The sequence below is a fragment of the Pseudoalteromonas ulvae UL12 genome, assembly GCF_014925405.1.
GTDB classification, from domain to species: Bacteria; Pseudomonadota; Gammaproteobacteria; order Enterobacterales; family Alteromonadaceae; genus Pseudoalteromonas; species Pseudoalteromonas ulvae.
The window spans coordinates 57,672-115,342 of sequence record NZ_AQHJ01000028.1; the positions used below are offsets into that span (position 1 = coordinate 57,672).

General features: G+C 40.4%; 48 protein-coding genes (2 of these 48 cut by a window edge). 36 read left to right on the forward strand and 12 right to left on the reverse strand.

The genetic code is table 11. The annotated features are described in order from the left end of the window. From PULV_RS10590 to PULV_RS10645, 12 genes are all read left to right on the forward strand, one after another. Positions 1 to 52, forward strand: partial view of a DUF2835 domain-containing protein gene (locus PULV_RS10590; protein WP_086744941.1) — the final stretch only. 170 nt of this gene lie to the left of the window's left edge; 52 of the gene's 222 nt are visible here — the last part of the coding sequence; its start codon lies beyond the left edge, outside the window; it ends in the stop codon at positions 50 to 52. Positions 53 to 301: 249 nt separating this feature from the next. Continuing rightward, entirely contained in the window at positions 302 to 2,380 is a 2,079-nt protein-coding gene (locus PULV_RS10595) for a DUF1302 domain-containing protein (RefSeq protein WP_193331677.1), read from the forward strand. Between the two features lie 10 nt (positions 2,381 to 2,390). Continuing rightward, the gene (locus PULV_RS10600) at positions 2,391 to 3,758 is read left to right on the forward strand and encodes a DUF1329 domain-containing protein (protein ID WP_193331678.1); all 1,368 of its coding nucleotides are present in this window, start codon (positions 2,391 to 2,393) and stop codon (positions 3,756 to 3,758) included. A gap of 45 nt (positions 3,759 to 3,803) precedes the next feature. Next, positions 3,804 to 4,799, forward strand: coding sequence for a WD40/YVTN/BNR-like repeat-containing protein (locus PULV_RS10605; RefSeq protein ID WP_193331679.1), 996 nt, complete (start codon positions 3,804 to 3,806; stop codon positions 4,797 to 4,799). Continuing rightward, complete coding sequence (locus PULV_RS10610) at positions 4,800 to 7,109, forward strand: efflux RND transporter permease subunit (RefSeq protein ID WP_086744945.1); 2,310 nt, start codon at positions 4,800 to 4,802, stop codon at positions 7,107 to 7,109. A 212-nt stretch (positions 7,110 to 7,321) separates the two neighbouring features. Beyond that, positions 7,322 to 12,157, forward strand: a complete 4,836-nt coding sequence (locus PULV_RS10615; protein ID WP_193331680.1) for an NAD-glutamate dehydrogenase — start codon at positions 7,322 to 7,324, stop codon at positions 12,155 to 12,157. A gap of 65 nt (positions 12,158 to 12,222) precedes the next feature. Next, positions 12,223 to 13,233 carry a quinone-dependent dihydroorotate dehydrogenase gene (gene pyrD, locus PULV_RS10620; protein ID WP_193331681.1) on the forward strand — a complete coding sequence of 337 codons (1,011 nt, stop codon included), beginning with the start codon at positions 12,223 to 12,225 and terminating at the stop codon, positions 13,231 to 13,233. A gap of 111 nt (positions 13,234 to 13,344) precedes the next feature. Continuing rightward, complete coding sequence (locus PULV_RS10625; protein WP_086744948.1) at positions 13,345 to 13,875, forward strand: cell division protein ZapC domain-containing protein; 531 nt, start codon at positions 13,345 to 13,347, stop codon at positions 13,873 to 13,875. 66 nt (positions 13,876 to 13,941) lie between these two features. Next, positions 13,942 to 16,053, forward strand: a complete 2,112-nt coding sequence (rlmKL, locus tag PULV_RS10630; protein WP_193331682.1) for a bifunctional 23S rRNA (guanine(2069)-N(7))-methyltransferase RlmK/23S rRNA (guanine(2445)-N(2))-methyltransferase RlmL — start codon at positions 13,942 to 13,944, stop codon at positions 16,051 to 16,053. Beyond that, positions 16,046 to 16,276 carry a glutaredoxin family protein gene (locus PULV_RS10635; protein ID WP_193331683.1) on the forward strand — a complete coding sequence of 77 codons (231 nt, stop codon included), beginning with the start codon at positions 16,046 to 16,048 and terminating at the stop codon, positions 16,274 to 16,276. Before rlmKL ends, PULV_RS10635 begins: the two co-directional genes overlap by 8 nt. A 1-nt stretch (position 16,277) precedes the next feature. After that, positions 16,278 to 18,179, forward strand: a complete 1,902-nt coding sequence (gene uup, locus PULV_RS10640; protein ID WP_193331684.1) for an ATP-binding cassette ATPase Uup — start codon at positions 16,278 to 16,280, stop codon at positions 18,177 to 18,179. A 12-nt stretch (positions 18,180 to 18,191) separates the two neighbouring features. After that, positions 18,192 to 19,904: a DUF3466 family protein gene (locus tag PULV_RS10645; protein ID WP_193331685.1), complete on the forward strand. Its 1,713-nt coding sequence runs from the start codon at positions 18,192 to 18,194 to the stop codon at positions 19,902 to 19,904. A 76-nt stretch (positions 19,905 to 19,980) separates the two neighbouring features. On the opposite strand, the gene PULV_RS10650 is transcribed toward PULV_RS10645, so the two are convergent. Next, positions 19,981 to 20,490, reverse strand: coding sequence for a DUF2062 domain-containing protein (locus PULV_RS10650; RefSeq protein WP_086744953.1), 510 nt, complete (start codon positions 20,488 to 20,490; stop codon positions 19,981 to 19,983). On the opposite strand from PULV_RS10650, the gene PULV_RS10655 reads away from it, so the two are divergent. From PULV_RS10655 to tcdA, 7 genes are read left to right on the forward strand one after another with little or no spacing between them, the layout of a single operon-like run. Further along, positions 20,470 to 22,731 carry a DNA internalization-related competence protein ComEC/Rec2 gene (locus PULV_RS10655; protein WP_193331686.1) on the forward strand — a complete coding sequence of 754 codons (2,262 nt, stop codon included), beginning with the start codon at positions 20,470 to 20,472 and terminating at the stop codon, positions 22,729 to 22,731. The two genes, PULV_RS10650 and PULV_RS10655, sit on opposite strands and share 21 nt — an antisense overlap. A gap of 59 nt (positions 22,732 to 22,790) precedes the next feature. Next, positions 22,791 to 24,536: a lipid A export permease/ATP-binding protein MsbA gene (gene msbA / locus PULV_RS10660; protein WP_193331687.1), complete on the forward strand. Its 1,746-nt coding sequence runs from the start codon at positions 22,791 to 22,793 to the stop codon at positions 24,534 to 24,536. Further along, positions 24,533 to 25,510, forward strand: coding sequence for a tetraacyldisaccharide 4'-kinase (gene lpxK / locus PULV_RS10665; protein WP_193331688.1), 978 nt, complete (start codon positions 24,533 to 24,535; stop codon positions 25,508 to 25,510). The genes msbA and lpxK overlap by 4 nt, the downstream gene beginning before the upstream one ends. Continuing rightward, positions 25,500 to 25,697, forward strand: coding sequence for a Trm112 family protein (locus PULV_RS10670; RefSeq protein ID WP_086744957.1), 198 nt, complete (start codon positions 25,500 to 25,502; stop codon positions 25,695 to 25,697). The genes lpxK and PULV_RS10670 overlap by 11 nt, the downstream gene beginning before the upstream one ends. Then, positions 25,685 to 26,446 carry a 3-deoxy-manno-octulosonate cytidylyltransferase gene (kdsB, locus tag PULV_RS10675; protein ID WP_193331689.1) on the forward strand — a complete coding sequence of 254 codons (762 nt, stop codon included), beginning with the start codon at positions 25,685 to 25,687 and terminating at the stop codon, positions 26,444 to 26,446. The genes PULV_RS10670 and kdsB overlap by 13 nt, the downstream gene beginning before the upstream one ends. After that, positions 26,439 to 27,098 carry a TIGR01621 family pseudouridine synthase gene (locus PULV_RS10680; RefSeq protein ID WP_086744959.1) on the forward strand — a complete coding sequence of 220 codons (660 nt, stop codon included), beginning with the start codon at positions 26,439 to 26,441 and terminating at the stop codon, positions 27,096 to 27,098. The genes kdsB and PULV_RS10680 overlap by 8 nt, the downstream gene beginning before the upstream one ends. Before the next feature lie 18 nt (positions 27,099 to 27,116). Next, on the forward strand, positions 27,117 to 27,923 hold the full coding sequence (tcdA, locus tag PULV_RS10685) for a tRNA cyclic N6-threonylcarbamoyladenosine(37) synthase TcdA (RefSeq protein WP_193331690.1): 807 nt from the start codon (positions 27,117 to 27,119) through the stop codon (positions 27,921 to 27,923). Between the two features lie 65 nt (positions 27,924 to 27,988). Here tcdA and PULV_RS10690 read toward each other — a convergent pair whose 3' ends face one another. The 3 genes from PULV_RS10690 to PULV_RS10700 all read right to left on the reverse strand — a co-directional run bounded on the left by PULV_RS10690 (position 27,989) and on the right by PULV_RS10700 (position 31,019). Next, on the reverse strand, positions 27,989 to 28,402 hold the full coding sequence (locus tag PULV_RS10690; protein ID WP_193331691.1) for a SufE family protein: 414 nt from the start codon (positions 28,400 to 28,402) through the stop codon (positions 27,989 to 27,991). 4 nt (positions 28,403 to 28,406) lie between these two features. Further along, the gene (locus PULV_RS10695) at positions 28,407 to 29,621 is read right to left on the reverse strand and encodes a SufS family cysteine desulfurase (RefSeq protein WP_193331692.1); all 1,215 of its coding nucleotides are present in this window, start codon (positions 29,619 to 29,621) and stop codon (positions 28,407 to 28,409) included. Positions 29,622 to 29,732: 111 nt separating this feature from the next. Then, positions 29,733 to 31,019, reverse strand: coding sequence for a citrate synthase (locus tag PULV_RS10700; protein ID WP_086744963.1), 1,287 nt, complete (start codon positions 31,017 to 31,019; stop codon positions 29,733 to 29,735). Between the two features lie 374 nt (positions 31,020 to 31,393). Here PULV_RS10700 and sdhC point away from each other — a divergent pair, with 374 nt between their 5' ends. The 9 genes from sdhC to glnS all read left to right on the forward strand — a co-directional run bounded on the left by sdhC (position 31,394) and on the right by glnS (position 43,046). After that, positions 31,394 to 31,771 carry a succinate dehydrogenase, cytochrome b556 subunit gene (sdhC, locus tag PULV_RS10705; RefSeq protein WP_140372862.1) on the forward strand — a complete coding sequence of 126 codons (378 nt, stop codon included), beginning with the start codon at positions 31,394 to 31,396 and terminating at the stop codon, positions 31,769 to 31,771. Then, complete coding sequence (gene sdhD / locus PULV_RS10710) at positions 31,762 to 32,109, forward strand: succinate dehydrogenase, hydrophobic membrane anchor protein (RefSeq protein WP_086745273.1); 348 nt, start codon at positions 31,762 to 31,764, stop codon at positions 32,107 to 32,109. The genes sdhC and sdhD overlap by 10 nt, the downstream gene beginning before the upstream one ends. Then, the gene (sdhA, locus tag PULV_RS10715; protein ID WP_086744965.1) at positions 32,110 to 33,882 is read left to right on the forward strand and encodes a succinate dehydrogenase flavoprotein subunit; all 1,773 of its coding nucleotides are present in this window, start codon (positions 32,110 to 32,112) and stop codon (positions 33,880 to 33,882) included. It abuts the gene before it with no gap. A gap of 11 nt (positions 33,883 to 33,893) precedes the next feature. Beyond that, positions 33,894 to 34,610 carry a succinate dehydrogenase iron-sulfur subunit gene (locus PULV_RS10720; protein WP_086744966.1) on the forward strand — a complete coding sequence of 239 codons (717 nt, stop codon included), beginning with the start codon at positions 33,894 to 33,896 and terminating at the stop codon, positions 34,608 to 34,610. 98 nt (positions 34,611 to 34,708) lie between these two features. Further along, positions 34,709 to 37,519, forward strand: a complete 2,811-nt coding sequence (sucA, locus tag PULV_RS10725; protein ID WP_193331693.1) for a 2-oxoglutarate dehydrogenase E1 component — start codon at positions 34,709 to 34,711, stop codon at positions 37,517 to 37,519. Positions 37,520 to 37,528: 9 nt separating this feature from the next. Beyond that, positions 37,529 to 39,010, forward strand: coding sequence for a 2-oxoglutarate dehydrogenase complex dihydrolipoyllysine-residue succinyltransferase (odhB, locus tag PULV_RS10730; RefSeq protein WP_193331694.1), 1,482 nt, complete (start codon positions 37,529 to 37,531; stop codon positions 39,008 to 39,010). 177 nt (positions 39,011 to 39,187) lie between these two features. Further along, on the forward strand, positions 39,188 to 40,354 hold the full coding sequence (gene sucC, locus PULV_RS10735) for an ADP-forming succinate--CoA ligase subunit beta (RefSeq protein WP_086744969.1): 1,167 nt from the start codon (positions 39,188 to 39,190) through the stop codon (positions 40,352 to 40,354). Then, a complete protein-coding gene (gene sucD, locus PULV_RS10740) occupies positions 40,354 to 41,226 on the forward strand; it encodes a succinate--CoA ligase subunit alpha (protein WP_086744970.1) in 873 nt (290 codons plus the stop codon). The genes sucC and sucD overlap by 1 nt, the downstream gene beginning before the upstream one ends. A gap of 164 nt (positions 41,227 to 41,390) precedes the next feature. Continuing rightward, positions 41,391 to 43,046 (forward strand): glutamine--tRNA ligase, encoded by a 1,656-nt coding sequence (gene glnS, locus PULV_RS10745; RefSeq protein WP_086744971.1) that lies wholly within the window; start codon positions 41,391 to 41,393, stop codon positions 43,044 to 43,046. Positions 43,047 to 43,080: 34 nt separating this feature from the next. Here the strand turns inward: glnS and fur are convergent, their stop codons facing one another. From fur to PULV_RS10770, 5 genes are all read right to left on the reverse strand, one after another. Next, positions 43,081 to 43,524, reverse strand: coding sequence for a ferric iron uptake transcriptional regulator (gene fur / locus PULV_RS10750; protein WP_086744972.1), 444 nt, complete (start codon positions 43,522 to 43,524; stop codon positions 43,081 to 43,083). A gap of 134 nt (positions 43,525 to 43,658) precedes the next feature. Continuing rightward, a complete protein-coding gene (fldA, locus tag PULV_RS10755) occupies positions 43,659 to 44,186 on the reverse strand; it encodes a flavodoxin FldA (RefSeq protein WP_086744973.1) in 528 nt (175 codons plus the stop codon). A 13-nt stretch (positions 44,187 to 44,199) separates the two neighbouring features. After that, entirely contained in the window at positions 44,200 to 44,478 is a 279-nt protein-coding gene (gene ybfE / locus PULV_RS10760; RefSeq protein WP_086744974.1) for a LexA regulated protein, read from the reverse strand. 2 nt (positions 44,479 to 44,480) lie between these two features. Continuing rightward, positions 44,481 to 44,702, reverse strand: a complete 222-nt coding sequence (locus PULV_RS10765; protein ID WP_086744975.1) for a DUF2788 domain-containing protein — start codon at positions 44,700 to 44,702, stop codon at positions 44,481 to 44,483. 64 nt (positions 44,703 to 44,766) lie between these two features. Then, a complete protein-coding gene (locus PULV_RS10770) occupies positions 44,767 to 45,528 on the reverse strand; it encodes an alpha/beta fold hydrolase (RefSeq protein WP_193331695.1) in 762 nt (253 codons plus the stop codon). A gap of 140 nt (positions 45,529 to 45,668) precedes the next feature. Here PULV_RS10770 and seqA point away from each other — a divergent pair, with 140 nt between their 5' ends. The 6 genes from seqA to PULV_RS10800 all read left to right on the forward strand — a co-directional run bounded on the left by seqA (position 45,669) and on the right by PULV_RS10800 (position 52,990). Next, positions 45,669 to 46,238 (forward strand): replication initiation negative regulator SeqA, encoded by a 570-nt coding sequence (gene seqA, locus PULV_RS10775; RefSeq protein WP_086744977.1) that lies wholly within the window; start codon positions 45,669 to 45,671, stop codon positions 46,236 to 46,238. Positions 46,239 to 46,247: 9 nt separating this feature from the next. Next, positions 46,248 to 47,888 (forward strand): phosphoglucomutase (alpha-D-glucose-1,6-bisphosphate-dependent), encoded by a 1,641-nt coding sequence (gene pgm, locus PULV_RS10780; protein WP_193331696.1) that lies wholly within the window; start codon positions 46,248 to 46,250, stop codon positions 47,886 to 47,888. A 71-nt stretch (positions 47,889 to 47,959) separates the two neighbouring features. Next, on the forward strand, positions 47,960 to 48,991 hold the full coding sequence (astE, locus tag PULV_RS10785) for a succinylglutamate desuccinylase (RefSeq protein ID WP_193331697.1): 1,032 nt from the start codon (positions 47,960 to 47,962) through the stop codon (positions 48,989 to 48,991). A gap of 244 nt (positions 48,992 to 49,235) precedes the next feature. Then, positions 49,236 to 50,453 carry a thiamine pyrophosphate-dependent dehydrogenase E1 component subunit alpha gene (locus tag PULV_RS10790; protein ID WP_086744980.1) on the forward strand — a complete coding sequence of 406 codons (1,218 nt, stop codon included), beginning with the start codon at positions 49,236 to 49,238 and terminating at the stop codon, positions 50,451 to 50,453. Beyond that, the gene (locus PULV_RS10795) at positions 50,453 to 51,430 is read left to right on the forward strand and encodes an alpha-ketoacid dehydrogenase subunit beta (RefSeq protein ID WP_193331698.1); all 978 of its coding nucleotides are present in this window, start codon (positions 50,453 to 50,455) and stop codon (positions 51,428 to 51,430) included. Before PULV_RS10790 ends, PULV_RS10795 begins: the two co-directional genes overlap by 1 nt. 9 nt (positions 51,431 to 51,439) lie before the next feature. Then, positions 51,440 to 52,990, forward strand: a complete 1,551-nt coding sequence (locus PULV_RS10800; RefSeq protein ID WP_193331699.1) for a dihydrolipoyllysine-residue acetyltransferase — start codon at positions 51,440 to 51,442, stop codon at positions 52,988 to 52,990. Between the two features lie 72 nt (positions 52,991 to 53,062). On the opposite strand, the gene PULV_RS10805 is transcribed toward PULV_RS10800, so the two are convergent. From PULV_RS10805 to PULV_RS10815, 3 genes are all read right to left on the reverse strand, one after another. Further along, positions 53,063 to 53,263 (reverse strand): hypothetical protein, encoded by a 201-nt coding sequence (locus PULV_RS10805; RefSeq protein ID WP_086744983.1) that lies wholly within the window; start codon positions 53,261 to 53,263, stop codon positions 53,063 to 53,065. Between the two features lie 247 nt (positions 53,264 to 53,510). After that, a complete protein-coding gene (locus tag PULV_RS10810) occupies positions 53,511 to 54,677 on the reverse strand; it encodes a putative manganese transporter (protein ID WP_086744984.1) in 1,167 nt (388 codons plus the stop codon). A gap of 69 nt (positions 54,678 to 54,746) precedes the next feature. Further along, positions 54,747 to 56,372 (reverse strand): M28 family metallopeptidase, encoded by a 1,626-nt coding sequence (locus tag PULV_RS10815; RefSeq protein ID WP_193331700.1) that lies wholly within the window; start codon positions 56,370 to 56,372, stop codon positions 54,747 to 54,749. A gap of 124 nt (positions 56,373 to 56,496) precedes the next feature. On the opposite strand from PULV_RS10815, the gene PULV_RS10820 reads away from it, so the two are divergent. Both PULV_RS10820 and PULV_RS10825 read left to right on the forward strand, forming a co-directional pair. Further along, positions 56,497 to 57,357 carry a DUF3025 domain-containing protein gene (locus PULV_RS10820; RefSeq protein ID WP_193331701.1) on the forward strand — a complete coding sequence of 287 codons (861 nt, stop codon included), beginning with the start codon at positions 56,497 to 56,499 and terminating at the stop codon, positions 57,355 to 57,357. After that, positions 57,354 to 57,671, forward strand: the beginning of a protein-coding gene (locus PULV_RS10825; protein WP_086744987.1) for an ABC transporter ATP-binding protein. The gene runs 471 nt beyond the window's last position; 318 of the gene's 789 nt are visible here — the first part of the coding sequence; it begins with the start codon at positions 57,354 to 57,356; its stop codon lies off the right edge, out of view. Before PULV_RS10820 ends, PULV_RS10825 begins: the two co-directional genes overlap by 4 nt.

A 57,671-nucleotide genomic window follows, 5' to 3' on the forward strand; every position in this document is an offset into this window, starting at 1 on the left:
ACTACGTTTAACATCTGAAAATCAGTTTGTCAGTCTAGAAAAAATGAGTTAGAACGCAGGAAATTAACAAAAAAGACTGAATTAGTTACGTATTTGTTAAAGAAGTTTTGTGTTCTGGGCTTTTCAAGTGTATATATTAGCTGGTACGATGTCAGACCAATGTGAAGTGTACATCTTGAGAATTATAAAAATAATTTGTACCTTGCAACCTTGGAAATTACCTGTAATGATTTCTATTGTTACAAGCACACTAAAAACAATAACTTGATCACTCTGTGACCCGTTACAAGGGGGAGATAAAATGATAAAAAGACCTCTTTTTGTCAAGAATAAGCTAGCGCTAGGAATTACAGCTGCGTGTTTGGCATTTTCTAGCCATAATGTATTAGCAGCGAGTTTTCAGCTAGGTGAATTTGATGTGACTTTCGATTCAACATTCTCATACGGTACAAGTATGCGTGTTGAAGATCGTGATTTTGACCAAATTGGTAAAAGTAACCACCCACGTTTTGACTGGACAGGTTACAACGCCGCCTTAAATCCAATTTACTCATCAAGCGATGTGTGGGCTCAGCAAGGTAGCTATTCAAATAATGGTGACTCTGGGAACTTAAATTTTGATAAAGGTGATACTTTTTCACAATTATTAAAAGGCACGCATGAGCTAAACATACGCAAAGACAATTATGGTTTCTTTACTCGTTTCATGTATTTTTATGATATGGAATTGATGGATGGTGATCGCGCTTACATAAACCCTACTTCGGGAACGCAAGTTGACCCATGTTCTGACAAGAAAGCCAAAGAGCAAGTGTGTGCGGACTTACGTTTACTCGATGCATTTGTTTATGCTGATTTTGATTTAAATGATGGAGAAAATCCACTTTCTATCAGACTCGGTCAACAAGTTGTAAACTGGGGTGAAAGCTCACTCATAACACACGGTATCAGTGTTAACCCAGTCGATATCGATCGTTTGAAAGCTCCAGGTGCTGAAGTAAAAGAAGCTTATATTCCAGTTGGAATGCTTTGGGCTTCATTGGGCATCACAGAAAATTTAACGCTAGAAGCGTATTATCAATACGAATGGCACGAAACCAGATTGCCTGTTGCTGGCACCTATTTTTCGACTAATGATTTCGGAGCTGTGAATGGGTATCAGAACAATGTTCAACTAGGTTTTACCTCTAACCCAGATATTGATCTTGCTCACCTGACAACAAACCTCAATTCTCTTTATGGGCAATGGGGTTCTGTGTTACAAGCGCAGGGTCTTGATCCTCAAAGTGTAGAAGCGCAAGCGATGCTTGCGAATATGTACCTAGCTTACCCAACAAAAGTCGCGCTTAGAGGTAAAGGTGATGCAGGGATTAAAGAACCAAAAGATTCGGGTCAATTTGGTATTAAATTAGGCTGGTTTGCACCAGAGCTTAATGACACTGAATTTGCACTGTATTACATCAATTATCACAGTAATCGTCCGCTAATATCTGGACAAGCTTCAGATTTTACCCAAGCATCTATTGCTAAAGATTTAGCAATGATTGCATCGACAGCTATCACTGAAGATAATATCACTCAGCTTGGAGCGTTTACTAAAGGCGTTTTAGAATACCCTGAAGATATTAAACTTTATGGTTTGAGCTTTAATACTGCAATTGGTGAAACAGCATTTTCTGGTGAATTTTCTTACAGAGAAGATGAGCCTCTTCAAATCGATGATGTTGAATTACTGTATGCGGGTATGGCTGAGCAGTTAGCTGTTGCAGGTATTCGCCCTGATTTTGCACAAATATCTCAGATTGATACCGTTGCACCAGGCTCAATTGCCCAAGGTTATGTTACATCAGATACGATGCAGCTTCAGTTTACGGCCGCACATTTATTTGGGCCATCTTTGGGAGCTGACAGCTGGGCTGTATTGGGTGAAGTAGGCGGTGTCACAATTAGTGATATGCCAAGTTATGATGAAATGCGCTTAAATGTTGCAGGTACAGGGCGCAGTGGCACTATGGTTGGTGTTGAAGGCCAAGACTATACGCTTTTACATCAAGCACTTTCAAATGGTCCAGAAACCAATCCTTTCCCTTCAGCATCTGCTTGGGGTTATCGCTTAATTGCTAAAGGTGAATATAACAATTTATTTTCAGGTGTAAATTTTGTACCTAAAGTTGTTTTCTCTCACGACGTAAATGGTATTACGCCAGATCCAATGTATCTATTTATTGAAGACCGCAAATCACTTGGTCTTAATATGAATTTCAACTACCAAAACGCATGGTCAGTTGATTTTAGTTACAACACGTTCTGGGGCGGCGGTCAAACTAACAATTTCTCTGATCGCGATTACGTTTCTTTCAACATTAAATATTCTATCTAAGGGTATAAATATGATTAAAAAACCTACCCTAATTGCGGTGGCATTATGTGGGTTATTTGCCACAAGTTCTGCATTAGCAAAGCTTACACCTGAAGAAGCGGCAAGATTAGGCGCTGATTTGACTCCTTTAGGAGCTGAAAAAGCGGGTAATGCGGATGGGTCAATACCTGTATGGGATGGTGGTTTAGTTAAATCGCCAGATAACTATCAAGTTGGTATGCATCACCCAGACCCTTTTGCTGATGATAAAGTCGAATTTACGATAACTAAAACGAATTTAGAACAGTTCAAGTCATTACTTTCTCCTGGTCAGATTGCGATGTTCGATACGTACCCTGATACATTCAAAATGAATGTGTATCAAACTCGTCGAAGCGCTTCTTATCCGCAGTTTATTTATGACGCCACTAAAAAGTATTCTATTAACGCTGAATTAGTAGAAGAAGGGAATGGAATTAAAAATACTGCAATCGGTATTCCATTTCCAATTCCAAAAACAGGCTTAGAAGTTATTTGGAATCATATTCTTCGTTATCGCGGGCTATCAATTCAACGTTATGGTGGCCAAGCAGCTCCAACTGCTTCAGGTTCATATAATATGGTTGGATTTGATGAGAAGTTATTAGTTAAATACTCTGAACAAGATGCGACTCCTGAGTCATTACAGGCGTCGAATATTTTATTCAAATTCAAGCAATCAGTCACAGAGCCTGCTCGTTTAGCAGGAACAGCGCTGTTAGTGCATGAAACAATGGATCAAATACTCACACCACGTCAGGCTTGGACATACAATACTGGTCAACGCCGTGTTCGTCGTGCACCAAACGTAGCGTATGATGCACCAGGCACTGCGTCAGATAGTTTACGTACAACCGATGACTTCGATATGTTTAATGGTTCGCCAAACCGTTACACGTGGGAGCTAAAAGGTAAGCAAGAGCTTTATATTCCTTATAACAGCTACAAACTGCATAGCGATGCGCTGAAATATGATGACATTTTAATGGCCGGTCATATTAATCCAGAGCACGTACGTTATGAAAAACATCGTGTATGGGTTGTTGAAGCGAATCTTAAAGACAGCACACGTCATATCTATAAAAAGCGTGTATTTTATATAGATGAAGACAGCTGGCAGATCCATATTGCCGATTTGTACGACAATCGTGATCAGCTCTATCGTGTCGCAATGGCACATGGTGTGAATTATTATGAAGTGCCAACTCATTGGAGTACTTTAGATGTCTACCATGACTTAAATTCACGACGTTATCTTGCTATCGGTTTAGATAATGAAGAGCGTATGTATGACTTTTCACAGTCATTCAACGATAATGAATTTACGTCAAACGCCCTTCGTAGAGAAGGTCTTAGATAAACTCTACGGCCCTTACGGGCCGTTTTTTTTGGTAAGTATTAAATTATGAAGTTACTGTTGTGTACTCTCTTTTTATTGGGGTCCTTCTCTTCGTTAGCTGAGCCTATGCAGCCTCAAGCTGCAATCATGGCGAAAAAAGCCAGTCAGACTTTATTAACCGATATCGTCAATCATGGTCAGGGGCTTGTTGCTGTAGGGAAGTACGGCAATATATTAACGAGTAAAGATGCCATTAATTGGCAGCAGGCTCAGGTGCCTGTCAATGTATTATTAACATCGGTTTTTTTTATTGACGATCAATTAGGCTGGGCAACAGGCCATGATGCAACAATTTTACACTCGCAAGATGGTGGCTTAACTTGGCAGCTTCAAAATTATCAACCAGAAGTAGATAAACCATTGTTAGATATTTTGTTTTTTGATAACAAAAATGGCATAGCAATTGGTGCGTATGGGCTTTTTTATCGAACAACTGATGCAGGTCAAACCTGGCAATCCGAATTTCAGTCAACGTTACTTTATGATGAAGACGTCGAGTTCTTAGAAGAATTAAAGCAAAGTGATAACGATGCTTATTTAAATGAAATCAATGCCATCTTGCCACATCTTAACCAAGTCACTTTTTATCAAGGAAAGCTGCTGATGGTCGGTGAGTTAGGCTTGATTGCCACAAGCGAAGATTTAGGTAAAACGTGGCAACGTTTAGAAGAAATTTATCCGGGTTCATTTTTTGATATTAAAGTATTGAACAATGGCCAATGGCTAGTCGCTGGATTACGCGGGAATGTATTTTTTAGTGAAGATGAAGGTGTGAATTGGTTGACAATTGATACCCAAAGCCAATCGACGGTTAATCAAATTTTAGTCACCGAAACAGGTGCTTTATTAAGTGCGAACAATGGGGTTTACCTTCATTTTGAAAATAAAGAAATAGTTAAAAAGCAGCATGCAGATGGTAAAGCACTCCTTTCTGCGGTTAAACATAATAAAACCATTGTTTTTGCAAGTGAAGTGGGTATTCAAGTCCAGGAGTCGAAGTAAATGGAAACGTTTTTAACCCGAATTGAAGCACTGGTATTTCGCCATCGTTTATCTGTGTTATTACTTTTTATCATCACCACTTGTTATTTAGTATTTCAAGCAAGCCAAATCAAGCTTGATGCCTCTTTTAATAAAAATATACCTTTAAATCATGAGTATATGAAAGTCTACACTAAACATGAAAAGCAGTTTGGTGGGGCCAATAGTATCTTAATCTCAGTGTGTGATGCGCGTGGCGATATTTTTAACCCTGAGTTTTTTACGCAATTAAAATCAGTTCATGATCAATTATATTTTATTCCGGGTGTAAATCGTCCTTTAGTGCAATCAATCTTTGCGCCAAGTGCTCGTTTTGTTGAGGTCGTTGAAGATGGTTTTGCTGGCGGGCCGATCATTCCAGCTAATTTTCAGCCTGATCAACAAGGTTTAGCGAAAGTTAAACAAAACATTGAAAAGGCAAACATTGTCGGACGTATGGTCGCCAGTGACTATTCATGTGCTATGGTTTCAACACAATTAATGGAAGTTGACCCCACAACGCAAGAAAAGCTCGATACATTGGCACTGGCTGCGAAACTCGAATCAGAAATTCGTGAACAATTTTCGACTGATAATGTGTCTATCCACATTATTGGTTTTGCAAAAATGGCTGGTGACATTGCTGATGGCGCCAAAGGCGTTGTGTTATTTTTCTTGATTGCAATTGCCTTTACCTTTGTTATGGTCTGGATTTTTTGCAAGAGCCTGACTTTAACTATTTTACCTGTAGCATGTTCATTAATCGCGGTTGTTTGGCAACTTGGTTTATTATCACAATTGGGTTTTGGTCTTGATCCCATGTCGATTTTAGTGCCATTTTTAGTCTTTGCCATTGGCGTAAGTCATGGTGTGCAAATGATCAATGCGATCAGTAAAAAAGTGCATGAAGGTTTTTCTAGCAAAATTGCTGCTGAGTCGAGTTTTAGAAGTTTGTTGATCCCAGGGGGTATCGCATTACTATCTGATACTGTGGGCTTTTTAACCCTTTTATCAATCGATATAGGCATCATCCGCGAACTTGCTATCACAGCGAGTTTAGGGGTTGCGGTAATTATTTTTACAAACTTATTGCTTCTTCCTGTTTTAGCTTCTTTTTTAAGTGATCGTAAAATTGCATCAGGGCAGCCACAAAAAGATTCTTTTGCTGGCTTAAGAGAGATACTGGTCAAAGCAACGGATAAAAATGTTGCGAAAGTGATCATTTTGATTAGCGCCGTTTTATTTGGGCTCGGTTTTTGGCAAGCGCAAAACATGCGAATTGGTGACTTACATGCCGGTGCGCCTTCTTTACATCAAGATGCACGGTACAACCAAGATACCTTCTTAATTACCGATAGATACAGTATTTCAGTGGATATTTTGAAAGTCATCGTAGAAGCGCCGCCAGAAGCATGTACTTTCCACGATATGATGAGCCGTATTGATCGTTTTCAATGGAAAATGGAAAACATAGACGGGGTTCAGTCGATTATCTCCCTCAATTCTGTTTCTCAGGCCGTCAATGCAGGTTATAACGAAGGAAACTTAAAATGGCAGTCTTTGCCTCGAAATACTGCGTCTTTAGTGCAAGCAACGTCTCGTGTTGAAACAAGCACAGGTCTTTTAGATGGTAACTGCAGTGTTATGCCGTTAATTATTTTTATGGAAGATCATAAAGCAGAAACAATTGAGCGAGTGATCACAGCGGTTAAGCAGTTTGCAAAAGAAGAAGAAACGGATGAGTTAAAATTCCGTTTAGCTTCAGGGCCAGTGGGTGTCATGGCTGCGACGAATGAATCTGTATCGCAAGCACAATTACCTATGATGATTTATGTGTATGGTGCAGTGATTATTTTATGTTTATTAAGCTTTCGTTCATTGCGAGCGACCATTGCTGTTGTATTACCACTTTACATAGTATCAACCTTAGCTCAGGCGTTAATGGTTTATTTAGAAATTGGTTTAACAGTCTCTACCTTGCCAGTTATTGCCCTAGGAGTCGGTATTGGTGTTGATTATGGCATTTATATTTTATCTTCGATGAGTCAACAATTACGTGATGGCATGCCATTAAGTCAGGCTTACCGTAATGCATTGATTGAACGCGGAAGTGCTGTGCTTTTCACTGGGATAACATTAGCTGTAGGTGTGAGTACTTGGGCATTCTCTGCCTTGAAGTTCCAAGTAGACATGGGGATTTTACTTACCTTCATGTTTTTGGTGAATATGTTAGGTGCAATCCTACTATTACCGGCACTTGGCACCTTGTTATGGCGTGATGAAAAAAAATAATTGTGAATAATTGTGTTTAGAAATGGCCAAAAAGGGCCATTTCTATCTATATTTTGTGAATAGTTGGCCAACTGTTTGAAATTTTAAGTCATTGGCCGAAAAAAACTATTTATATCAGTCTCAAAAGAGTTAGAATTCGTGGTGACTCCACGCTAATTAAATGGCTGTACAGATAGCTACCGTTCACAGGTGGTATAGATAAGGAACACATAATGACACGAAACGAAGGTCACACCTCAGTACTGTTGGATAATGTATGTAAGTTAATCCAAAAGAAAGTGCATGCTCCAAATGTGTCACTCGTTGAAATTTTTGCCAAAACCTTGTACAGCAACATGTCGAAAGAGGATTTGGCAAGCCGCAACGATAGTGATTTATATGGTGCAGCACTGAGTTTATGGAATTCCCTAGAAGGGCATACATCAGATGACGTACTGATCCGCGTTTTCAACCCAGAACTTGCAAAAAACGGTTGGCAATCTTCTCACACAATTGTCGAAATAATCGCTAAAGATATGCCTTTCTTGGTTGACTCAGTGCGCATGGCCCTGATTAGAGAAAACATCGCATCTCATTTACTGCTTCATTGTCCGTTGAAAATTCAGCGCGATAGTGAACATAAGATTTCAGGTTTATCTTCTTTAAAAGATGAATCGAACTCGACTTCTACCCAAACCGTTTTCTTTATTGAAATAGATCGTCAAACAGATAAAAAAGCTATTGAGTCAATCACTCAAGAGTTGCAGTCAGTACTTTTGGATGTTTCAGTAGCCGTTGAAGATTGGCTGGCAATTAAAGATAAATTAGTTGAAGTCACTGGCGATATTCCAAATCGTAAAGGAAAAGCTAACGCTGCTGAAATTGAAGAAACAGTTGAATTTTTGGACTGGTTGGCACGTGATAACTTTACTTTGATGGGTTACCGTCAATATGATTTATCTCCGATCCAAGGTGATTACCAGCTAAAAGGTGTGGCAGGCTCAAGCTTAGGTCTGATGAAAAATTCGATGGAAGATAAAATCCGTCTAATGTCAGATATGCCTGAAATAGCACGTAAAGAAGCCCACAGCGATAACTTATTAATTTTAACTAAAACGAATTCTATTTCTCGTGTCCATAGGCCGGCTTATATCGATTACATTGGTATTAAACGCTTTGACAAACAAGGCAATGTAATCGGTGAAGATCGTTTTATCGGCTTATTTTCGTCTAATTTCTATAATAACAGCGCTGCGGATGTGCCAGTATTGAAAAGTAAAATCAATCGCATCATGGAGATGTCTGATTTTGCAAAAGGCACACATGCTTACAAAGCCGTGCTTAATATTTTAGAAACGTATCCGCGTGATGAGTTATTACAAGCAAAAGAAGCCGAATTACTTGATGTTGCTATGGGCGTGCTGCAAGTCCAAGAACGAGACATGTGCCGTATCTTTGTACGTAAAGATATGTATGGCCGTTTCTTATCTTGTATGGTGTATGTACCAAGAGAGCGATATAACACTGCGCTAAGACGTGAAACCCAGCAAATATTAGCGTCTGCATTTAGCACTTCGCAAAAAGTCGAGTTTACGACTTTCTTTTCAGAATCTATTTTAGCCCGGACTCATTACACAGTGAGACTGGACGACAACAATATTGAATATAACGTGAAAGATATCGAACGCAATTTAATTGAAGCGGCCCGTACATGGGAAGACAAACTACAATCAGCCTTACTTGAACTCGCCGGTGAATCACGCGGCAAAGAGTTGAACAGAAAATACGCTAATGCTTTTTCTAGTTCTTATAAAGAACAGGTTTTACCAAGTGCAGCAGTTGTTGACATTGAAAAGTTAGAATCATTATCTGATGATAATAAATTAGAGATGTTATTTTACCGCCCGCAAGAAGAATCTGATAAAAATATGGTGCGTTTGAGTCTTTTCCACAAAGATGTGCCAATTCACTTATCTGATGTGATGCCAATGCTTGAAAACTTTGGTTTGCGTGTCATTGGTGAAACACCTTATGCGGTTAAAACAACTGATGGCCAAGTCAATTGGGTAATGGACTTCAGCATGCTGTTGACCAAAGATGTCACTGACTTTGATAAGAGTTCAGTTCGTTTTCAAAAAGCATTGACTAATGTTTGGCATAACCGTTTAGAAAATGATGGCTTTAATCGTCTTGTTTTAGCATCCGGTTTAACGGGTCGTGAAGCGTCTATCTTACGTGCTTACGCTAAATATATGCGCCAAATCGGTGTGACTTTTTCTCAATCATATATTGAAAGTACATTTGAACATTATCCAAATATCGCTATTCAATTAGTGAAATTGTTCAATAAGAAATTCTCACCAAAAGCAAAATTTTCTGAAAAAGCTGTTGAAAAACTGACGAATGAAATTTATGCCGCACTCGATACTGTTAGCAATCTAGATGATGACCGTATTATTCGTAGTTATGTTGATTTAATTACTGCCACGATTCGTACTAACTATTATCAGCTTGATGCATTAGGTAACAATAAGTCGTATATCTCGTTTAAGGTTAAACCAAATCTGATCCCAGATATGCCATTGCCTCTTCCTGCGTATGAAATTTTTGTGTACTCACCAAGAGTCGAAGGTGTGCATTTACGTGGTGGTAAGGTTGCCCGTGGTGGATTACGTTGGTCTGACCGTCGTGAAGATTTCCGAACTGAAGTACTTGGTTTAGTGAAAGCGCAGCAAGTTAAAAACACGGTTATCGTACCTGTTGGTTCTAAAGGTGGTTTTGTTTGTAAACAAGCGCCAAGTCCAAGTGATCGCGATGCGTTTTTCAAAGAAGGCCAAGAATGTTATAAAATTTTCATTCGTGGTTTACTTGATATCACAGACAATATTGATCGCGGTGAAATTGTTCCTCCTGTTGATGTGGTTCGTCACGATGAAGATGATCCGTATCTTGTTGTTGCAGCCGATAAAGGCACAGCCACTTTCTCAGATATCGCAAATGGTATCTCTGAAGAATATGGTTTCTGGTTAGGTGATGCATTCGCATCAGGTGGTTCAGTTGGCTACGATCACAAGAAAATGGGTATCACAGCCAAAGGTGGCTGGGAGTCAGTTAAACGTCACTTCCGTGAAATGGGTATCGATTGCCAAACAACTGATTTCACCTGTGTTGCGATTGGTGACATGGCTGGTGACGTATTTGGTAACGGTATGTTGCTTTCTGAGCACATTCGTTTACAAGTTGCGTTCAATCACATGCATATCTTCATTGACCCAACACCAGATGCCGCGCGCTCGTACCCAGAACGCCAGCGTTTATTTGACTTACCGCGTTCTAGCTGGGAAGACTATGATGTTTCGTTAATTTCGCAGGGCGGTGGTATATTTAATCGCTCAGCAAAATCAATTACGCTTACGCCAGAAATTAAGAAAATGCTTGGCACTAAAAAAGTAGCGATGGCCCCGAATGAATTGATCAAAGCCGTTCTGATGATGCCGGTCGATTTAATCTGGAATGGTGGCATTGGTACTTACGTAAAAGCGAAGCATGAAACAGATGTCGGTGATCGTGCTAATGATGCACTACGTGTAAACGGTTCCGAGCTTAATGCCAAGATATTTGGCGAAGGCGGTAACTTAGGTTGTACGCAATTAGGCCGAATCGAGTTTGCTACCAAAGGCGGTCGCATCAATACAGACTTTATCGATAACGTTGGTGGAGTTGCGTGTTCTGATAACGAAGTAAATATTAAAATTTTACTTAATGGACTGGTTGCTCAAGGTGATATGACCAAAAAGCAACGTGATGAGCTTCTGTACTCTATGACTGATGAAGTGTCTCGTTTAGTTTTACGAGATTGTTATCGCCAGACTCATACAATTTCAGTCACTCAATTAAAAGGTGCTTCTACGCTTAAAGAGCAGATTCGTTTTATCCATGCTCTTGAAAAAGAAGGCAAGCTAAATCGCGTCATTGAATTTTTACCATCGGACGAAGAGCTAGCCGATCGCTTAGCAGCCGGTAAAGGACTAACAAGACCAGAGCTTTCGGTGCTTGTTTCTTATGCCAAAATGGTACTAAAAGAATGGTTAGTGACACCAGAGATTACCGATAATCCATATTATCGTCAGTTACTGGTCAATGCTTTCCCTGTGCCATTACGTGAAAAATTTAATGCAGCAATGGACAACCATCCATTACGTTCTGAAATTATTGCCACGAAACTAGCTAATAACATCATCAATGACATGGGATTGAACTTTGTTATCCGTATGATGGAAGAAACAGGTGCGCCGGCTTCAGAAGTCGTGATTTGTTACTCGATGGCCAGTGCTGTATTTGAAATGTCAAAAACGTGGTCTGAAATTGAAGCCTTAGACAATAAGATCCCAGCGATTGTTCAAACTGAAATGCTGTATCAATTACGCCGTACAGTTCGTCGTGCAACACGTTGGTTCTTACGTCATCGCAATAAAGCTTTCTCAATTGAGCATAAACTTGAGTTTTACGGCCCTGCGTTTGCTGACTTAAGTGAAAACCTTGCGTCTTACTTGATTGAGAAAGAGTCTGAAAAACTAAGCTCTGAAGCAAAAGCGTTAGAACAAGAAGGTGTGCCAGCAGCACTTGCTAAGCGAATTGCTCAGTTATCTAGCTTGTTCTCGGTCATGGATTTAGCGCAAGTTGCTAAGCAGTCAAACCGTTCAATTTCAGTTACAGCTGATACTTACTTCAAACTCGGTGCTCGCATGGGTCTGCATTGGTTCTTAGACCAAATTACACTGCAACCAGTAGCGAATCATTGGCAAGCATTGGCACGTGCGTCTTATCGTGAAGAGCTTGATTGGCAACAACGTTCATTAGCGGCTGTTGTGATGAATAGTTGTAACAAAGAAGTGTGTGATGTTGATGGCATTATAGACTCGTGGATGAAAGAGAATGACGTCTTATTGAGTCGTTGGAAAATGATGCTCGCTGAGTTCAAAACAACGAAAGTACATGATTTTGCCAAGTTCTCTGTGGCATTGCGTGAATTAATGTTGCTTAGCCATAACTGCGACACTTCCAAATAATTCAAAACGCTATAAAATACCCCGGTCTAACCGGGGTTTTTTTTATATTTAATTAAGGGGTTTACATGTTTTATGATTTGGCTCGTCGTTTTATGTTTTCGTGTGATGCAGAGTGGTCACATAACTTTGCATTAAATAATTTAAAGCGATTTGCACATAGCCCGATGAACGCCTTATGGTCTCAACAGTTAGCACATAAACCGGTTAATTTTTTAGGTTTAGAGTTTAAAAACCCGGTTGGTTTAGCGGCTGGTCTTGATAAAAATGCAGAGTGTATTGACGCATTTTCACAAATGGGATTTGGTTTTGTTGAAGTCGGTACTGTGACTCCCAAGCCACAAGCTGGCAATGACAAACCACGTATTTTCCGCCTTGCGCAATCACATGCGATTATAAATCGCATGGGTTTTAATAATAAAGGCGTCGATTATTTAATAGAAAACGTGAAAGCAGCACAATATAAAGGGATCTTAGGGATCAATATTGGTAAAAATAAAGATACCCCAAATGAACAAGGTAAAGACGATTATATTCATTGTATGAGAAAGGTATTTACCCATGCCTCATATATTACTGTGAATATTTCTTCTCCCAACACGCCAGGGCTCAGAGATTTACAGTATGGTGAAGCCCTTGATGATTTGTTATCAAGCCTTAAGAATGAGCAGCTTAATTTATCTGCTCATCATAATAAACATGTGCCGATGTTGGTTAAAATTGCCCCTGATCTTGATGAGATTCAAATTGGTCAAGTAGCTGATTCTCTTGTTAAAAATCATATAGACGGGGTTATCGCAACCAATACAACCTTGGAAAGGGCGGCAGTAGAAGGCCAACAATATGCAGATGAAATGGGTGGTTTATCAGGGCGCCCTGTCCGTGAAAAGTCAACTCATGTGGTCAAAGAACTCAAACGTTTAACTGGTAATAAACTACCAATTATCGGTGTTGGTGGCATTGATAGTGCAGAATCTGCGCAAGAAAAGCTCTCTGCGGGGGCCAATCTTGTGCAAGTTTATACAGGCTTTATTTATCAAGGTCCGCCGTTGATCAAATCGATCGTTAATAGCTTATAAGGATCAGTTATTTAAACAAATGATCCTTTTTTAATTATTCTAAAAAAATAGCTTAACTTCTGGCGTATAGGCCCTATAATCCCTGTGATCTAGACAATCACGGGGATTTTTATGTTACAAGCGTCAGCACAATGGAATTGGTATGCTTGTTCACAAAGCAACACACTTAGGCTCGATATGGGTCCTGAGATGGAATTTTGCACCCCGTTTAAACTACGCCAACTCACCGATTTAGCCTTTGAAAATCCGCACTTTAATTTACGAGATGCTGAGTTTTATCAGCAGGTCACAAGTTATTTAGTCAATCTTGCCTATTGGAGCCCTTCTCAAGTGTGCCAAATTGCTTTGAATGCGACTGCGGCTAAGTTTTATTTAAAGCCGGTATTAGCTAAAAGTTGGTTTTTTGAACAATACACAGGTTCACAACCTAGCACAGAAGCCATCGTTAATCTGCAGTCAGTTAGTGATCAAGGACAGTTTTTGATTGTTGATTACAGTGAGCAAGCATCACTATGTTTATGCTTAGAAAATTCATTTTCCTTAGATGAAAACCTTTCTTTAAAACAGTTTGAAGTTATACGTGTTTTAAACGATCGTATCCACCCAATAAATATCGACTATTCTCAACAAAAACGCGCATAGACATAGGCTAATTATTTGATTGTCTATGTTATACTCTGCATCAATTACGTATACAGGGTTACTACATTGCAATTTATCGCACTTACTTCGATTGGTATCGAACAACTTCTTTCAGATGAACTCAATCAATTGGGCGCCAAAGTTCTCAAATTAACTGTTGGTTCGGTCACCTTTGATGCCGACACACTCACGGCGCAGAAAATTTGTTTACTCAGTCGCTTTGCAACACGTGTCATGATGCTGATTGATTCGAAAGAGGCGATAAAAGACAAAGAGTCACTTTATAATTTTGTACGTTTCCAAGCTTGGCAGGAATATTTTGGGCCTAATCAGACTTTTTTAGTTGATTTTTCAGGCACTAATGATGAGCTAAAAAATACTCAATTCTCAGGTCTTGTTATAAAAGATGCGGTGGTCGATTATTTTCAGGATTTATATGAACAACGACCCAATGTTGATAAACAGGATCCATCGGTACGGATTATCGGTCGTCTTCATCGTGAAACTGTTAATTTATATATCGATTATTCGGGCCCATCTTTATCACAACGGGGTTACCGTACAGCACAAGGTAAAGCACCGATTAAAGAGCATTTAGCAGCAGCATTAATCAAACGCAGTGGCTGGTTGAATGATATCTCACAACCTTTATACGATCCTTGTTGTGGTTCAGGCACACTACTTATTGAAGCTGCAAGCATGGCGCGTAATGAAGCACCAGGTTTACATAAAACGTTTGCATTTGAACGTTTACCTAGCTTTCGCGAAGTCAAATACTTAGAGTTAAAAGAGCAAGTGGCGCAGCAGGGCACTTCGCCTAATTTATATTTAATTGGGCATGATCTAGACCGACATGTTATTGGTAAAGCAAAAGAGAACAGCCGTAAAGCTGGGCTTGCCAATACAATTACCTTTAATTTAGGTGATGCAGCCAGCCTCAAAGCGGTCGCAAAACGTGCGGGAGTTGTGATTTCTAATCTTCCTTATGGGGAGCGTTTAGGCGGCACAGCTGAACTAATCAGTTTATATCGCCATTTAGGTCAAGGTTTAAAGAACCATTTTGCAGATTGGCATGTGTCGTTGCTTAGTTCAGATGAAAGCTTGTTGAAGTTACTGAAATTAGTGCGTAATAAGCAATATAAATTTAAAAATGGTCCAATTGATTGTGTACTAAACAATTACATTTTAGATGCAAAACAAGTACAGCAATCTGATCAGCAAACAGGCCTAAATTACCCAGCATCTGAAGCATATGGAAACCGCATTAAGAAAAATAAACAAGGCCTTAAAAAGTGGCTTAAAAAAGAATCGATAGAAGCTTATCGACTCTACGATGCGGATATCCCAGAATATAATGTCGCAGTTGATGTTTATCTGGATCAAGTTGTGATTTATGAATATGCGCCGCCAAAAGAAATTAATGAAGATGTTGCTCATAAGCGTTTACAGGATGTGATTTATTTGACGGGTACTCAGCTTGATGTCCAACCAGATAAAGTGATTGTAAAACAACGCCGCAGACAAAAAGGTGATGCGCAATATACGAGTTTGGCTAAACGAAATGAAACGCTTGTCGTGACTGAGTTTGGTGCCAAATTTAAAGTTAATTTGCATGATTACCTTGATACTGGGTTATTTCTAGATCACCGTTTAGCGCGTCGTTTTATTCAAGAAAACAGCCAAGATAAACGCTTTTTAAATTTATTTGCCTATACGGGCTCGGCTTCTGTTCATGCTGCCATTGGCGGAGCAAAGTCAATTACAACCGTTGATATGTCAAAAACATATCTTGATTGGGCGCAAGAAAACTTTGCATTAAACAACTTAAAAAACAGTCGTTTTCGTTTTGAAAAAGCCGATTGTTTGAAATGGCTTGAGCATGCTCAAGGCCAGTATGATCTTATCTTTCTTGATCCCCCAACATTTTCGAACTCAAAGCGTATGGAAGATGCGTTTGATGTACAGCGAGACCACATAAAATTATTTACTTGGGTTAAAAATATTTTAAGTCCGGATGGCACCTTATTATTTTCTAACAATAAGCGCGGCTTTAAAATTGACCGTGATGCATTGACAGCTCTTGGTCTGCAAGCGGTGAATATCACGGATAAAACGTTATCGCCTGATTTTAACCGAAATAAAAATATCCATAACTCATGGTTAATCACTTATGCCTAATGCCGTCTTATATCACACCGAAGGGTGTCATTTATGCGAAGAAGCACAAGCGTTATTACAGCAAATAGTGCCACCTGAAATGGTTGAATTAGTTGATATAGTCGACTGTGTAACATTAATGGGGCAGTATCAAACAAGTATTCCGGTATTGGTCAATCAACAAACGAATGTAAAATTGTTTTGGCCCTTTGATCTAACTGATATTCAAGAAGTATTAAAATAACATGGATTTAATTAGAATTACGGGGGCGAAACTCGCCTTCGGAACACACCCGTTATTAGATAATGCAGATGCATTAATCGAAACCAATGAGCGAGTCTGTATTGTTGGACGAAACGGTGCCGGAAAATCGACTTTTTTAAAAGTCCTTGATAAACAAGTTCAGCTTGATGAAGGGGATATTAATCAGCTCAGCGGGCTTAAGATATCACGTTTAGAGCAAGATCCTCCCAAAGGTGCCACAGGTAGTGTATTTGATTACGTCGCTGCAGGCTTGCCCAATGTGGCTCAACTATTAATTGATTTTCATCAGTTAAATGTGCAGCTACAAACACAGAGCAATGATAAGCTTCTTAATCGTCTTGAGCGATTAACAGCTGAGCTTGAAACTCATGATGGCTGGCGTTTTGAAACGCAAATCAATCTGATTTTAACAAAATTACAGTTAACACCTGATACCCGCCTAGAATCGCTCTCGGGCGGTTGGTTGCGCAAAGTGGCGTTAGCCCGAGCATTAGTGAGTGAGCCGGATCTCTTATTACTTGATGAACCAACCAACCACCTCGATATGGCCAGTATTTTATGGCTAGAGCAATTCTTAAAAGAATATAAAGGCTCGATCATCTTTATTTCTCATGACCGTGCGTTTATTCGATCTATGGCCACACGGATCATTGATTTAGATCGGGGTAAGTTAGTTTCTTATCCTGGCAACTATGAGCTGTATTTAGAGCAAAAAGCTCATGCACTGAAAGTTGAAGAAACGCAAAATGCGTTATTTGATAAACGACTTGCCGAAGAAGAAACCTGGATACGTCAAGGAATTAAAGCCCGACGAACCCGTAATGAAGGCCGTGTACGTGCACTAAAAGATTTGCGTAATGAACGCAAACAACGTGTAGAGAAAGTAGGTAAAGCCGATTTCAATATCGAAGTGGCCCAGCGCTCTGGCAAATTAGTGTTTGAATCTGATAATTTATGCCATCAATATGGTGATAAAGTAACGGTTAAAGACTTTTCTACGCTTGCTATTCGAGGTGATCGCATTGGTTTAGTCGGACCAAATGGTATTGGTAAAACAACATTATTAAAATTACTGTTTGGCCAGGTTGCACCAACATCAGGCACAGTGAAGCAAGGTGTTAATCTCGAAGTTGCCTATTTTGATCAATATCGCGCATTACTTGATGAAGAAGCGACAGTACAAGACAATGTCGCTGAGGGCAAACAGGAAGTGTTAATCGGTGGGCGTCACCGTCATGTGCTGGGTTATTTACAAGACTTTTTATTTCCTCCGGCTCGAGCACGCTCACCTGTTAAGGCTCTTTCGGGAGGAGAGAAAAATCGCTTACTATTGGCTAAATTATTTTTAAAACCATCAAATATTTTGGTACTTGATGAACCAACCAATGATTTGGATGTCGAAACTCTTGAATTACTTGAGGAGATTTTAGGTCAATATCAAGGCACTGTATTAGTTGTCAGTCATGACCGTGAATTTATCGACAACACGTGTAGCAGTGTGTGGGGATTTAAAGGCAATGGTGAAATAATTGAGATTGTAGGCGGTTACTCTGATTATGAAGATTATTTGAGTCAGCAAACAACCCAACAACAAAGTGCAGAAGTGGTCAAGCCGACGCAAAAGCCACACAGTAAACCCGTTGAGAAAAAAAGTAACAAACTATCTTATAAGCTTAAATTAGAGCTTGAACAGTTACCGGCTTTACTCGAATCACTTGAAAATCAAATAACAGAATTACAGGAAGTGGTAAATGGTGCTGATTTCTTTAAACAGGACAGTGAATTTACACAATCAACATTGAACCAACTATCTCAAGCTGAGTCGAAGCTCGAAGCTGCGTTTGAGCGCTGGGAAGAATTAGAAGAACTACAAAATAAGTAGTAGGAATTAGCAATGAAATATACATTACTTGCGGCCACTATGGGTGTGATTTTTAGCCAGTCTACTCATGCTGCGACGTACCAACTAGAAGAACTTGCAACATCAACTAACGCAAAATTACACTATGTGACAGCGTTTAATAACAGTGGTAATGCAATCGGTGTGACCCGTGGTCAATACAATATGCCGATTGATACAGCTGCGATTGATTTTGATGATGCAGGATTAAAAAGCGCTTACGAAAATCAAAAAGTGTATGAAGAATCTATCGATAAAACAATCACTTTTACCCTTGAAGATATTGAGAATAATATCATTAATGCTGATGCATTAACCTTCTTAATGACATTTTTACAGCAACGTACGCGTGACCCTAAGTGGCAAAAAATTTCTGATCAAGTAGCTGTTGATTATGCTACAGAGGTACAAGAAGTCATCTTATTTGATCAGCAATCTCCAGATTATGATGGCTTAACTCGCTCTGTTATTAATCAATATACGGCAGTGAGTGAAGATAACAGTAAAACAGCATGGGGCAGTGCGCCTTACCAAAAAATCCAATTTACACCTGAAGGCCGTGATGAAGACACGTATTTTGTACGTGATTTTGAATCACGTGCTATCGTGGTGTCACCTTTTGGTGAAAAGACTTCATTATTGCCAGTTTACGATACTCACGGTGGTGTGACTTTAGCGTCAGATATCACTTTGTTAGCAGATGGCACTTATTTAGTCGTGGGTGATAGCTCAACGGGGATCCCTGAAGATCGTCAAAAAAACCTCGACGATAATTGTGATGGTGTTGATGAGCCGGTAGCTGTGTGTATTTGGAGTTATAAAACATCTGAAACTCCGTTGTTTGACCGCCGTGCGATGAAGTGGCATTTAGACAGTGAGTTTAATGTTATTTCAGCCACTGAACTTGGACTAGGTCTGACACGAAAAGATGATGAAGGAATGGCATTTCGTAGCACCGCTGTGGGCGTAAATACCCAAGGACTGATTGTTGGCTATTCAGATATTCGTTGGAAAGACACCGACAGCCGCGTGTCGATGCCGGTTTACTTTAAAGATGGCAATGTCGTACCCTTTGTTAATCAAGAAGACGATTACTATCGTGGTAAGTCAGTTGCAGTCAACGAAGCAAATGTGATTACTGGTTATGCGACACGTCGTATTAGCGGTGTTGATCGCTCTAAGTTTTTTTACCATGATATTTCAACGGGTGACACTAAGTTTCCTGAAGATTTTTTCTCTAGTGCCAGTTCGATAGGTCGTGATATTAATAATAACGGCTTGATTGTGGGTGATGGTGAAATTGAGACCAGCACTTCAACAAACAGACGTCGTGAAGGTTTCCTTTACGATATTAATACCGAAAAATTTACCAACATTAATGATTTCCTGCCTTGTTACGACACAGATGGCAAAACCGCATATCCATACATTTTAGCGGAAGCAATTGCTATTAATGATAATAACGAAATTATTGGTGCTGCGACTAAAACCGTGAAAAAAACAGATGCGCTTGGTAACTTAGTGCTTGATGTAAATGGTAAGCAAGAGTTTGAAAGTGTTGTTGTGCCGGTGAAGTTAACGCCGATTAATGGTGAAGTTGAGTCGTGTCCTCCAACAGTACAAGATCCTTATGAACGAAATGGAGCAAGCTTTGCTTGGTTAGCTTTTTTAATGCTGCCATTAGTGGCGTGGCGCAGACGCTCATAAAGTAAAATCTGACAAATTCCAGATATAAAAAAGCCACTTGTTAGTGGCTTTTTTATATCTGGAATTTGGTTAGCGCTCATTTTTTATGTCTATTGAGCCATGCTTTTCGAACAGTTCTACGCCATAAAAGGTCAACAACAAAAAATCCGATTAAAGATGCGATTGTGGCACAAATCAAAGAGCCAATTATAAATGCAGGCCCTATACTAGAAATACTGGCTTCGAGCCATTGCCAAGTTGGCTCAAAAGCAAACTCTTGTTTTTTATGACCAAGTACGGCGACACCAACAAGATAACTGCCGTAGAAAATGGGTGGCATGGTAAATGGATTGGTTATCCAGACAAGAGCGACGGACAAAGGCAGATTGACTCGCAATGGAATTGCGATGGCTGCTGCGAGTAACATTTGAAAAGGAACAGGGATGAACGCGAAAAAAAGTCCTACAGCAAATGCCCCTCGGGCAGAGCGACGGTTCAGATGCCATAAGTTTGCATCGTGCAACACATCACCAAAAATGCGCAATGATTTATTATTTTTGATCTTGTTGTGATCAGGAAGAAAGCGTTGAATGGTTTTTTTTGGCATCGTTTAAAAATATTCCCTTTTAGTCAAATCAGTTTAGGATTTGTCTTTGGTTGTGTATTGTCGCTGTTTTTTTACAATACACCAGTGTTTTTTGGATTGAGTGTGGTTTTTACTCTGTTCAGCTTCTATTTTAAACAAATCCGACTTATCTTCGGCGCAGCTGTTATTGGTTTTGTTTATATATTAACCTACTATCACCTTGTATATGCGTGGCAGTTACCTACCTATACGCGAGGTGCTGAATATCAAATTGAAGCGCAAGTGTTGACTGAGTACGATAAAACGCAGCCTCGTTATCTTAAGATCAGATTATTAAAAGTTAATGATCGCACTATTGATCCTTGGCAAAAAGCATTGGGTTATGTCTCGATTTATAATAGTGATGTGCCACTTGCTTCGGGCACTATTTTTTCAGCGACGGCGCGTTTAAAACCTTATCGCCATGTTAGAAACCGTGGTGTAAATAATAAGGAATTGTTTTCGTTTTATCAGGGTATAAAAGTTAAAGGTTATATAAAAGGAGCCTCAATTGAGGTTTTCAACCGTTCAAATTCAAGTCAAATAGTCCGGGCAATTCCTGAATCTAAATATAGTGGTTTGTACCGAAGCTTTTTATTTGCAGATAAAACCAACATTAACAAACAAATTTATAACGATTTTAAGTTAAGTGGTTTAGCACATTTATTAGCAATTTCAGGCTTGCATATCGCGGTGGTGTTTTCATTTGGGATGATGATAGCCAAAGGAGTCATATTCGTGTGGCCGTTTCGGCTCACACAACAACATAATTTAAAGATATTTCAACTCACAATTGCTTTAGTACTGTGTTTTACATATGTATATTTAAGTGACTTTAGCTTATCTGCAACCCGTGCTTTTGTGATGCTGAGCGTGTTTGTGTTGTTATACATGCAGGGAAAATCTTACTTATCCTATCAGGCATTATTGTACGCACTTTTTGTGACGTTATTAATTAACCCTTTTCAATTGCTCAACCCAGGTCTTTATTTTTCATTTATTGCGGTTGCAGCCATTTTGTATTTCATTAATCATCGCTTTTATAACATTATAAGCCAGCGTAAATGGCTATGTTGGTTATACCGGCTTTTTTTATTGCAGATTGTGTTATTTGTATTGTTATTACCGTTAACTTGGCACTTTTTTGCTGGCATACCCGCGCTTAGTATCGTGATTAATCTGTTAGTTGTCCCTTTGTTTATGTTGTATTTACCCCTGTTAATGGTTGCTGTTGCTGTGTCCGTGATGTTTGAGCACTTCTGGTTATTATCGGTTGTAGATGTTATCACCGAGCTTTGGTTATCAGCTTTAAGCAAGATTGAATTAGAACGTTTTTGGCTGACATTGCCTGAGATGAGTTGGCAAACAACGGTACTTGTCTATTTATTATTTTTGCTCGCGAGTATTCCTTCATTGTGGCGATTTATTGTGTTGCCAATTCTTGCGGTGTTTAGTCACGTCCTTAGCGAAAAAGAGCCAAATTGGGAGATCAATATACTCGATGTTGGACATGGTCTGGGTGTGTTAATTTCACAGCATCGGCGTGTACTGGTGTATGATTTGGGAGCTCAATTTAAAAATGAATTTTCTTATGCTGAACAGCAGATTAAACCTTTTATTGATGCCAAGGCAGAACATGTCACACAAACCATTATTAGTCATCGCGATAACGATCATGCTGGCGGTTTAAGTTATTGGCATAAAATAGGGCTCTCAGATAGCTTGCTATTTGCGACCAATCCCAACGGCCAACCTGGTCATTGTCATCCGGGAAGTTATACGTTTGAACAACTCAGTGTATCGATTTTAGCGCCTTATCAGCTTTCAAGTCGAAGCAATAACAATTCTTGTGTGGTATTAATTAGCGATGGCGAATTAACAGTGTTGTTAGCCGGAGATATTCATCAAAAAGCTGAGCTTGAACTGATAAAAAGGTTTAAAAATCTCAATGTTGATTTTTTGATTGCACCACATCATGGTAGTAAAAGCTCCTCGTCATCGCCATTTATCGCGGCCACTTTACCTAAATGGGTCATTTACTCGAATGGCGCTTACCATCGCTGGAACATGCCTGACGTCTCAGTAATGGCCCGTTACCATCAAATAGGTGCACATCAACTTGAAACAAGAACACAAGGGCAGATCCGCATTCAAGTATTTGATGATACATATTCAATCGATTCGACAAGAGCTGCACAAAGATATTGGTTTTTATCCAATTAGTTTGGGTTTTAAGGGCTGCGGAGATACAATAGGCGCGTTTTTAATTAAAGATTAGAGTTATGAGCAAAACAGCGACACAAGTATATAAACGCTTATTCCGATATGTGGGTGACTATAAGTTTGTTGCCGCAATGGCTATTGTAGGCATGTTAGGGTACTCGGCGATGGATGCATTATTTGTAAGACTGATGAAGCCGTTTATCGATCATGGACTCAATGAGCAAAATGCGGATGTGTTAGCGGCGGCACCATATATTGTGATCGCACTTGTGCTTGCGCGGGGCATTTTTAATTTTATGTCAAGTTATTGCTTAAGTTACGTGGGCTCGCAGGTCGTTAGTAACCTCCGTCAACAGTTGTTTCAGCACATTTTAAATCTCCCCGTTTCATTTCATGATAATCAATCAAGTGGTAATTTAATTTCAAAAATCACCTTTGATACTGAACAAGTTCAACAAGCCATAACCAAAGCGTTATTAGTCCTTATTCGTGAAGGGGCGTATGTGGTTTTCTTACTTTATGTAATGTTTGAAGTGAATTGGCAGCTATCACTTATTTTTTTATTGGTGACGCCTTTTGTCGGGATTGTGGTCAGTGTCGTGTCTAAACGCTTTCGGAAAATTTCTAAGAATATTCAATCTGCGATGGGAGATGTGACCAGAAGCTCAGAACAGATGCTTAAAGGACATAAGGTCATTCACGGTTTTGGTGGCCAAAATCAAGAGATCGAGCGTTTTTCTGTGATCAATAATCACAATCGCCGTCAGCGTGTCAAAATGGATTCAACCAAAGCGTTGAGTGTCTCAGTGATACAAATTTTAGCAGCATCATCGATGGCGGTGATTTTGGCGGTCATTGCCATGCCGAACATGATAAACACCATTAGCTCAGGTACATTCGTGACGTTAATTTCGTCAATGATGCTCATGTTACGCCCTCTAAAACAAATCGCGAATGTAAATAGTGATTTGCAACGCGGTGTCTCTGCGGCGCAAAGTGTGTTTGAGATATTAGACACTGAGTTAGAAAAAGACGCAGGCACGAGAGCGTTGTCGAAAGCGATAGGGCGGATTGAGGTTGATCACTTAACATTCTCATACCCTTCAAAAGATGAAGCGGTGCTTCATGATTTATCACTGACGATTGAAGCTGGACAAAGTATTGCACTAGTAGGGCGCTCAGGATCAGGGAAATCGACGCTTTCGAATTTATTGCCCCGTTATTATGATGTTGCTAATCCTGAGTCTATTCGGCTCGATGGCTATCCTCTGTCAGAGTATGGCCTGACGGATTTAAGACGCCAGTTTGCCTTGGTCTCGCAACAAGTTGTGTTATTTAACGATACTATCCGCAATAATATTTGTTACGGTCATGATTCTGACATATCAGATGAGCAATTAATTGAAATAGCTAAACAAGCGCACATTTGGGAGTTTGTTAAAGAATTGCCTGAGGGCCTAGATACTATGGTTGGAGAAAATGGCGTCATGATGTCAGGTGGACAACGTCAGCGCATCGCCATTGCTCGGGCAATTGTCAAAGATGCGCCTATTTTGATTCTTGATGAAGCAACGTCCGCCCTTGATACTGAGTCTGAAAAGTTGATACAAGTCGCTTTAGAAGATTTAATGAAAAACAAAACATCAATCGTGATTGCACACCGTCTTTCTACCATTGAATCGGTCGACCAAATTTATGTCATTGATAATGGCCAGGTCATAGAACAGGGTAATCATGAACAACTTTTAAACCAAAATGGCCATTATGCCGCTTTAGTAAAAATGCAGTTTGGTGAACTTCAGTGAGTTTAATTGAAAAGAGCTGGTATCGTCCATTTGGCATCAGTTGGTTGTTATTTCCGTTTTCGCTGTTATTTTGGCTGCTCAGCTCGCTGCGTAAATATGCGTATCAATCCGGTTTGTTGGATCAGCCTGCAATGATGACTCCGGTTATCGTGATTGGGAATATTAGCGTAGGAGGCAATGGCAAAACACCTATGGTGATTTGGCTAACTGATTTTTTAAAAACACAGGGAAAGAGCGTTGTGGTTATTAGTCGCGGCTATGGTGGAGCAGCTTCTTCTTACCCTCTGATTGTTGAGCAAGACACATCACCGTCTCAAGCTGGCGATGAGCCAGTTTTAATTTATAAGCGGTGCGGTGTACCAGTGATTGTTGGCCCAAGCAGAGTACAAAGTATTCAGCTCGCCAATGAAAAATTCGCGCCCGATGTCATTATTTCTGATGATGGTATGCAGCATTATCAGATGAAACGAGCGGTTGAGATTTGTATTGTTGATGCACAGCGTCGTTTTGGAAATGGTTTTTTATTACCAATGGGGCCACTACGAGAAACACAATCGCGATTAGACTCAGTTGATTTCGTATTAGAAAATGGCGGACAATCTGACTTTAGCTATAGATTAAAAAGTGCCGGGTTTTATCGTGTATCGGATTTCACCCCTATTCAAGATGTACCAAAGCAGGGAGTCGCAGTGTCTGCGATTGGTAATCCAGCCCGTTTTGAAACAAGCTTATGCAAGCAAGGCGTTGAAACTTTAAATAAAGTTAATTTTAGAGATCACCATAAATATGGTTTAGAAGATTTTGCTGCATACTCAACACAACCAATTTTTATGACAGAAAAAGACGCAGTAAAATGCCATACATTCGCTCAAGATAACTGGTATTTTCTCAAAGTGGATGCTGAGCCAAATGAGGCTGCAAAACAAAAAATTGAATCAATCTTAATTACAAAAGGGATCCTTGATGGCCTTTGATACTAAACTCCTCGAAATTATTGCTTGTCCTGTGACGAAAGGAAAGCTTCGTTATGATAGAGACAATGCAGAATTAATCAGCACACAAGCTAAATTAGCGTATCCAATTCGTGATGATATTCCGGTGCTGCTAGAAAATGAAGCGCGAGAGTTAACAATGCAAGAGGTCGAACAGTGGAATTCATAGTCGTTATTCCAGCTCGATTTGCATCGACACGATTACCTGGTAAACCGCTGGCTGATATCTGCGGTAAACCTATGATTCAACATGTGTATGAAAAAGCGATACAATCAGGTGCCGCTAAAGTAGTGATTGCAACCGATCACACAGATGTATTAACGGCTTGTAAACGCTTTACTGACAACGTCTTAATGACGCAAGATTCCCATGAGTCAGGCACAGAACGTTTAGCCGAAGTGGTTGACTTACTTAAGCTTTCAGATGACATGATTGTAGTGAATGTTCAAGGTGATGAGCCGTTGCTCGCTCCAGAAAATGTCAAACAAGTGGCTGGGTTACTTAACGATGGCCAAGCGCCAATGGCGACACTGAGCGTAGCTATCACAGAACCAGAAGAAGCGTTTAACCCTAACGCAGTGAAAGTTGTGAGCGATAAGAGTGGTTTTGCGCTGTATTTCTCCCGTGCGACGATTCCTTATGATCGAGATCGTTATACTAGCCAACAGGTTCAGACTGATATAGGTGATTTCTACCAGCGTCACGTCGGCATTTATGCCTATCGAGCTGGATTTATTAAGCAATATATTAAAATGACTCCTTCTCCCCTTGAAAAAATAGAAGCATTAGAGCAGCTTCGTGTGTTGTTCCATGGTGAGAAAATTAAAATTGAGCAAGCTCATATTGAGCCTCAGGCAGGTGTTGATACGCCTGATGATCTTGCTCGAGTGATTGAGATTATGTCAAACAATGCTTGAGATTGTTTTTCAGCACACTGATTTTTATGTTTTTAATAAACCGACAGGGCTGAGTTTTCACAGTGAGCAGTGTGCAGGATTCGTCGTCATTGCAGAGCGTCAGGTCAATGAAAAATTATTTTCAGTTCATCGCCTTGATAAAGTGACTTCGGGGCTGATTATTTTAGCCAGGCATTCAGAAGCCGCTGCGCAGTTGACGGAGCTTTTTGCATCACACCTCATTAATAAGTTTTACCTAGCGCTTTCAGATAAAAAACCGAAGAAAAAACAAGGTTGGGTAAAAGGGGACATGGCCAAATCAAGACGAAGTGCCTATAAATTATTAAAAACCCACAATAACCCTGCGATAACTCGGTTTTACTCTCTAGCCTGCTCGAATGGACTTCGCGGGTTTTTGTTAAAGCCTTACAGTGGTAAAACTCATCAATTAAGGGTGGCACTTAAAAGCCTATCGGCGCCTATTTTAGGTGATAGTCTGTACGGTGGAACGCTGAGTGATCGCACGTATTTACATGCGTATGCCCTTGAATTTACATGGCAGAATCAATGTATTCAATTAGTCTGTAAGCCTGATGTTGGCGATCAATATACAGCTCTTGATTGGCAACAAACTTTATTTCCATGGGTAGAACCTTGGTTACTAGATTGGTAGTGAGATAAACAGAAAACTATGACAACAACGGATTATCAAACTCGTTTTGGTGGTATTGCACGAGTTTACGGCAAAGATCAAAGCGAATGGCTGACACAAGCACATTTTTGTGTCGTTGGGATTGGAGGAGTCGGCAGCTGGGTTGCAGAGGCGTTTGCACGCTCGGGTATTGGCCATATCACATTAATTGACTTAGATGATATTTGTACGACGAATATTAATCGTCAGATCCATGCCTTAACTGGCACTGTCGGAGATGAGAAAACTCATGCAATGGCCAATCGGATCAAAGAAATTAATCCTGCTTGTAACGTTAATATCATCGATGATTTTTTGACACTCGAGAATATTTCAGAACATATTCATAGTTATGATTATGTCATTGATTGTATCGATCAAGTGCCTGTAAAAGCGGCATTAATCGCACATTGTAAACGCAATAAAATTGCTATATTCACCACTGGAGGCGCAGGAGGTCAATCGGATCCAAGTCAAATTCTATATGGTGATGTGGCTAAAACGACTCAAGATCCACTGCTAGCAAAAGTACGTTACTTGTTACGAAAACAATATAATTTCTCGGCCAATCCTAAGCGAAAATTTGGCATTGATTGTGTGTATTCAACGGAGCAACTTAGCTATCCGACTAGTGATGGATCAGTGTGCCAAGCCAAACAAATGGCAGATGGTTCCATGAACATGGATTGTGCGACCGGATTTGGTTCGTTAACTATGGTAACAGGGACATTTGGCTTCTTTGCAGCATCAAAAGCAATAAAAAAATACTTAGAAAAAAGACAACGAGTCATTAAGGCTGAACAGTAATTCACTTAGCCTGATCTCTGGTCAATAGCCCCAATAACGTCTTGATTTATTGTCTAAATTTTAGTTTAGTTATAGCGAGCTATAAATTGTGTTATCTCATTGGCAATGGCTTTGATCCCATTGCCTCGAGATGGGCTTAAATGTTTAATTAAATCCATTTGTGTAAATTCAGATGCTATGTCTATTTGTTCGGCTTCAATAGGTGTTAGGCCGTTGAAACAATGCAATATGATAGCAACGATCCCTTTGACGATACGGGTATCTGAATCGGCAACAACCACTAAAGTATTATCTGATTCATTTAGCTCCAAATATAACCACACATTACTTTCACAGCCACTCACTTTAGCTGAATCCACTTTTAAAGCATCGGGTAATGTTGGCAACATTTTACCAAATAACATGATGTGGCGATATTTGTCTTGCCAGGAAGTCGCTGCGATTATGGTTTTTTTAAGGGTGGTATATTCTTGATTCATATGGTTAATCTAATAATGAAATTGCGGTTTTAAGTGCAGTGATAAACAAATCAATGTCTTGATGATTATTATAAAAGGCTAAACTTACACGCACAGTGCCAGATACATTTAAGTGTGCCATTAATGGCTGAGTACAGTGGTGGCCTGAACGTACAGCAATGCCATTTTGATCTAATAAATGAGCGATATCATAAGGGTGTTCATTCTTATAGTTGAAACTGACGGTGCCGATATTGTTAATCAAATCACCATAAATTTTGATACCATCGATTGCTCGTAAGGATTTGACTAAATAATTGAACAGTTCAAGCTCGTAAGCTCTGATATGCGTGTGATTAAGTGATTCTAAATATTCAAGCGCCGACTTAAAAGCAATGACAGCAGAAATATTGGGTGTCCCAGCTTCAAATTTAGCAGGTGGGGCTGCAAAGGTGGTGTGCTCAAAACTGACTGAATCAATCATTTCTCCGCCCGTTTGATAGACCGGAAGGGCACATAAAGCCTCGTATTTACCATATAAAGCGCCTAAACCCGTTGGGCCTAACGCTTTATGAGCAGATAAAACATAATAATCACAATCTAATTCTTTAAGATTAGGCTGCAGATGCAGAAAACCTTGTGCGCCATCAATGACCGTAATTGTATTAAATTGTTTACTAAATTGAATTAAAGATTCGATTGGCTGAATATTACCAAGTGCATTTGAAGCATGGGAAAGGGCCAACACTGTCGGTTGAGCTTGTTCAATTATTTGATATGCGTTATCTATTTCGAGAATACCGAGTTCGTTAATCGGTAATACTATTAATTTCGCCCCAGTTTTTTGGCATAGCTGTTGCCAAGGTACGATGTTGGCATGATGTTCAAGAGCACTGATAACAATCGTATCACTCGAATCGATAGTGTCTCTTAAACCATAAGCAATGAGATTAATCGCTTCTGTAGCCCCTTTAGTCCAAACGATTTCAGAAGAGCTCACAGATAAATATTTAGCTAGCTGAGTGCGTGTTGCTTCATAGGCTGTGGTTGCTTGTTCACTTAATGTATGAATTCCGCGATGAACATTTGCATTTTGCTCACTGTAATAACGACTTATCGCTTCAATGACACAGCTCGGTTTTTGAGAGGTTGCACCAGAATCTAGATACACTAAAGGCGCGTGCTCAAATTGAGTGTTCAACAGCGGGAAGTCAGCGCGCAAGGATGCAGGGGATTTCATATATCTTTCTAAACAATAATAACTGGCAGGTATTTTAAGGGAATATCAAGGCGAAGCAAGGAAGAATTAAAAAAGGCCACAGAAGTGGCCTTAATGTTTGGTTTACTAATATTAACGCTTGTCAGTAGCAACAAAATCGCGCTTAGTGTAACCAGTATATAACTGACGTGGGCGACCGATTTTGTGACCAGCTTGAGATAACATTTCATCCCAGTGTGAGATCCAACCAACAGTACGCGACATAGCAAAAATCACGGTGAACATATTTGTTGGGATACCAATAGCTTTTAAAATAATACCTGAGTAGAAATCAACATTTGGGTAAAGTTTTTTCTCTACGAAGTATGGGTCTTCTAGAGCGATTTGCTCTAAACGCATTGCAACATCAAGAAGTGGATCTTGGATATTTAGCTCCGCAAGTACTTCGTGACACGTTTGACGCATTACAGTTGCACGTGGATCGAAGTTTTTGTAAACGCGGTGACCAAAGCCCATTAGACGGAACGGGTCATTTTTGTCTTTCGCTTTAGCAACATACTCATCGATACGATCAACTGAACCGATTTCTTCTAGCATGGTTAAACACGCTTCATTGGCACCACCGTGTGCAGGACCCCAAAGTGATGCAATACCGGCTGCGATACATGCATAAGGATTTGCACCTGAAGAACCAGCTAAACGGACTGTTGAAGTCGATGCATTTTGTTCATGATCTGCATGCAACATGAAAATGCGATCCATAGCTTTAGCAAGCACAGGGCTTACCTTGTACTCTTCAGCTGGGACAGAGAACATCATGTGTAAGAAGTTTTCTGCATAGGTTAAATCATTGCGAGGATAAACGAACGGTTGACCAATGGTATATTTGTAAGCCATTGCAGCAATAGTCGGAAGCTTAGCAACAAGTTTAATTGCACTCGTCTTACGCTGCTCTGCGTTGGTAATGTCAATATCATCATGATAAAAAGATGAAAGAGCACCCACCACACCACATAACATAGCCATTGGATGTGCATCAACACGGAATCCTTGGAAGAATGAAGCAATTTTTTCATGAAGCATTGTATTTGTTGTGATGTCAGTTACAAACTCAGCCATTTGCGCTTCGTTTGGTAACTCACCTTCAAGCAATAAATAACAAAGCTCTAAGTAATTTGAGTTTTCAGCTAGATCGTCGATTGCATAACCACGGTGTAGTAACACACCTTTTGCACCATCGATAAAGGTGATTGCTGATTCACATGAACCCGTTGACATGAAACCTGGGTCATAAGTGAAATAGCCGTGGGCACCTAAAGTGCGAACATCAATAACATCTTGACCAGCGGTTCCAGAATAAATCGGTAATTCAATTGGGTCTAGACCATCGATATGAACTGTGGCTTTGTTGTCGGCCATCTAATACTCTCCTATGATAACAATTCTGATTGTTAGTTTTTATACTGATTATAAGCACGTTAAGTTCATTTTAACGTAAAAACCACTATGAAAGTCAATTTTAATGCATAAACGTATAATAAATATTCTGAGGAGATTAAATATTATACCAATGGCTAATTCGCAAGCCGCTCTAATTAAACAAGAATTGTAATATGGTCAGTGGCTATATATACTGTGGTAGGTTTAACACCGCTACGTCTTCAGTGATTTTTAGCATTCTACTTAGGTTCGTCCCCTAAGTAAGCGAATCACTTTGATGGTTCCACTTACATTTTAAGTGGGTTGACAACAACAATAGTTGGACTCTTTATGAGTCAGATGGGCAAGTAACTGTGAAAAAGCAACGACCTGTAAATCTAGATTTATCGACTATATCAATGCCGGCGACTGCAAAGGCATCAATCTTACACCGTGTTACTGGTGTAGCTTTGTTCTTTGCACTTACATTCGTCATCTGGGCTTGGTCTGAATCTCTTTCTTCTGCTCAAGGTTTTGAGTTTGTAAAGAGCCTCTTCACTGGCTTTATCGCTAAATTCATCGCATGGGGTACAATCACTGTATTGATTTACCACTTAATTGGCGGTTTCCGTCACTTAATTATGGAGATGGGTCACTGGGAAGAATTAGAGTCAGGTAACAACAGTGCTAAAGCTGCAATCGCACTTTGGATTGTATTAGCTATAGCAGCAGGAGCATGGATATGGTTTTAAATCAAGCATCTCTTAAGCGTGATGGCGTACAAGATTTTGTATCCTTACGCGCGACGGCGCTAGTTTTAGCGGCATACGCATTATTCATCTTAGGTTATTTTATAGCCACTCCAGACGTCACTTTTGAAGCTTGGCAAGGGTTGTTTTCTAACCTTGCTGTTAAAGTGTTCACCCTTGCTGCACTCATTAGTATGATGATTCATACCCGCATTGGTTTGTGGCAAGTACTGACTGATTACATTAAAAATGCAAAGCTTCGTGCTGTATTGAGCTTTGTGTTGAATTTAATGGCTTTCGCTTATGTAGCGGTAGGCCTGTTTGTTCTGTGGGGTGTTTAAGTGAATTATACTGTCCGTGAATTCGATGCTGTTGTAATCGGTGCCGGTGGTGCTGGTATGCGCGCAGCACTTTCTATTACCGAATCAGGCAAAACATGTGCTCTGATTTCTAAAGTATTCCCAACACGCTCTCATACTGTGTCTGCACAGGGTGGTATCACCGTTGCGCTTGGTAATGCACACGAAGATAACTGGGAATTCCATATGTATGATACCGTTAAAGGCTCCGATTTTATCGGTGACCAAGACGCTATCGAATATATGTGTAAAACAGGTCCTGAAGCGATTACTGAACTTGAAAATATGGGTCTTCCATTTTCTCGTTTTGAAAATGGCCGTGTTTATCAGCGTCCATTTGGTGGTCAATCAAAGAATTTTGGTGGTGAGCAGGCAGCTCGTACTGCAGCTGCAGCTGATAGAACAGGTCATGCATTGCTTCATTGCTTATACCAACAGAATGTCAAAAATAAAACAAATGTATATTCTGAATGGTACGCATTAGATTTAGTTAAAAACCAAGATGGTGCGGTTGTTGGTTGTACAGCAATTGACATCGAAACAGGTGAAGTTGTTTACTTCAAATCTAAAGCTGTCGTACTTGCGACGGGTGGTGCAGGTCGTATTTACGCATCAACAACCAATGCTCACATTAATACTGGTGACGGTGTTGGTATGGCAACTCGTGCCGGCATTACTTTGCAAGATATGGAAATGTGGCAATTCCACCCGACAGGTATTGCGGGAGCGGGTGTACTGGTAACTGAAGGTTGTCGTGGTGAAGGTGGTTATCTTTTAAATAAAGATGGTGAGCGTTTCATGGAGCGTTATGCTCCAAATGCTAAAGACCTTGCTGGCCGTGATGTTGTTGCACGTTCAATGATGACTGAAATCCGTGAAGGTCGTGGTTGTGATGGTCCATGGGGTCCACACATTAAACTGAAATTAGACCATCTCGGTGAAGAAACACTCAATCTTCGTCTACCAGGTGTATGTGACTTATCAAAAACATTTGCTCACATTGATCCTGCAAAAGAACCAATTCCAGTTATTCCTACTTGTCATTATCAGATGGGTGGTATTCCAACTAATGTTAATGGTCAAGCACTGAACATTGATGCTGCAGGTAATAGCTCTGTCGTTGAAGGTTTATTCGCTGTAGGTGAGATTGCATGTGTATCTGTACATGGTGCTAACCGCCTTGGTGGTAACTCTCTTCTTGACTTAGTTGTATTTGGTCGCGCTGCAGGTCTGTACCTTGGAAAATATCTTGCAGATAAAGATTTTGGCCGTGAAGCGTCTGAATCTGATCTTGAACAGTCTTTGGCTCGTTTCAATCGTTGGGAAAGCTCAAAGGTTGGTCAAGGCGAAGACCCTGTACAGATCAAGAAAGACCTACAAATGTGTATGCAGCTAAACTTCTCGGTATTCCGTGAAGGTGAAGCGATGGCACAAGGTCTTGCTGAATTAAAAGAGATCCGTGAACGTCTTAAATTTGCACGTTTAGATGATAAGTCTGCAGAATTTAATACAGCTCGAATTGAATGTTTAGAGCTTGATAATTTAATGGAAACAGCTTATTCAACAGCTGTTGCTGCTAACTTCCGTACAGAGTCTCGTGGTGCGCATGCACGTCAAGATTTCACAGAACGTGATGATGAAAACTGGTTATGTCACTCGATTTATAATCCTGTTACAGAATCTATGAGTAAGCGTGATGTGAATTTTGCTCCAACTTTACGTGAAGCATTCCCACCTAAAGCACGTACATACTAGGAGATCAGCAAGTGGCTACGTTAAAATTTTCAGTTTATCGTTACAACCCGGACGTTGACAACGCACCAAGAATGCAAGATTACACACTCGAGGCTGAAGAAGGCCGAGATATGATGGTGTTAGATGCCCTTTTACAATTAAAAGAGCAAGATCCAACTTTATCATTCCGTCGTTCTTGTCGTGAAGGTGTCTGTGGTTCTGATGGATTAAACATGAATGGTAAGAATGGTCTTGCTTGTATTACCCCTTTGTCTGAATTGACTAAAGGTGGCAATAAAGGCATTGTAATTCGCCCATTACCAGGCTTACCTGTTATCCGTGATTTAATTATCGATATGACTCAATTTTTCACTCAATATGAAAAAGTAAAACCATATCTTATTAATGAAACACCAGCGGCGGGTGAACGTTATCAATCATTAGAAGATCGTGATAAGTTAGATGGCCTTTATGAATGTATTTTATGTGCATGTTGTTCTACATCATGTCCATCATTCTGGTGGAATCCAGATAAATTCATCGGTCCTGCAGGCTTATTAGCGGCTTATCGTTTCTTAATTGATAGTCGTGATACAGCTACTGAAGAGCGCTTAGGCGATCTAGACGATGCATTTAGTGTTTTCCGTTGTCACGGAATCATGAACTGCGTCAATGTGTGTCCAAAAGGTTTGAATCCAACTAAAGCGATTGGACACATTAAATCTATGCTTTTAAACCGTTCGGTTTAATTAAATAGTTTGGGTAACGCAATAGTTAAATGTTGATTTATTTAACTATTGCGCTTTAATTTTATTTTGATTTCTGCGCTAGAGAAAAGGGCATATAAATGCACGAAGGTGTAATGAAGGCATGGCTAGAGTCTTCTCACTTAAACGGCGGCAACGTTGCTTATGTAGAAGATCTGTACGAAGCGTACTTAGACGATGCAACTTCTGTAACAGAAGAATGGCGTCAAATATTCGACCAGTTACCTAAAGTTGACGGAGTCGATGTCGAAAGTAAGCACTCTGAAATTCGAGCTCAATTTGCTGAGCTGGCTAAAAACAAACACAGAGAAGTAACTGTAGTTGGCGGTGGTGCCGATGATGCGAAACAAGTTAAAGTTTTACAACTTATTAATGCATTTAGGTTTCGAGGTCATCAAAACGCAAACTTAGATCCGCTGAGTTTATGGCAAAGAGAGCGAGTTCGAGATTTAGAGTTATCATACCATGACCTATCTGAATCTGATTTTGATCGCCAATTTAATGTGGGATCATTTGCATCTGCTACTGACACTATGCCGCTTGGCGAGCTCTACAGCGCACTTAAAAAAACTTACTGTGGTTCAATTGGTGCAGAATATATGCACATTACTTCGACAGAAGAAAAACGTTGGTTACAGCAACGCCTTGAATCTGTCCAATCAAAGCCTCAGTTTGATAAAGAAACAAAGTTACGAATTTTACACGGTTTAACAGCCGCTGATGGCCTTGAAAAGTATTTGGGAGCAAAATTCCCAGGTGCAAAACGTTTCTCATTAGAAGGTGGTGACTCTCTTGTTCCTATGCTTAAGGAACTGATCCATCGAGCAGGTGAAAGCGGCCAACAAGAAGTTGTTATTGGGATGGCTCACCGTGGCCGTTTAAATGTCTTAGTGAACGTGATGGGTAAAAACCCATCAGAACTATTTGATGAATTTGCTGGGAAAATAAAATCAGACAGCTCAGGTGATGTAAAATATCATATGGGTTTTTCCTCTGACTTCGCTACCAAAGGTGGTGATGTTCATATGGCTCTATCATTTAATCCATCGCACTTAGAAATTGTTAACCCAGTTGTAATGGGTTCTGTTCGTGCGCGTTTGGACCGCTTAGACCGTAATACGGGTTCTAAAGCATTACCGATCACTATTCATGGTGACTCTGCGATTGCAGGGCAAGGTGTTGTTCAAGAAACGTTTAATCTATCGCAAACTCGTGCATTTAGTGTGGGCGGTACAGTACGAATTGTTGTGAACAATCAGGTTGGATTTACAACGTCTAAACAAGAAGACGTTCGTTCAACCGATTACTGTACAGATATTGCAAAAATGGTCCAAGCACCTATTTTTCACGTCAATTCAGATGATCCAGAAGCAGTTGCACTCGTTACTCACATCGCACTTGATTTTAGAAATCAATTTAAGCGTGATGTGGTCATCGATTTAGTTTGTTATCGCCGTCATGGACATAATGAAGCTGATGAGCCAAATGCAACGCAGCCATTAATGTATCAAAAAATTAAGAAACATCCTGTCCCTCGGGATCTTTATGCGCAACAACTTGCAAATGAAGGGGTGTTAACTGTTGATGAGTCGAAAGTTTTAGCTAATGCATATCGTGAAAGTTTAGATGGCGGTCAATGTGTTGTATCTGAAATTCTTCCAAATACCAAGCACTCATCTGATTGGTCAAAATTTGTTGGTCATGATTGGGATACTCCATACGATGCAGCGGTTTCTATCGATAAGTTAAAAGAATTAGCTGTAAAAGTATCGACATATCCAAAAGATCATAAAGCTCAATCACGTGTTAAAAAGATTTACGATGATCGCAAGTTAATGGCGACAGGTGAAAAACTACTTGATTGGGGTATGGCTGAAACGTTAGCGTATGCAACGATTGTTGAAAATGGCACAGAGATTCGAATGACTGGCCAGGATTCAGGTCGTGGTACATTCTTCCACCGTCATGCCGTTGTTCACAATCAAGTTGATGGTTCTACCTATTTGCCTTTGCAAAACATCAGTGAAAACCAAGGTGTGTTTGAAGTATACGATTCAGTACTTTCAGAAGAAGCCGTCCTTGCGTTTGAATATGGTTATGCCACGGCAGAACCGACAACGCTGGTTCTTTGGGAAGCTCAGTTTGGTGACTTTGCGAATGGTGCCCAAGTTGTATTCGACCAATTTTTAAGTTCGGGAGAACAAAAATGGGGTCGTTTGTGTGGTTTAACGGTGATGCTTCCACATGGTTACGAAGGCCAAGGTCCTGAGCACAGTTCAGCCCGTTTAGAGCGTTTCTTACAGCTTTGCGCAGATCACAATATGCAAGTATGTGTGCCTTCTACTCCTGCGCAAGTTTATGCAATGTTACGTCGCCAACAAGTGCGTCCATTACGTAGACCTTTAATTGTTATGACTCCTAAGTCATTGCTGCGTCACCCATTAGCGGTGTCTACACTTGAAGAACTTGCTGATGGTACATTCCACAATATCATCGGTGAAATTGATGACATTGATGCTAAAAATGTTGAACGTGTTGTATTTTGTAGTGGTAAAGTTTACTACGAGCTTTTACAAGAACGCCGTGCACAAGAATTAAATAATGTTGCGATTGTTCGTGTTGAACAACTTTATCCATTCCCTCATAAAGAAATGGAAGAGTTGATGAGCAATTATCAACATGTTAAAGATTTTGTTTGGTGTCAAGAAGAGCCACAAAACCAAGGCGCATGGTATTGTTCGCAACATCATTTTGTTGATGCGATTCCACAAGGTGCGAAACTTGCTTACGCGGGTCGTAAAGCTTCAGCTTCACCTGCTTGTGGATATATGTCTGTTCATACAGCCGAGCAACAAGCGTTAATTGCTGACGCACTGACAATTAAAAAATAAGGGATAGTCATGACAGTAGAAATTAAAGTTCCTGTTCTTCCAGAGTCTGTCGCTGATGCAACTATTGCCACTTGGCACGTTAGCGTTGGTGATACCGTTAGCCGAGATCAGAACTTGGTTGATATTGAAACAGATAAAGTAGTTTTAGAAGTTGTGGCGCCAGAAGATGGTGTCGTGACTGAAATTTCGCAACAAGAAGGTGCGACAGTATTAGGTCAACAAGTTATTGCACTTATTGGTGCAGGTGATTCGACCGCTGTTGCGCAAGAACAATCAGTAGCGCCAAGTGCAGAGGCGCCAGTATCAGAAGGTAAAGCAGTGGATATTTTAGTTCCAGTTCTTCCAGAATCAGTAGCAGACGCTACAATCGCCACTTGGCATGTTCAACCTGGCGAAGCCGTTAGCCGAGATCAAAATTTAGTTGATATCGAAACAGATAAAGTTGTGTTAGAAGTTGTTGCACCTGCTGATGGTGTCATGGGTGAACACATTCATGCAGAAGGCGATACTGTTTTAGGTCAACAATTGATTGGTAAACTAATCGAAGGAGCATCTGCGGCTCCTGCAGCAGCTGCTGCGCCTACAGCTCAAGCACCTGCAACGTCAGACGATAGCGCTTCAGATGTACTTACACCATCTGTACGCCGTTTAATTGCTGAAAAAGGCCTTGATGCTTCTAAGATTAAAGGGACAGGTAAAGGTGGTCGTGTAACTAAAGAAGATGTTGATACCTTCTTAAAAGCACCTGCTCCTTCAGCTGCTGCGCCAGCGCCAGTTGCTCAACTTGGTGAGCGTACTCAAAAGCGCGTACCAATGACTCGTCTTCGTAAAACAATTGCAAACCGTCTTCTAGAAGCTAAAAACTCTACAGCGATGCTGACGACATTTAACGAAGTGAACATGAAGCCAATTATGGATCTTCGTAAACAGTATCAAGATGTATTCGAAAAACGTCATGGTATTCGTTTAGGTTTCATGTCTTTTTATGTGAAAGCCGTCACTGAAGCTCTAAAACGTTTCCCTGAAGTAAATGCATCAATTGATGGCGATGATATCGTTTACCACAATTATTTCGATATCAGTATTGCGGTGTCTACACCACGTGGTTTGGTTACGCCAGTATTACGTGATTGTGACAAACTATCAGTAGCAGAAATTGAAAAAGGTATCCGTGAGTTAGCACTTAAAGGCCGTGATGGTAAATTATCAATGGACGACATGACAGGTGGTAACTTTACGATTACGAATGGTGGTGTATTTGGTTCACTATTATCAACACCAATCATTAATTTACCGCAATCATCAATTTTAGGTATGCACAAAATCCAAGATCGCCCAATGGCTGTCAATGGAAAAGTTGAGATCTTACCTATGATGTACTTAGCGTTATCATATGATCACCGTCAAATCGATGGTAAAGAATCAGTGGGTTTCTTAGTAACAATTAAAGAGTTATTAGAAGATCCTACACGTCTTTTATTAGATGTGTAATAAAACCTGATTATAAAATAAGCTGTGACACCTGTTCACGGCTTTTTTTATGACTGTTTGTGGGTAAGGGTGTTTCATTGTAACACTTGCAGATCTATACTACCTGCGCAATTTGGGATGGTTGATTATTCTGAGTAATAATTAGCCCTTTTAGTAAAAAACATTGGATAAAACATCATGAATTTGCATGAGTATCAGGCAAAACAACTGTTTGCCGAATATGGTTTACCAGTTTCAGAAGGTTTCGCATGCGATACCCCTCAAGAAGCTGTAGAAGCTGCTGCTAAAATTGGCGGTGATATGTGGGTTGTTAAGTGTCAAGTACACGCAGGCGGCCGTGGTAAAGCAGGTGGCGTTAAGCTGGTTAAATCGAAAGAAGAAATCAGAGCATTCGCTGAAAGCTGGTTAGGTAAAAACCTAGTTACGTATCAAACAGACGAAAACGGTCAGCCAGTTGCTAAGATTTTAGTTGAAAGCTGTACTGATATCGCAAATGAATTATACCTAGGCGCAGTTGTTGACCGTGCTTCACGTAAAGTTGTTTTCATGGCGTCTACTGAAGGCGGCGTTGAAATTGAAACTGTTGCTGAAGAAACTCCTGAGCTTATTCATAAAGCTGAAATCGATCCATTAGTAGGTCCTCAAGCTTATCAAGCTCGTGAATTAGGTTTTAAACTTGGTTTAAACCCAACGCAAATGAAGCAATTTGTTAAGATCTTTATGGGTCTTGGTCAAATGTTCAACGATTTCGATTTCGCTCTTTTAGAAATCAATCCGTTAGTTATCACTGATGAAGGTAATCTTCACTGTCTTGACGGTAAAATCGGCATCGACGGAAATGCACTTTACCGTCAACCAAAAATCCGTGAATTCCACGATCCATCTCAAGAAGATGCACGTGAAGCTCACGCAGCAAGCTTCGAGCTTAACTATGTCGCCCTAGATGGTAACGTAGGTTGTATGGTTAACGGTGCAGGCCTAGCAATGGGTACTATGGACATCGTAAACCTACACGGTGGCAAGCCAGCTAATTTCTTAGATGTTGGCGGCGGCGCGACGAAAGAGCGTGTTTCTGAAGCATTCAAAATCATTCTTTCTGACGATAATGTTAAAGCTGTTTTAGTTAACATCTTTGGTGGTATTGTACGTTGTGACATGATTGCTGAAGGTATCATTGGCGCAGTAAAAGAAGTAGGCGTAAACGTGCCTGTAGTTGTACGTTTAGAAGGTACTAATGCTGAATTAGGTCGCGAAGTTCTTGCTAAGTCAGACCTTAACATCATCGCTGCTGAATCATTAACAGACGCAGCTGAAAAAGTTGTTGCTGCTGCGGAGGGCAAATAATGTCTGTATTAATTAATAAAGATACAAAAGTTATCTGTCAAGGCTTCACTGGTGGTCAAGGTACTTTCCACTCTGAGCAAGCGCTTGAGTACGGCACACAAATGGTTGGTGGTGTAAGCCCAGGTAAAGGCGGTCAAACGCACCTAGGTCTTCCAGTATTCAATACTGTACGTGATGCTGTAGAAGCAACTGGCGCAACTGCATCAGTTATCTACGTACCAGCACCTTTCTGTAAAGATGCTATCTTAGAAGCAATCGATGCTGGCATCGAGCTAATTGTTTGTATCACTGAAGGTATTCCTACACTTGATATGGTTGACGTTAAAGTTAAACTAGATCAAACAGGAACTCGCATGATCGGTCCAAACTGCCCAGGTGTTATCACTCCTGGTGAGACTAAGATTGGTATCATGCCTGGTCACATTCACAAGCCTGGTAAAGTAGGTATTGTTTCTCGCTCTGGTACTTTAACGTATGAAGCTGTTAAGCAAACAACTGATGCTGGTTTTGGTCAGTCTACGTGTGTAGGTATTGGTGGGGATCCAATCCCAGGTACTAACTTTATCGACGTTTTAGAAATGTTCGAAAAAGATCCACAAACTGAAGCAATCGTAATGATTGGTGAAATTGGTGGAACAGCAGAAGAAGAAGCTGCTGAATACATCAAAGCAAACGTGACAAAACCTGTTGTTTCTTACATTGCTGGTGTAACTGCACCAGAAGGTAAGCGTATGGGTCACGCGGGCGCTATCATCGCAGGTGGTAAAGGGACTGCTGATGAGAAATTTGCTGCATTAGAAGCTGCTGGCGTACAAACTGTACGTTCACTTGCTGATATCGGTAAAGCACTTAAAGAAAAAACAGGCTGGTAATTCCTGCTCTGTTAGTAAAAGGCTGCCTATGTGCAGCCTTTTTTATTGGAATGAATTAACAAAAATATCGCAGTGATCATGTGATTAGCGCTGTTCGCGAGCACGGATATTTGCAATAATGCCTCAGTATTTATTTAGTCAAAAACACAGAGGATATCTATTCCATGGCGGAAATTGAAAATCGCCCAAGCAACTTTATTCGTACTATTATTGATAAAGATCTTGCTTCAGGAAAACACACTAGTACTCATACTCGTTTTCCACCTGAACCAAATGGCTATTTGCATATTGGTCACGCTAAATCTATCTGTTTAAATTTTGGTATTGCACAAGATTACCAAGGTCAATGTAACTTACGTTTTGATGACACAAACCCAGAAAAAGAAGACATCGATTTCGTTAACTCAATTCAAGAAGATGTCAAATGGTTAGGTTTTAAGTGGGATGGCGAGATTCAATATTCTTCTAATTATTTTGATCAGCTCTATGGATATGCCGTCGAATTAATTGAAAAAGGCTTAGCCTATGTGTGCTTTTTATCACCAGACCAAGCACGTGAATACCGTGGTACTTTGACTGAAGCAGGAAAAAATAGCCCATATCGTGATACATCTGTAGAAGAAAACCTCGCTCTTTTTGAAAAAATGAAAGACGGCGGTTTTAAAGAAGGAGAGTGTGTATTACGCGCCAAAATTGATATGGCGAGCTCGTTTATGGTGCTTCGCGATCCAATTATTTATCGTATCCGATTTGCTCATCACCATCAGACAGCTGATAAGTGGTGTATCTACCCAATGTACGATTTTACACACTGTATTTCTGATGCCCTTGAAGGGATCACTCATTCATTGTGTACGCTGGAATTCCAAGATAACCGTCGACTGTACGACTGGGTACTCGATAATATTTCCATTGAATGTCATCCACAACAAATTGAGTTTTCACGTTTAAACCTTGAATATACTTTAATGTCTAAACGAAAACTTCAATCGCTTGTCGAAGATAAACATGTCGATGGCTGGGATGATCCTCGAATGCCAACGATTGCAGGACTTCGTCGTCGTGGTTATCCGGCTTCTTCTTTACGTGAATTTAGTAAACGTATCGGTGTCACTAAGCAAGAAAACATGGTCGAGATGGGCATGTTAGAAGCGTGTGTCAGAGAAGATTTGAACGAATCCGCAGGTCGAGCGATGGCCGTACTTAACCCAGTTAAAGTCGTGATTGAAAACTACCCAAGTGATCAAGTTGAGTTGTTATCTGCACCGTGTCATCCAAATAAAGAAGAGATGGGTACTCGTGAATTGCCTTTTTCACGCACTCTGTTAATTGAAGCTGAAGATTTTAAAGTCGAAGCGAATAAACATTTTAAACGCTTAGTGTTAGGTAAAGAAGTACGCTTACGTAACGCATATGTGATTAAAGCTGAGCGTGTAGAAGAAGATGACAATGGTCAGATCACTACTATTTATTGTACGTACGATCCACAAACCCTTGGCAAAAACCCAGCTGATGGTCGTAAAGTTAAAGGTGTGATCCATTGGGTCAGTGCAGAGCATGCTGTAAAAGCACAGGTTCGTTTATACGATCGCTTATTTAATGTGCCAAACCCAGCAGCAGCTGATGACTATGCGACAGTAATAAATCCAGAATCACTGGTGCTTGTTCAAGAGGCTGCATTGGAGCCTTCACTGGCCACTGCGCAAAAAGAACAGTCGTTCCAATTTGAACGAACTGGCTATTTTTGTCGTGATAACAAATCAGATTCGTTGATATTTAATCAGACTGTTGGACTACGTGATACGTGGGAAAATAAATAAGATAACCAAAAAAAAGCGCCTAACGGCGCTTTTTTTAATTGTTGTTTTCTGAAAACTCTTTGCAGGCTTGGGCGTCTTCACATTCACCATATAGATATAGCGAGTGATTAGTCAGTTTTATACCGTTAGTAGACGCGATTTCAACTTGACGAGTTTCAATCAGTTCATCTTCAAATTCAACGACTTTGCCACATTTTAAACAAACCAAATGGTCGTGATGAGTGATGCCGGATAATTCAAAAACAGATTTACCACCTTCGAAGTGATGGCGAGAAACGATACCTGCGTCGTCAAATTGATTGAGTACACGGTAAACGGTCGCCAGGCCAATCTCTTCACCTTTGTCTAACAAAATTTTATAGACATCTTCAGCACTGATGTGTTGGTTATCAGGAGACTGTAAAATTTCTAAAATTTTGATACGCGGTAGGGTGACCTTTAGACCGGCTTTTTTTAACTCTAAGTTATGATCTGTCATTAATTCCGTTCTCGATTCTTTGTTAAATCAATTTAATCAGATATCTAAAAGTTTAGCACGACTGTCAGATAATCCTATTGATTATTGTGGAAGCTCATAAAATTGAAGCCGATAATATCGACTTCAATTTACTGTTAATCTGCTAGCTCTGCAAGGCACATTTCATCAAATATTTGTGCGCACCATGCTTTGATACGTTGTTCAGTGAGTTCTGGCTGACGATCTTCATCAATGCCTAAGCCAACAAAATGTGTATCGTTTATCAATGCTTTTGAGGCTTCAAATTGGTAGCCTTCAGTTGGCCAGTGACCAACAACAACAGCGCCACGAGGCTCAACGATGTCGTTAACCATCCCCATGGCATCTAAGAAGTACTCAGCGTAATCTTCTTGGTCACCACAGCCAAAAATAGCGACTAATTTGCCTTCGAAATCGATTTCTTCAAGCTCAGGGAAAAAATCATCCCAATCACATTGCGCTTCGCCATAATACCAAGTTGGTATGCCGAATAAAATTAAATCAAAGTCAGCAATTTCTTCTTTGCTACTTTTAGCAATATCTTTTACATCGACTAATTTTTTGCCCAATTCTTTTTGGATCAGTTTAGCAACGTGTTCAGTGTTACCAGTATCACTTCCAAAAAATATGCCTACAGATGCCATATTTAATAACCTTTTATCTATCTAAAGCTAATTTTTCTTGCAAAATTGTTTCAATCAAAGCACTACGGCTCATATTCTGAGCTTCAGCCATATCGTTTAAGGCTTGATAAAGTTCGGATGAGATTTTAAATTCCACCCGTTTTAATCCTCGTGCTTTGTCGCGTTTTAGTTGATTGCGTTTATTTACCTTCAGCTGTAATTCACGAGGCAGGGGATTAGTTTTTGGTCGCCCTGGTCGCTTATCATCTTCAAATAAATCAATCGTAATTCTATCTGTTTCAGACTTGGCCATTGTTAACCAACTCCAGCGCCTTGCCAAAATACTTGGATTAACCCTTTGGCTATAAAGCCTGAGCACCCTAAAAATAAAACTAACCACACGATATATCGGCCAAACTTTGGCACATCGCCTTTTTTTAGTACATCTTGGATAGCCATTCCGATAAAAAAGAAAATTCCAGCCAATCCAAAGTATAACCCTAAGGTTTCAAATTCATTGATGAGTGTACTGAGCACAATATTCGACCTATCAAATAAACGGCGGGCACTATAGCATAATAATTATGATTTATTTAGTGCACTAACTTAATAAAAAGCCAGTAATTGCAATATTCACTGCACTGGGTTTTTCTGCATGTAGCCAATGGCCAGCACCTTGAATCACTTTCGCTTGGCAATTAGGAAAAAGCGCCAAAAAAGCAGGACGTTGGCTTGAGTCAATGTAAGGTGAAAGACTTCCTTTTAAGACTAAAGTAGGGCCAGAGTATGGCGCCCCTGTTGGTGCAGCAAGTATATTAGCATATTCTTGTTGTAAAACAGTATGATTAAACTTCCATTGCATACCTAGTTCGTCTTTTTTCAGACTCTTTAGTAAAAACTGCCTGACACCTGGTTCGTCAATATAGTCAGCTAATAATAAGTCAGCTTGTTTCCTATCATTAATGACTTGCTGAGCTGAGGCATCAAGAGCTGTAAATATATTGTCATGACGACGTTCTTGATAAGTGACAGGTGCAATATCGAGAATTACCAATTTAGTCACACGCTCAGCGAAGTTTAATGCGCAGTGCATGGCTACTTTTCCACCCATCGAATGACCAATAAAATGAGCGTGTTCGATTCCCAGTTCGTCCATCAAGTTAATGATGTCTTGAGCCATTAACGAGTAACTCATTTGTGAAGAATGCTCAGAGAGACCATGATTACGAAGATCGACAGATGTAACGGTGTAATCAGAACTTAAATGTTTACTAATAACATTTAAATTTTCAAGTGACCCGAATAGACCATGGATGACGATAACGTCAGGGCCTTGACCGATTTGTTGGTAATGTAATTTCATCAATATTATCAGTAGCAGAAAAAAACGACCTCATTCTGCCGATCCAAAATAGAAAATGCAAACCATAGAGTAATAATTAAAATCAGGATATAATCGCGGACGATTGAGCTAATTGAAATAGCATCTCAAATAGGAAAAACATGAAAAAAATAGAAATAGATGACGAGCTATATCAGTACATTGCAAGCAACACTCAAAGTATTGGTGAAAGCGCTTCGCAAATTTTGCGTCGTTTATTAAATTTATCTCACTCTCAGGTTTCAGCGACTGCGACTCAGTCTGAATCACCAGTAGTTAACTCACTGCCGAATGAAGATGCACAGCAACAGATTGATACAGCACCTAAACCAGCGGCTTCGCCAGTTCCATATAAAGGGAATGTGTTTAACATTCTCAATAAAGAAGAGCTCGCTATGCAAAAAGGAGCCGTTGGCCGATTTTTGTTCCTTCTAGCTGCTTTTCATCGCACACACAAAGCTGATTTTAACGCTGTTCTAGACATTAAAGGTCGAGACAGAATCTACTTCGCGACAACGAAAGAAGAGTTGTTGGAAGGGGGAAACAGCATGAATCCCAAAAAAATCCCAGACAGTCCATTTTGGGTAATGACAAATTCAAATACGACCCGTAAAAAAATGATGTTACACGAAGTTGCAATATCATTGGGGTACAGTAATGAACAAGCTGAAAAAATCCGCGATTATTTATAAGGAAAGAAAATGGCAATTCACCCACGAGCAGGACAACGAGCGCAACAAGACGATTTAGTTAATATTCCTAAGCTGATTTCTGCTTATTATCTAAATGAACCCGATGTCGAAGAGTTTCCAGACCATAAAGTTGCTTTCGGTACATCTGGCCATCGTGGATGTTCCTTTAATACTCAGTTTAATGAATCGCATATTTTAGCGATTACTCAAGCGATTTGTGACTACCGTCGACAAAATGGCATTTTTGGTCCTTTGTATTTAGGTAAAGATACCCACGCATTATCAGAAGCGGCATTTAATTCAGCGATTGAAGTCTTGGTTGCTAACGAAGTGCAAGTTATTGTCCAAGAAAATGATGACTACACGCCGACTCCGGTGATCAGCCACGCCGTTGTTTGTCACAATAAAACGCATCCAAATGAATTAGCCGATGGTATTGTGGTGACACCCTCACACAATCCACCTCAAGATGGCGGGTTTAAATATAATCCACCCAATGGTGGTCCAGCCGATACGACTATAACCAAGTGGGTCGAAGATCGCGCCAATCAACTGTTACTCGAAGATTTAGTCGAAGTTGAATTATTTCCGTTTGTTAAAGCAGCACGTTCGGGATTTGTCCGTTACGAAGATTTAATTACACCTTATGTGAATGACTTATCAAACGTTATTGATTTAGAGGCCATTTCAAAGGCTGGGATCACTATCGGTGTTGATCCGTTAGGTGGCTCTGGTATCAATTTTTGGCCTGTGATTGCCAAGCAATACAATCTTAATCTAACTGTGGTAAATGAAATCGTTGATCCCGCTTTTGGATTTATGACATTAGATAAAGATGGCAAAATCCGTATGGATTGTTCGTCGCCGTATGCGATGACCAGCTTAATTGCCATTAAAGATGATTTTGATATTGGTATTGGAAATGACCCTGATTATGACCGCCATGGCATTGTCACTCAAGACGGTTTAATGAATCCAAACCACTTTTTAGCGGTTGCAATTGATTACTTAATTAAGCACCGTCCTCAATGGCCTACTGGTGCAAAAGTGGGTAAAACGCTTGTCTCTAGTGCGATGATAGACAAAGTCGTGCTGCGCAATGATCGTCAAGTACAAGAAGTCCCAGTTGGTTTCAAATGGTTTGTTGATGGCCTAAACCAAGCAGACTTGTTGTTTGGAGGCGAAGAAAGTGCGGGTGCGTCGTTCTTACGAATGGATGGAACCGTCTGGAATACAGATAAAGATGGCTTTATTATGGGCTTACTTGCAGCGGAAATTTTAGCTGTAACGGGCAAAACACCAAGCCAATTATATAAAGAGCTTGAGAGCGAGTTTGGTGCGCCTATTTATCGTCGCTTAGATGCTCCTGCGAATCGCTCACAAAAAGAGAAATTATCTAAATTACAGGCGAGTGATCTTAAGGCAACTACTTTAGCGGGTGATGAAATTATAGCTAAGTTAACACACGCGCCAGGTAATAATGCCGCGATTGGTGGTCTTAAGGTTGTCACTGAAAATGGTTGGTTTGCAGCACGTCCTTCAGGCACCGAAGACATCTATAAAATTTACCTTGAGTCATTCAAAGGTGAAGCACATTTAGCTTTATTAGAAGAAGAAGCCAAAGCACTTGTTGATTCAGTGATCAGTTAAGTAGGGCTTTAAGTCAACAAGGCGGTCTAGGCCGCCTTTTTGTTATCTAAAATTCGTTCAAAAGGTATATTATGTATTTAACACAGTTAAAAAACAGCGGTGATTTTTTATCAATCAGCCGTGAAAATGAATGGCACTTAGATCCAGTTGCGTTTCAATTAAAAAATGGCACCGCTGTAAAGGTTATCGATACCGGTGTGATTTCTTTTGAGCCGCTAAACTCAGGTCAAAAAGACATCGTATTATCCAGTGCTATTCATGGTAACGAAACAGCGCCGATTGAAATTTGCGATGAACTGATCCAAAAAATCATCAAAGAAGAATTAACTCTTACACAACGAGTATTGTTTATTTATGGCAACCCGGCTTCAATTAATATCGAAAAACGCTTTGTTGAAGAAAACCTAAATCGATTATTCAGTGGTGCTCATAGTGGTGCACCGGCGAACAATGAACGGATCCGTGCGGCTAAATTAGAACAATATGTCAGTGATTTCTTTAATGGCGTGACAGGTGAGCGAACGCGTGCTCATTATGATTTACACACAGCAATAAGAGGCTCTAAAAACGAGAAGTTTGCCGTTTATCCTTTTATTGGTGACGCTCCTTGGAAAAAAGAGCAGCTCAGTTTTCTGTTAGCTTGTGGTGTGAATACAGTATTGATGATGAAAACTGCAGCGACTACTTTTAGCTATTTTTCATCGAATCAATTTGGGGCAGATGCCTTTACGATTGAATTAGGCCAAGTTAAACCTTTTGGTCACAATGACATGACTCGATTTGCCAAAACGAAAGAAACACTAATTAACCTCATCACCGAAACCGAGGTTTCTTATCCTGAGTTTGAGCTTAACGACTTTGAACTGTTTGAAGTAAATCGTGCAATCAATCGGACAAATGAAGATTTTAGCTTCAGTTTTGGCGATGATGTCGAGAATTTCACCGGTTTTACTAAAGGTGCTTTATTGGCCAAAGATGGGCCAATTGAATATTTTGCCGAAACAGAAGGGGAAGCCGTTATTTTCCCTAATGCCGATGTTGCTCTTGGCCAACGTGCTGTCTTGACAGTTATCCCATTAAAAGACACCCATCACCTCGTATAAAAATCTTTCCACAGTCTGCGGATGTTCATCTAAAATTAGTTGAATATCCGTTTACGTTAACGTAAAGTCACTGCAGCCTTAAATTAACTTCAGCACGCTAATTAACAGAATAAAAACTTTATAAACTTATAATTAACTAAATTAATCATGCTCACTTACTTTGATGAGTAAATAATTCAGTCATGATAAGGGTATAAAAGTAACAACAAATTAGTAATAGCCAGACAACAAGGGTAGGAAAGTTATGACGAACCCCAATAACGTGTCCTTGAACATTCATCATGAATTGTCGTTTATCGATGGTCATGCGTTGAATATTCCAACACTTAAAATCTTAAGTGAAACAGGTGACGTTTATCCTGGTGCGACCGTACCAAACATCTCACAAGATACCGCTTTACGCTTATACCGCACAATGCGTTTTATTCGCATGTTAGATGAGCGTATGCAAGCTGCTCAGCGCCAAGGCCGCATTAGTTTTTATATGCAATGCTTAGGTGAAGAAGCGGCTGTGACGGCCAGTGCCGCCGCCCTTGATGATGACGATATGATTATGGCGCAATATCGCGAACAAGCGGCGTTACATTATCGTGGATTTCGCTTAGATCAGTTCATGAATCAAATGTTTTCTAATGAGCTAGATTTAGGCAAAGGTCGTCAAATGCCTATCCACTATGGTTCAAATGAATTGAACTATATGACTATTTCGTCACCTCTTGGCACTCAAATTCCTCAAGCCAGTGGTCATGCGTATGGTCAAAAGTTGAAGCATATTGATGAAAAAACTGGTGAATTAGCTTCCGAAATTGATAATGTTACCATCTGTTATTTTGGTGAAGGTGCTGCGTCTGAAGGTGATTTCCATGCAGGTTTGAATATGGCCGCGGTGTTAAAAGCGCCGGTTATCTTCTTTGCCCGTAATAATGGTTATGCCATTTCAACACCTGCAGATGAACAATTTGCTGGTGACGGAATTGCAAGCCGAGGGGTGGGTTATGGCATCAAAACAATTCGTGTGGATGGGGCTGATGCACTTGCGGTCTTTGCTGCGACTCAAGCTGCACGCGATATATGTGTTAAAACCGGCGAGCCAGTATTAATTGAATCGATTGCGTATCGTTTAGGGGCACATTCTACCTCAGATGATCCTTCTGGCTATCGTTCAAAAGAAGAAGAAGCGGATCATCAACTTAATTGTCCTATTGCGCGTTTCAAAAAATGGCTTGTAGCGCAAAATTGGCTTGATGAAGCACAAGATGACGCTGAAAAAGAAACCATCAGAGAACAAATTTTAGAAGCGGTAAAAGTAGCCGAAAAAGTCGAAAAACCTGCCTTAGAGTCTCTTATTTCGGATGTTTATGATACACCTATTCCTGAATTATCAGAGCAGTACGAACACTTAAAAGCACATATTTTAGCCCATCCAGATGCTTATCCAACCACTGCAGGGAGAATCAAATAATGGCACAGATGAATATGCTACAAGCGATTAATTCTGCATTAGACATTTCTATGTCCGAGCATCCCAATGCCTGTATTTTTGGTGAAGATGTGGGTCATTTTGGAGGGGTATTTCGCGCGACCTCTGGCCTGCAAGAGCGTTATGGCAGGCACCGAGTTTTTAATACGCCTTTAACAGAACAAGGTATTTTAGGTTTTGCTAACGGCTTAGCTGCATTTGGGGCTCCAACGATTGCTGAAATTCAGTTTGCAGATTACATTTTCCCTGCTTTTGACCAAATCGTGAATGAAACAGCAAAATTCCGTTATCGCAGTGGTAACGAGTTTAATGTGGGTAAACTGACAATTCGTACCCCTTATGGCGGCGGGATTGCAGGCGGTTTATACCATTCTCAATCTCCAGAAGCATATTTTGCTCATACACCCGGGATTAAAATTGTTGTACCACGCAATCCGCATCAAGCAAAAGGTTTGTTACGTGCGTGTATTGAAGACGATAATCCAGTGTTATTCTTTGAACCAAAACGCTTGTATCGTGCCTCTATCGGTGAGGTGCCAGAGGGTGATTACCGCATAGAAATCGGCACTGCAGAGATAGTCAAAGAAGGTAAAGATGTCACTCTGTTAGCGTGGGGTGCACAAATGGAAATTATCGAACAAGCGGCAGGGCTTGCCGAAAAAGAAGGGATCAGCTGTGAAATCATTGATTTGCGCAGTATTTTACCTTGGGATCGAGATACATTAGTCAGCTCTGTTAATAAAACGGGTCGTTTAGTGATTAGCCATGAAGCTCCAATCACCAATGGTTTTGGCGCTGAAATAGCCGCAACTATTCAGCAGCACTGCTTTTTGCATTTAGAATCACCTATTTTAAGAGTCTGTGGCATGGATACTCCGTATCCTCTGGCGTTAGAGAAAGAATATGTACCTGATGCACTCAAAGTGTTTGCTGCTATTAAGCAATCTGTCACGTTTTAAGGATTTATCATGACTCAAGATTTTATTTTACCAGACATTGGTGAAGGCATTGTTGAATGTGAAGTCGTCGAATGGCTAGTAGCAGAAGGTGATGCAGTTAAAGAAGATCAACCCATTTGTGACGTGATGACTGATAAAGCGTTAGTGCAAATACCAGCTGTACATACGGGTGTGATTTCTAAGTTGTATTATCAAAAGGGTGATATCGCAAAAGTGCATGCTCCGCTCTTTGCTATGACGATAGAAGGTGTTACGGCTTCACAGCCGACAGAGCAAGTAGGCCAACAAGATGAAACAAACTCAACAGAGACTCAATTAGAAGATTTTATTTTGCCAGATATTGGTGAAGGGATTGTTGAATGTGAAATCGTAGAGTGGTTAGTTGAAGAAGGGCAAACCATCGCAGAAGATCAAGCCGTATGTGATGTAATGACAGACAAAGCCTTAGTGCAGATCCCTGCTAAACATCATGGTATTGTCGAGCGCCTTTATTATCAAAAAGGGGATATTGCAAAAGTCCATAGCCCACTGTTTCAAATGCGCATTGCAGGCAATGGGCCGGTTACTGAGTTAAAAGTCGATATCACACCTGTGGTTGTTGCAGGAAACCCGAGTACGATGGCAAGCTCAGCTGTTAAAGCGCCCGTAGCTTCAGGTAAAGCGGTTGCTTCACCTGCCGTGCGAAGACGTGCACGAGAATTGGATGTGAATCTCAGTGAAGTGCCAGGTACTGGTAAAAACGGGCGGATTTATAAAGAAGATGTCGAGCGTTACTTGCAAGGGGCTCACTCAAGTGGTGATGTGACGACGACTTCGGTTGCGCAAGTACAAAACACTGCGACTGTAACTACTGCTCATACTCGCGTAGAGCCTATTCGTGGTATTAAAGCTGCGATGGCGAAACAGATGGTCGCATCTGTGTCGACCATCCCTCATTTTACCTTTAGTGATGAAATAGATTTAACTGACATCATTGCTTTACGTCAGAGTTTGAAAGTTGAATATCAAGCCCAAGACATAAAATTGACTATGATGCCATTTTTTGTCAAAGCGCTGTCATTAGCCATTACGGAATTTCCGGTCCTCAATAGTCAGGTCAATGATGAGTGCACTGAGCTTACTTATTTTAGCGATCACAATATTGGGATGGCGGTCGATTCTAAAATTGGTCTATTAGTTCCTAATATTAAGCAATGCCAAACGAAAAGCATTGTCGATGTTGCAAAAGAAATCACACGTTTAACCAATGCAGCCAGAGAAGGGCGCGTTGCACCCGATGATTTAAAAGGCGGCACTATCTCGATTTCGAACATTGGTGCGATTGGCGGCACAACTGCAACACCAATTATCAACAAACCAGAAGTTGCGATTGTGGCGTTGGGTAAAGTGCAGCATTTACCGCGTTTTGATGCGCAAGGGAATGTTGTATCGCGTGCGATTATGCAAGTGAGTTGGTCAGGAGATCATCGTGTTATTGATGGCGGCACTATTGCACGCTTTAATAACCTCTGGAAAGCCTATTTAGAACAGCCTTCTAAAATGCTCATGGCGATGTCATAAACGGTAAAAGTCGTTTAACTTATCTCACATAAAATAAATGGCGCATCATTGCGCCATTGTTTTTTTACTCTCTTAGAATTCGTTATCAAGATGCGTTAACCGTGTTTTGTTCCATCTTGAAATGCTTTCTACAGCGTTATCAGTTTCAAGCCGAGCATGCTGAAGCATGTTTTTACACATGTTGTAGTATTCATCCAGCTGATCAGATGATGCCTCCTGATTAAGCAGTTTTAGCGTAATGTCATTGATACTACTAAATTCTAAGTTTTCCATGTTTACTTCCTTTTAATGGTTTATTGACGTATTGCTCCAAAACGGCGGCAATACCGATAACAACTATGGCGCAGACTGTTATTATTGCCAGCACAACACTGAATTTTGGTAATGAAACTCTGAGACATTCTACTTAAGGAGCTGTTGATCTTTCGCCATTGTTTTACAGCGGATCCCCTAGAAGTATTTTAGCCAGCACGTTTATCGCCGAGCTGGCACGATAAAAGTACAACACGTCCTAATAGCATTAAAACAGTAAAAAGACAGAATAACCCACGAGTAACGCAGGTAATGCTGAGTAAACAGTTGCAATCAAAGCTGCTTTTGGTGCTAAGGCTATGGCAGGAAATAGCGCGTCACCATCGTTTGCTACAGCATTGGCAACCAGTGCACCGAGGGGCAAGGCTCCTTGTAAATATAAACTAGTGACTAAAATTTGTGGCCCGCAGCCGGGAAGCAAGCCTATGGCCATTGCCATTAATGGTGCAAGGGCAACATATCCACCTAATAAACTCTGAAAATCAAGATCGAAAATAGAGACCGATAATTCATAACTGACAAATGCGACCACCACCCAAGCAGTGACAAAATGAGTATCATTAATTATTTTGTGCCAGACATTAAATGGAGTTTCTGGTTTAGGCTCGGCCGCAACGTCTTGATAGGAATTTCCTTGTTGTGATAATGCCCAGCTGAATAAAATCATCAAAATAGCAACCACAGATAACCCTTGCAGCCATTGTGTGGCATGAACAGAGATTAATGAAAAATCAAATTGAAACGCGATTAATAGTGCAATACACACACCAGGAGCGAGTGTCCACTGCCAAAATAATCGCGATCCTTTAGAGAGCACAGTGTCATTTTTTGGCTGAGTGTCTTGTTCCTGACAAGGCTGTTGAGGTGCTAAATAATGATAGTCATGAAATGTATTGACCACAAAACCAGCGATAATCCCTGAAAATCCGCATAAACTAATCACGAGTAAAGCCGTCAATGGCTCGGTGGCCATCAACAAAAATGCGGCATCACCCATAGTTGCAGTTAAAACAGCAACAACAGCACCAAAGCTCGCTTGGCGCTTGGTATATTGTGTGACCACTAAAATAGCACCGCCACAGCCAGGTAAAGCGCCCATTAATGTGGCCAATGGCACTTCTAAGTGAGGGTGTTTACTGCGGACAAAATTAAAATCTAAAAAAGAGTAACGCTCAGACAAAAAATAATAAAGGTAGAGAGTTGCAGCGACAAACAATGTGACTTGTAAATACGCATCAGTGATCGCCAACAAGGTGGTCTGAGCGGTAGCCGGATGAAGCAAGCAAACAAGAATAAAAAATGGTAGGAGTAACCGTTTTTGCTTAAACGCAAATTGTTTAAAAAAAACGCGTTGCTGTGCGAAAAGTAAATTCATAAATGTGCACCTATGTATCAATAGGTACACATTAGCTTTATATTAAATGATAATCAATCTCATTATCGTTTATTTTCGTTGAAACTCAGAATTATCGTACCATTTTGGCCAGTTTTCTTGTTCTGTAATAGTTAAGCCGACTTTGTAAAATAACTGCAAGTCTTGAACTGCTCCGCTTAAATCCCATTCATCGCGATAACGATCGCAAGGTTGGTGATAACAGCCACGCACAACTAAACTCATTTTTTTACGATAAGACTCCGTTTGCTCATCAAAGGCGATGGTACCACCACCAGCATACATAGCTGGCACACCCATATTTGCAAACGCAAAGTGATCAGAGCGGTAATACCCACCAGACGATGGTTTAGGATCGCCCGATACCGTTCTATTTTGCTCTTTAGCTGCTTGAGTGAGTAAATCATCTAATTCTGATTTGCCAATACCGACAACACTGATATCTTTGACTTTACCTAATATATTTAAGCTATCCATATTGATGTTGGCGACAGTTTTGTCGGCAGCAATAACAGGATCTGCCGCATAAAATTTAGAGCCAAGCAACCCTTGTTCTTCAGCTGTGACAGCTAAAAAGGTAACTGAACGTTTAGGGGCTGTAGGTAACAGTGCAAAAGCTTCGGCCACTTCAATCATTCCACCTGTGCCAGTGGCATTATCATGTGCGCCGTTATAAATTTGGTCACCAGTACGATTTTTATCTGTGCCTAAATGATCCCAATGTGCAGAATAAATAACATGTTCATCAGGCTTTTCGCTGCCGGGTAGTGTGGCAATGAAGTTGTATGAAATTGATTTTTTGATGGTGTTTTTGACACTGACAGACGCGGTTAAATCGCCCATGTCAACATGATAGGCACCTTTGGCTGCTTGTGCTTTAGCCGTTTCAAAGTCTAAACCAGCGCGTTGAAAAAGCTCACTTGCTACATCAGTGGTGACCCAGCCTTCCACAGTGACACGATCCATATTATTGTTTTCTTTTTGAAAACCGAACTGCTCTCCACTCCAAGAGTTTTCAACGACAGACCAAGGGTAAGAAGCTGGGGCTGTCTCATGGATAATGATTGCGCCAGCCGCGCCTTGGCGGCTCGCTTCTTCAAATTTATAAGTCCAGCGGCCGTAATACGTCATTGCATCACCTGTAAACAGCGCAGGATCTTTGGTTGCAAACCCAGGATCATTGACCAGCATAACCACTGTTTTACCCGTTACATCAATGCCTTCATAATCATTCCAATTATATTCAGGTGCATTTACACCATAACCAACAAACACAAGTTCAGAATTGGCAATACTTTGCTGCTCACTGATACGGCTTGAGCCCATGACCATGTCTTTTTTATATTGGTAATCTTTGCCACCAATAGAAAGCACCATATTGGGATCGGCTTCAAGTGACACCAATGGCACTTCTTGCAAAAAGCTATCGCCATTCCCTGGTTGGTAACCCAGAGCTTGAAACTGCTTGGAGAGATACTCTAGGGTGAGTTTTTCACCTTCGCTCGACGGTGCGCGTCCACCAAACTCATCAGAGGCCAATACTTTGATATGTGATGCAAGTTGCTCTGCATTGATACTGTTATAGGCGATTTGTTGTTGCTCAGGCGTATTGTGAGTGGTCATACAACCCACTAAGACAGCAGCACTGAGTAATGAGAGGGTAAATTTGGTTTTCATTGTTATCTCTTTGCTCATTAATTTGCGCTTAGTATATGAAGTTCACTTAAAACACTCCAGTATTTGCGGTAAAGTAGCGTCGTTTACGGTTTAACAACACTTACTTATAGCTTAGGTTTTATTCATGACCCAACGACATCACACTGATGGCAGTACGAAACGATTTGTAGCAGACAACCATTGGCATCATGATTTTTTGCACCATCCGTTATTCAATGACCTTGAAACAATGTTTCATCTTTCCAACCACACAGCTTGGCCCTCAATAGAGTGGTTAAATTCTCAATTATCTACTCAGCATGTCGTTGAAGGGATCCCCATCCGATTTGTGGCTGATCCAGAACTGGCAGATGATAAACGCTACTATGAGCAAATTATTTTTGAAACCGGCCAAATACCGACTCGTCTTGAAAATTGGCATGATTTATTTGGGGCGTTTATCTGGTTGTTGTTCCCAAAGACAAAACGTTTGCTCAACCAATTACACATTCACGAAATATCTGAACATGGGTTAACAAAACGCTCTAAAGCTCGTAATGCCATCACTTTATTTGATGAGTGTGGGATAGTAGTGACCTACGATAGCGCCGATGTTGCTGCATCAAGTATTAAAGAGACGCTACGAAATCATTTATGGCAGCAGGCGTTTGTTGAGCAGCGCTCTTTATGGCAGCACAGCGTACATAGTTTTATGTTTGGCCATGCAAATTACGAAATGGCCACAAAACCTTATTTAGGCTTAACTGGCAAAGTACTGTTTATACCGCTTAACAGTGAATTTAACCGTTTATCACTTAAAAACCGCTATCAGCAATTAGATGATGCGCTTTGTAACCAAATCCGAGATAATCAACTACTTAAGAATAACGAGAAATTATCACCAATGCCTTTTTTGGGGATCCCTAATTGGTATGATGATAACAACGATCCGCAATTTTACGAAAATATTCAGTATTTTCGTCCAAAACGAAGGAAAGCCGAATGATAGAAGTGCTCGAGCTTAAAAAGAAATTCAAGCTCACCAAAGATCATAAAATCAATAAGCAAGAATTTAAAGACCCTCGCGAAGATGATCAATATTTTCACTCTGTACGAGATGTCAGTTTTACCTGTGGTGCAGGGGAAGTACTGGGGTTACTTGGGCCTAATGGTGCAGGTAAAACCACTACGCTGCGTATGCTCTCAACTGCATTACAACCTGATGCGGGCTCTATCATGATTAATGGGGTTGATGTCATTAAAAACCCATTACAAGCTCGTAAAAAAATTGGCTTTTTATCGGGTTCAACCGGTTTATAT

Excerpts from the sequence above, each read along its gene's own strand:
- fldA (WP_086744973.1), bottom strand. The coding sequence starts at position 44,186 with ATGGCATCTGTAGGCATATTTTTTGGAAGTGATACTGGTAACACTGAA.
- fur (WP_086744972.1), bottom strand. The coding sequence starts at position 43,524 with ATGACAGATCATAACTTAGAGTTAAAAAAAGCCGGTCTAAAGGTCACC.
- seqA (WP_086744977.1), top strand. The coding sequence starts at position 45,669 with ATGAAAAAAATAGAAATAGATGACGAGCTATATCAGTACATTGCAAGC.
- PULV_RS10680 (WP_086744959.1), top strand. The coding sequence starts at position 26,439 with ATGCTTGAGATTGTTTTTCAGCACACTGATTTTTATGTTTTTAATAAA.
- PULV_RS10810 (WP_086744984.1), bottom strand. The coding sequence starts at position 54,677 with ATGAATTTACTTTTCGCACAGCAACGCGTTTTTTTTAAACAATTTGCG.
- sdhD (WP_086745273.1), top strand. The coding sequence starts at position 31,762 with ATGGTTTTAAATCAAGCATCTCTTAAGCGTGATGGCGTACAAGATTTT.
- PULV_RS10610 (WP_086744945.1), top strand. The coding sequence starts at position 4,800 with ATGGAAACGTTTTTAACCCGAATTGAAGCACTGGTATTTCGCCATCGT.
- uup (WP_193331684.1), top strand. The coding sequence starts at position 16,278 with ATGGATTTAATTAGAATTACGGGGGCGAAACTCGCCTTCGGAACACAC.
- PULV_RS10595 (WP_193331677.1), top strand. The coding sequence starts at position 302 with ATGATAAAAAGACCTCTTTTTGTCAAGAATAAGCTAGCGCTAGGAATT.
- odhB (WP_193331694.1), top strand. The coding sequence starts at position 37,529 with ATGACAGTAGAAATTAAAGTTCCTGTTCTTCCAGAGTCTGTCGCTGAT.
- glnS (WP_086744971.1), top strand. The coding sequence starts at position 41,391 with ATGGCGGAAATTGAAAATCGCCCAAGCAACTTTATTCGTACTATTATT.
- PULV_RS10650 (WP_086744953.1), bottom strand. The coding sequence starts at position 20,490 with ATGCCAAAAAAAACCATTCAACGCTTTCTTCCTGATCACAACAAGATC.
- sucA (WP_193331693.1), top strand. The coding sequence starts at position 34,709 with ATGCACGAAGGTGTAATGAAGGCATGGCTAGAGTCTTCTCACTTAAAC.
- PULV_RS10700 (WP_086744963.1), bottom strand. The coding sequence starts at position 31,019 with ATGGCCGACAACAAAGCCACAGTTCATATCGATGGTCTAGACCCAATT.
- PULV_RS10690 (WP_193331691.1), bottom strand. The coding sequence starts at position 28,402 with ATGAATCAAGAATATACCACCCTTAAAAAAACCATAATCGCAGCGACT.
- PULV_RS10670 (WP_086744957.1), top strand. The coding sequence starts at position 25,500 with ATGGCCTTTGATACTAAACTCCTCGAAATTATTGCTTGTCCTGTGACG.
- PULV_RS10805 (WP_086744983.1), bottom strand. The coding sequence starts at position 53,263 with ATGGAAAACTTAGAATTTAGTAGTATCAATGACATTACGCTAAAACTG.
- PULV_RS10600 (WP_193331678.1), top strand. The coding sequence starts at position 2,391 with ATGATTAAAAAACCTACCCTAATTGCGGTGGCATTATGTGGGTTATTT.
- sucC (WP_086744969.1), top strand. The coding sequence starts at position 39,188 with ATGAATTTGCATGAGTATCAGGCAAAACAACTGTTTGCCGAATATGGT.
- PULV_RS10645 (WP_193331685.1), top strand. The coding sequence starts at position 18,192 with ATGAAATATACATTACTTGCGGCCACTATGGGTGTGATTTTTAGCCAG.
- PULV_RS10815 (WP_193331700.1), bottom strand. The coding sequence starts at position 56,372 with ATGAAAACCAAATTTACCCTCTCATTACTCAGTGCTGCTGTCTTAGTG.
- pyrD (WP_193331681.1), top strand. The coding sequence starts at position 12,223 with ATGTTTTATGATTTGGCTCGTCGTTTTATGTTTTCGTGTGATGCAGAG.
- PULV_RS10790 (WP_086744980.1), top strand. The coding sequence starts at position 49,236 with ATGACGAACCCCAATAACGTGTCCTTGAACATTCATCATGAATTGTCG.
- PULV_RS10605 (WP_193331679.1), top strand. The coding sequence starts at position 3,804 with ATGAAGTTACTGTTGTGTACTCTCTTTTTATTGGGGTCCTTCTCTTCG.
- PULV_RS10615 (WP_193331680.1), top strand. The coding sequence starts at position 7,322 with ATGACACGAAACGAAGGTCACACCTCAGTACTGTTGGATAATGTATGT.
- tcdA (WP_193331690.1), top strand. The coding sequence starts at position 27,117 with ATGACAACAACGGATTATCAAACTCGTTTTGGTGGTATTGCACGAGTT.
- PULV_RS10770 (WP_193331695.1), bottom strand. The coding sequence starts at position 45,528 with ATGAAATTACATTACCAACAAATCGGTCAAGGCCCTGACGTTATCGTC.
- msbA (WP_193331687.1), top strand. The coding sequence starts at position 22,791 with ATGAGCAAAACAGCGACACAAGTATATAAACGCTTATTCCGATATGTG.
- sucD (WP_086744970.1), top strand. The coding sequence starts at position 40,354 with ATGTCTGTATTAATTAATAAAGATACAAAAGTTATCTGTCAAGGCTTC.
- astE (WP_193331697.1), top strand. The coding sequence starts at position 47,960 with ATGTATTTAACACAGTTAAAAAACAGCGGTGATTTTTTATCAATCAGC.
- PULV_RS10795 (WP_193331698.1), top strand. The coding sequence starts at position 50,453 with ATGGCACAGATGAATATGCTACAAGCGATTAATTCTGCATTAGACATT.
- ybfE (WP_086744974.1), bottom strand. The coding sequence starts at position 44,478 with ATGGCCAAGTCTGAAACAGATAGAATTACGATTGATTTATTTGAAGAT.
- pgm (WP_193331696.1), top strand. The coding sequence starts at position 46,248 with ATGGCAATTCACCCACGAGCAGGACAACGAGCGCAACAAGACGATTTA.
- PULV_RS10820 (WP_193331701.1), top strand. The coding sequence starts at position 56,497 with ATGACCCAACGACATCACACTGATGGCAGTACGAAACGATTTGTAGCA.
- PULV_RS10695 (WP_193331692.1), bottom strand. The coding sequence starts at position 29,621 with ATGAAATCCCCTGCATCCTTGCGCGCTGACTTCCCGCTGTTGAACACT.
- PULV_RS10800 (WP_193331699.1), top strand. The coding sequence starts at position 51,440 with ATGACTCAAGATTTTATTTTACCAGACATTGGTGAAGGCATTGTTGAA.
- PULV_RS10635 (WP_193331683.1), top strand. The coding sequence starts at position 16,046 with ATGCCTAATGCCGTCTTATATCACACCGAAGGGTGTCATTTATGCGAA.
- PULV_RS10625 (WP_086744948.1), top strand. The coding sequence starts at position 13,345 with ATGTTACAAGCGTCAGCACAATGGAATTGGTATGCTTGTTCACAAAGC.